This is a genomic window from Clostridium sp. (assembly GCF_036646415.1).
Taxonomy (GTDB): Bacteria; Bacillota; Clostridia; order Clostridiales; family Clostridiaceae; genus Clostridium_J.
Map to the genome: position 1 here is coordinate 57,672 of NZ_JAVXMF010000008.1, position 57,671 is coordinate 115,342.

Here is a 57,671-nt window from a genome sequence, read left to right on the forward strand (position 1 = left end):
GCAGAAATGACAATACATAAATGGAGCGGAAAGAGATGCTAACTTTATAAATTCTCCTAAATCACTTCTATCAAAGAAAAGTTTTCCTAATAAATCAGGACATACAAAGCATACAAGTACTGTCGATACCCCTAACATAAAACAAATTTTAATAACTTCATTTACTCTAGAATTTATATTAGAAAAATCCTTCTCGCTTAGCTTTCTAGATATATTAGGTATTATTACCGTAGACAAAGATATAACTATTACTAAAGGAAAATAAACTATTGCTAGTGCCATACCATTGAATTTTCCAATTACCTCTAGTGCTCCTATGTAATCAAAGCCAGCTGCAACTAACCTCCTTGGAACTAATAGCGTAGATACACTCTGAAGTGCTGTAGTTAAAAAACCATTTATGGCTAGAGGAACTGCAATTATCAATACATTAAATAATAATTGGACGCTATTTTCAGTGCGTACACTATTTGTATAAGGTATCTTTTTTTTGCTGCGTTTGCAAAATATATATAAGAATACAAAACTTATTATTTCACCAATAGTAAATGCAAAGTAGGTAGCAGCTACTGTGTTTTCTATAGTTTTAAGGGAAAAGTAGTATATAATACCTACTAATAAAATCATTCTAACAGCTTTTTCTAATATATCTATAACTGATGGTGTAATGACCTCAGACACTCCATAAAAATACCCCTTATAGACACAAGAGATAGCTATAAATATTATAGCTGGTGATGCTATCCACAAAGACTGAATTGCTCTAGAATCTTTGATGATATAATTACAAATTAGTGGAGTCGATATGAACATAAAACCTGCTATGAAAATTGACCAAAGTATAATAAAAACTAAGGAAGCAGCAATAGTTTTATGTAAATCCTCATATCGTTTTGTACCTATGCAAGCAGAAGTTTCTTTTGAGATTGACGCGATTATTCCACCACAGACAAGGCAACAAAATAAGTCGTATATTGGCATAATTAAACCATAAAGGCCAACACCTTCTGGACCTAGTTGTCTTGATAGTATAATTGAAAACATAAACCTTAATACACCCATAGCCATATTAGAAAGAGTTAGTACGAATGTATCTCTATAAAAAGTATCTTTATCCATCTTTATATACCTCCAATTAATATAATAATACTTATGAAGGGAATTTATGGATTATTCTATTGGTATTTATTTTTATCAATTATTTAACTTAATGTCAACTTAATGTAATTTAATAAAAGCAAATTAAATATATATAAGTGTAAAGTAATAATTATGTGGGGGAATTATGAAAAAAATAATAGGATGGATTTTGATAATAGTAATATCTATAGGTTCTGTACTAATAGTCAAAGAAAAAAGCGATATATATGATATAGGAGTTAATGATACACAAATAGAAATGAAAATAAGGTGTAAGGGCCTAAAGGATTCCGTTGACTTTACAATGAATGAAAAAAGCATATTTTTAGCATTTTCTAACAGAATACTATGTATTCCTAAGGAGGGTGAGCCATATAATCTTATTGAAGATGATAAGCTTGATATTAGGTGTCTTGAAATTAACGGTGATAAACTATACTTTTTAACAAAAAATGAAATAATGAGTGTTGATATTACCAATAGGAGTGTAGAAGAATGTTTAGGTAGTATACCTAATAATGGAGATTACAAAGATGTTATGATTAAATCATATAAGGAATATTTATTTATATCAATTAGTTCAGCTACTAACTCAGGAGTAGTAGGTAGTGATAATCAATGGTTGAATGATAATAAAAATATACATGACATATCTCCAAAAGATATTATATTAAATAAAAACAAAAATGGAGCATTTGTTTCAGTGGGAACTTCAAATACAGAAAATGAAGTAATTAAGGGAGAAGCTATAGGTAATTCTTCTATTATAATTTTTAATACAAATACAAAAAAAATAGAGACATTTGCTTGGGGTATAAGGAATGTTAAAGGTATGGATATTGCTACGGATGGAAGGGTGTTTACGGTAGTTGGTGGTATGGAGAATAGAGGCATAAGGGCAGTTGAAAATGATAGTGATTATATTTATGAAATAAAGAAAGATTATTGGTATGGATTTCCTGATTTCTCAGGAGGTGATCCATTAAATTCACCTAAATTTCAAAGTAAATCTTTAACTGTAAATACTCCTTTAATGGCAAAATATCCGATGATACCACCGGCACCAATATATGAACATAGTGATTTAAATACTCTAAAGTGGATAGTGATAGATGATGACGGTGCTATAGATGAAAATAAGATATTATGCTTATATTTTTATGATATTAAAGATAATAGCATACTATATAGTAATATTCAGGGTACTCCACAAAAATTAATTGCTTTAAAAGAAAATTGCGTAGTATCAAATATGAAAATAATTAATGATGAATTTTATATTTTAGACAATAAACATGGATTTCTGTTTACAATATCTAAAAAAAGTAAATCTAATTAAAATGATTAATATTTTATAAATTTATATCCAACAACAATATAATATGATAATGTTATTAAATAATAATATGTAATTAGAGTATAATATTATTTAATAACATTATTTTTAGTGTCGTAAGAAAATTGTAGGTGAGTTAAATGAAGAAGATGGAAAGAACATATAATAAAACTATGAAAGCCATAATAAGAGTTGCTAATCCTATTAAGAAAAGAATAAAAAGAACTGATTGTATAGTCCACAAATTTATAAATAAGGAAGCTCTTAAACTATTGAAATCAGATGGGTATATTGAAGAATATAATTTCTTTGTGAAATATATTTCAGATTTAAATAAAGGAGTAAAATGGGCGGATGCAGATTTAAAAAGCACTAATCACTTCTATCATTATGAAAAAGGAATAGGCCTTTATGGATTTTCAAATGCTAAAGAAGAATGCATTAAATATTATAAAGCTTCAATTTTTTATGGCATAAATTTAGAAACTAATAAGGCTATGTTCTTATTAGGTGCTGCATGTCATTTAGTGCAAGATTCTACTGTACCGGCACATGCAATGAAAAATTTAAAAAGGCATAAGCCATTAGAAAGCTTTATAATTGATAAAGTTTTGAGTGGATACTATATTGAGATGGATGAACATGTCATAAGATACGATAATACTGAACAATATATTATCGAAAACACTAAATTTGCAGTTAAAACTGAACGAATCTTTGAAAATATAAAAGTTAAACAAGAAAGATTTAATGAAGTGTCTGAAGTTATACTACTTCAGGCTTGTAAAACAACAGCTGGTTTAATGATTGATTTTTATAAAATAGTAAAACAAATAGAACTGGAAGAAGATAATTTATAAGTATAATAAAGAACTACTATATTTAAAATAGTAGCTCTTTTATTATGTATAAATAATAAAAAATAAAGGGATTTGTAAATATTTAAAGAATATTAAAACTATAATTGAATAGGAGGTGTATTATGGAAAGTTTATTTGTAAGTTTGGAAAAAGAGGTCTTTAGAGGAAATGTTTTAGATATTACTTATGAAAATGAGGGCATAATATATAACACAAATAAATATTATGATAATTTTATTGATGTAGATTATCTTGAAAGTGCATTAGCTAAAGAAGGTCAACTAGAAGAGCATTATGATAGCTGTATATTATTTTTTTCTTTAAATAAAGTTAAATCTAATAAGGAAAGGGAACATCTTTTTAATAAAATTTATAAGTCAATGAGAAAAAATGGATATATATATATATGGGATATAGAAAAAAGACCATTGCAAGTTTCTAATATAAATATAAGAGTTTCATTACCAGATAAAACACTAAGAAATTTAAAGGTGAATTTATATAATGTACTTAGTGATAATACACCAGAAAAAATTATAAATAATTTAAAGGATGATTTTGACATTGTAGAAATAATTACATCAAATGGTATCTTTAAAATTGTTGGTAGAAAGAAAGGATGTTAAAAAAATAATGAAAGTAGTTTTAGTCGCAGTAAATTCAAAGTATATCCACAGTAATCTAGCAGTTAGGTATTTGAAAGCATATACAAAGGATATGAAGTATCAATGTAATACCATGGAATTTTCAATTAACGATAGGGAAGAGCGTGTAGTAGAGGATATACTTCAAGAAAAACCTGATATTATAGGTTTTTCTTGTTATATATGGAATATAGAGTTTATAAAAAAGGTAGCAACACTTATAAAGCTTGTAGACAGCAAAATAGAAATTATATACGGTGGTCCAGAAACTTCATTTAGCCCAATTGAGTTTCTTGAAAATAATATTGGAGAGTATCTTATTGAAGGTGAAGGTGAAGAAACCTATAGAGAGTTAATCGATTTTAAAATAAATAATAAGATTAATGGAAATTATATTAATTGTAAGAACATAAAAGGATTATATTCAAAAGACGAAGGTCGTGTTTACTATGGTGGTAAAAGACCATTAATGAATATGAATAATATAGTTTTCCCTTATGGTATAGACGATGATTTAAAAAATAAAATAGTATACTATGAAGGTTCAAGGGGATGTCCATTTAACTGCAAATACTGTTTATCATCTACTACTCATGGAGTAAGGTTCTTGGAATTGGAGAGAGTTTTAAATGAATTACAATTTTTTATAGATAAAAAGGTTAAATTGGTAAAATTTGTAGATAGGACTTTTAACTGCAATAAAGTTTTTGCTAATGCAATATGGAATTACTTAATTGAAAATGGTGGAGAAACATGTTTTCATTTTGAAGTATCGGCTGACCTATTTAGCAATGAGTCGGTAGATATATTACGTGAAGCGCCTAACGGAATGTTTCAGTTTGAAGTAGGGGTACAAACTACAAACAATGAAATACTAAATAACATAAATAGAAGTATTAAATTTTCAACAATAAAGGAAAAGGTATTAGAGTTAAATAAACTAAATAATATAAAACAACATTTAGATCTTATAGCTGGATTACCTGGAGAAGATTTTAATTCATTTAGGAGGTCATTTAATGAAGTTTATGAAATAAGTCCAAAGGAGCTTCAATTAGGTTTTTTAAAGCTTTTAAAAGGTTCTCAGATGAGAGAAGAAAGCGAAGCATGGGGAATGATATATTCACCATATCCACCATATGAAATATTAAAAACTAAAGATATAAGTTACGATGAATTAATTATTTTAAAGAAAATTGAACATATGGTAGATAAATATCTCAATAGTGGTAAATTTTACAATATACTCAAATTTTTTTCAAGTAGTAAAAAATTTGAAGATATATTTGAGTTTTATTATGAACTATCAAAATTCTTTGATAGAAAAGGGTACTTTAAACGAAACATAGCTGCTGTTGATTATTACTATTTCTTTGTTGAATTTAATAAATTTATTAAAGCAGGAAATGAAGAATTGCTATTGGACATCATTAGATATGAATATTTTTCACATAATAATACAAAATGGGTACCTGATTTCTTGAAAATGGATGTTATAAAGAGTGAGGAAAGGCGAATAAAACAAATTGTTATTGATAATAATTGTATAGAAAACATAAATAAAATAAGTGTATTTATGTTTAACTATAATATTAAAAAATTCATTAATGATGCATTAATAGAGAAATCACCCAATTATATAGCCTTTATTGGAAATCATTCCAAAGATAAAATATTTATTCCAAATAATGAACTTACTATGCGTTAATAAGTCAAGTTAAATATTTGTTATTTTAAAAAGTACAATATATTAAATTTTTATTTTTGCTAATATAATATTGAACAAATTATTTAATTTGTTATAATATATTTTAATATATTATTTAAAATGTTCTTTAATTCCATATTATAAGTTATTAAATACCGCTTACGAAGATGCTATATAATTTAAGTATATGTGTTTATTTATATAGCATTTACATAAGTGATACTTATAAAATTAATTTAATCTTTAAAGGTGGTGATATTTTGGCACTAGAAGCAATTAATAAAATACAAGAAGCAGAAACTAATGCAAATACTATAATTGAGAAAGCAGTAGAAGTGAGCAAAGAAATTATTAATACTGCACTAATTGAAGGAGATAAAGAGTATAACACTATCATTGAAGACGCCATGTTAAAAGCAAAGCAAATGAAAGAAAATGCTCTTATTCAAGGAAAAGAAGACTCACAGCCATTTATAATTCATGGTGAAAAAGAGGTTGATAAAGTATTAAATACACCTCAATCAAAAATCGATTTAGCTGTTAGTTTAGTAATTGAGAGGATAGTGAAGTTCAATGGCAATAGTTAAAATGAATAAATTTATGCTCTTAGCCTTTGAAAACAAAAAAAAATCTTTACTTGAAAAACTACAATCTTTTGAAAATGTTCAATTTATAGATTTAAATAATCAAGATATTAATGAATTGAATCAATTAAAAAAAGATAATTCAAGTATTGAAATTTCGGAAGTAGAAGGTGAATTATCAAAAGTAAAATTTATTATTGAACTCTTAAGTAGCTTTAGTGAGAAAAGTAATGCATTAAAAAGTTTAAAGGAAGGCAAAAGAATTTATACTTATGATGTATTGGAACAGATCACAAGCACATCTAAATGGAAGGATGTGTATAAGGAATTAAAGCAAAAGAATGATAAGATAAATAAGAATACAAATCATATAACTAAGTTAAAAGGTGATATATTAGAATTAGACCCTTGGATAAACTTAGATGTAGCTTTAAAGGACGTAAGAGATTTAAAGTCTACGGAAGTAATATTAGGTGAGGTTACTAAGGTGAACGTTGATAAACTTCAACTAAATCTTGAAGAAACCATTGAAAATTGTTATTTCGAAAATATAAGTAGTAATGGTAAAAATAGCTACATAATGGTAATAGTTCAAAAAAATGATGTCATAAGTGTAGAACAGCTATTGAAGATTTATAACTTTGCTAAAGTTGATATTCATTGCGAAGGAATACCTAAAGATATTATAAAAGAATATGGGCAGATAATAGATTTGATAAAAAATGAAAATGAATCTATTATAGAGAGTATTAAAACTTATACAATGCAATTAGAAGAATTTAAAGCAATTTATGAATTCTATAATTGTTTGCTTTCAAGATTAGAATCTACGGAGAATTTTCTGAGAAGTAAAAATATTATTGCAATAGAAGGGTATTATCCAACAGTATTACATGAAGAGTTAGAAGATATGCTTAAAAATACGGTAGGTGATAATTACTACCTTGAGTCAAAATCTGCCGATGGTGATGATGTTCCAGTAAAACTTGAAAATAATACAGTATTTGAACCCTTTGAAGCGATTACATCTATGTACAGTGTACCTAAATATAAAGAAATAGATCCAACACCACTGTTTGCACCATTTTATATTTTCTTCTTTGGAATGATGCTATCAGATGCAGGTTATGGATTTGTAATGTTTGTAGGTACATTGATAGCTCTTACTAGATTTAACCTAGATGATGATATGCGAAAGTCAGTGAAAATGTTCTTTTTACTTAGTATATCAACTATATTCTGGGGAATAATGTATGGAAGTTACTTTGGTGATTTCTTAGGTATAAAACCACTCTGGATGAATCCAGCAGATGATGTTAGTTTACTTATGATTGTATCTGTTGTTATGGGACTAATTCAAATATATGTAGGTCTTGGAATAAAGGCTTATATGCAAATAAGAGATAAAGATGTCATAGGAGCTATTTTAGATGTAGGATTATGGTATTTAACTCTTACAGGAGCTATTATATGGGCTTTAGGTGGCTTTGGGTATGCTGAGACTCTAGGAATTGCAACTATTGGAGTTAATGTAGCAAAGTATGCAACTATTGTTGGAATGATAGGAATTGTTCTTACACATGGTCGTAAGGAAGAATCAGTTGGTGGAAAGCTAGGTCAAGGTTTATATTCTTTATATGGTATTACATCTTACGTAGGTGACTTAGTATCCTATACAAGACTTGCAGCATTAGGACTTGCAACTGGATTTATAGCCTATGCCTTTAATATTATGGTAGATATGGTTTCTACATCATGGGCAACTGTAATATTTGGAGTAATAATTTTTGTTTTTGGACACGTATTTAACTTATTTATTAATGCGCTTGGTTCATATGTTCATACAAGCAGATTACAATACCTTGAATACTTCGGAAAGTTTTATGAGGGCGGAGGTAATGCCTTCCAACCTTTGAAATATAATTCTAAGTACTTTAAAATATTAAAAGAGAAAAATTAGGAGGAATATTATTATGATGGAATTTTTAGAACTATACGGTGGAATAGTTATTGGAACAATGGGTGTTGCCCTTGCAGCAGCTTTACCAGGAATAGGATCAGCAAAGGGTGTTGGTATAGTTGGTGAAGCAGCTACAGGACTTTTAGCAGAAGAACCAGATAAGTTTGGTAAAGCCTTAATTCTTCAATTACTTCCAGGTACACAAGGGTTATACGGATTTGTTATAGCACTTTTAGTATCACTTCAATTAACACCAGATATGTCTTTAGCATCTGGATTCTACTTATTTGCAGCATGCCTTCCAATAGCATTTGCAGGATGGAAATCAGCAATATCACAAGCTAAAACAGCGGCAGCCGCAGTACAAATACTTGCTAAGAGACCAGAACACAATACAAAAGGTATAATCTTAACTGTTATGGTTGAAACCTATGCATTATTAGGATTCGTAATGTCTTTATTACTAGTAATGAGTGGTAACTTTTAATTAAGGAAGTGAAAAATATGTCTAATTTAGATAATCTTACTTCTAAAATTATAGGGGATGCGGAAGTAAAGAAAACAGAGATTTTAAATGAAGCTAAAGTGAAGGCTGATATATTAATAAAAAACAAAATAGAAGAAGCAAAGAGAAAAGCTTCTTCTATTTTAGAAAAATCAACCTTGGAAAGCAAGTCTATTAAAGATAGAATTGTTTCAAAAACTGAACTCGAAATAAGAAATAACAAACTACAAGCTAAGCAACTGGTTATTGGTAAAGTATTTGAAGTTGCAAAAGAGAAGCTAAAAGCTATGGGTCCAAAAGAGTTTAGTGAATTTATGAAGAATGCCATTATGACTTTAGATATTGAAGGTGATGAGGAAATAATAATAAGCAACGAAGATAAAGCTAAATTACCAGATGACTTTTTAAAGTTGATAAACAATGGTCTTTTAGATGCTAAAAAATTAGGGGAATTAACCTTCAGTAACAAAAATTATCCTATTAATAGTGGATTCATAATAACGAAGAATGGAATTGAAATTAATAATTCTTTTGATGAATTAGTAGATTCCCTTCGATATGAATTAGAATATGAGGTTGGAAAAATATTGTTTTTAGAAAAGTAAGGAGGTATTTAAATGGACAGAATGGATTTTACCCATGTTGTAGCTCGATTAAGGGTTATTGAAAAAAGACTCCTTGATAAGAATAAAGTTGAAAGATTACTAGATAGTGAAAGTTCAGAAGAGGTTTTGAAGATATTACAAGAAACTACCTATGCAGAATTAATAAATAATCTAGATTCAGTTTACAACTATGAAAAAATCCTTAAGGAAGAACTGGTTAATCTTTATATTAATTTATATAAAATATCTCCGATAAAAGAAGTTATAGATGTAATGAGCTTAAGGTATGATTATCATAATATAAAAGTTTTAATAAAGGCAAAGGCATTGAGAAAAGATCTTTCTAGCATTTTAATTCCCATTGGCACTATACAGTTAGAATCTTTGAAAAGTTGTATATTATCAAGTGAATTAAAACCTTTAGGTAAACATATTGGAGGAATTATTACAAAGGTAGAAGAGGAATTTAATAAGAATGCTGATCCTCAAGTAATAGATACTCTTTTAGATAAATATATGTTTCAAGATATGTTAGAAATAGCTAAGAATATTGAAATTAACTTTATTACAGAGTATGTAACTCAATCTATAGATATAACTAATATAAAAACAATGCTTAGGGTTAAAAAACAAAATAAAGATAGAAGATTTTTAGAAAGTGTACTAATAAGTGGAGGAACTATTAAAGAGGAGTTATTTATAAATGGATTAAATGAATCATTAGAGAACTTTACAAGTAAAATTTCTAGAACACCTTATTTTAAGGTATTACATTCCATTTTAGAAGAATATACATCTACTGGAAATATTTCATCGTTAGATGTACTATATGACAATTATACTATTGAACATGCAAGAGGTGCTAAACGCGTAAACTTTGGACCAGAACCTATTATTGCATATATTATTGCAAAAGAAACTGAAATAAAGATAATTAGAATTATAATGGTAGGTAAGATTAATAAGGTTAATACCGAAGTTATAAGAGAAAGGTTGCGTGAGCTGTATGCATAAAATAGGTGTAGTTGGTGATAAAGATTCTATACTAGCATTTAAAGCCTTAGGTATTGATGTTTATCCAGCCGTAGAAGCAGAAGAAGCTAGAAAAATTATAGATAAAATGGCTTTTGAAAATTATGCTGTAATATTTTTAACTGAGCAATTGGCTCAACACTTAGAAGATACTATTGAGAGGTATAATAAAAAACTTATACCTGCAATTATTTTAATACCTAGCAATCAAGGTACATTAAATATAGGCAAACAGAGAATCAGTGATAATGTAGAAAAGGCTGTAGGGGTAAATATCTTATAGAAAGGTAGGTAAGAAACTTGAAGAATGGTACTATTGTTAAAGTTTCAGGTCCATTAGTAGTTGCTAAGGACATGGATAATGCTAATATATTTGACGTTGTAAAAGTTGGTGTAAAAGGTCTTATTGGTGAAATTATTGAAATGAGGGGAGATAAAGCTTCAATCCAGGTATATGAAGAAACATCTGGTATAGGTCCAGGAGACCCCGTTGTTACAACAGGAGAGCCACTTAGTATTGAACTTGGTCCAGGACTAATTGAATCAATGTTTGATGGAATACAAAGGCCACTTAATGCCATGCAGAAGGCTGCTAATTCACCATTTCTAAAAAAGGGGATTGCAGTTAAATCTCTAGATAGGACAAAGATGTGGGAGTTTAATCCTATAGCCAGTATTGGAGATGATGTAGAGCCGGGGGATATAATAGGTACAGTACAAGAAACAGCTGTAATATTGCATAAAATAATGGTTCCATATGGAGTTAAAGGGAAGATTACAGATATTAAATCAGGTAACTTTACTATTGAAGAGATTATTTGCGAAGTAGAGACGGAGAATGGGATTAAAAGCTTGCCTATGATGCAAAAATGGCCAGCTAGAAAAGGAAGACCTTTTGCAAGTAAGCTGAAACCTATAGAGCCAATGGTAACAGGACAAAGAGTAATTGATACATTTTTTCCAGTAGCAAAAGGTGGAGCTGCAGCAGTACCAGGACCATTTGGAGCTGGAAAAACAGTGGTTCAGCACCAAATAGCTAAATGGGGAGATACAGAAATTGTTGTTTACGTTGGTTGTGGTGAACGTGGTAACGAGATGACAGACGTTTTAAATGAATTCCCAGAATTAAAGGACCCTAAAACTGGCGAGAGTTTAATGAAGAGAACAGTTCTAATAGCAAACACATCCAATATGCCTGTTGCTGCTCGTGAAGCTTGTATCTATACAGGTATAACAATTGCTGAGTACTTTAGAGATATGGGATATTCAGTATCCATTATGGCTGATTCTACATCTAGATGGGCAGAGGCTTTAAGAGAGATGTCAGGTAGACTTGAAGAAATGCCTGGGGATGAAGGATATCCAGCTTACTTAGGATCAAGACTAGCTGATTATTACGAAAGAGCTGGTAAAGTTATATGTCTAGGTAAAGATGGTAGACAAGGAGCCGTTACTGCAATTGGAGCTGTATCACCTCCTGGAGGAGATTTATCTGAGCCAGTTACACAATCTACATTAAGAATAGTTAAGGTGTTTTGGGGACTAGATGCTCAACTTGCATATAAACGTCACTTCCCTTCAATAAACTGGTTAAATTCATATTCTCTATACTTAGATAGCATAGGAGAATGGATGGATGAAGAAGTAGCACCTGATTGGTCTAAGTTAAGAATAGAGGCAATGACTTTATTACAAGAAGAGGCTGGACTTGATGAGATTGTTAGATTGGTTGGTATAGATGCATTATCTGAAAAAGATAGATTAAAGCTTGAAGTAGCTAAATCTGTAAGAGAAGATTATTTACAACAAAATGCTTTCCATGAAGTTGATACATATGCTTCATTAAACAAACAGCATAAAATGTTAAAATTAATTCTTTTATTTAAAAAAGAAGCTGAGCATGCTTTAGATTCAGGTGTATATTTGGATAAAATTTTAGGGTTAAAAGTTAGAGATAAAATTGCTAGAAGTAAATATATAGCAGAAGATAATATGAACGCTATTAGTGAGATCGCTGATGAATTAGGGATAGAAATGAATAAATTAATTAGCGAAGGAGGGGTTCTAAATGCTTAAGGAGTATAGAACAGTTACAGAAGTAGTAGGACCTTTGATGGTTGTTGAAGGCGTTGAAGGCGTAAAATATGATGAGTTAGTTGAAATTGAATTACAGACAGGCGAGAAGAGAAGAGGAAAGGTCTTAGAAGTTAATGGTTCTAAGGCTATGGTTCAACTATTCGAAGGTTCATCTGGAATTAACTTAAAAGGAACTAAAGCTAAATTTCTAGGAAGACCGCTTGAACTCGGTGTATCAGAAGATATGCTAGGTAGAATTTTTGATGGTATGGGAAATCCAAATGATAATGGTCCTAATATAATAGCGGAAAAGCGAGTAGATATAAATGGTGAGCCTATTAATCCAGTATCAAGGGATTATCCATCTGAATTTATTCAAACGGGAATATCAGCAATTGATGGACTAAATACTTTGGTAAGAGGACAAAAATTACCTGTTTTTTCTGGATCAGGACTTCCACATGCACAGTTAGCAGCTCAAATAGCACGTCAATCTCAAGTGTTAAATTCAGATTCAAAGTTTGCCGTTGTGTTTGCTGCAATAGGAATAACTTTTGAGGAGGCACAGTTTTTTGTAGATGAATTTAAAAAGACTGGAGCTATAGATAAATCAGTGTTATTTATGAATTTAGCTTCTGACCCAGCTATAGAGAGAATAGCTACTCCAAGAATGGCACTAACTACTGCAGAATATTTAGCTTATGAAAGAGGTATGCATGTACTTGTTATAATGACTGATATAACAAACTATGCTGAAGCATTAAGAGAAGTGTCTGCCGCAAGAAAAGAAGTACCAGGTAGACGTGGATATCCAGGATATCTTTACACGGACCTTTCAACATTATACGAAAGAGCTGGAAGATTAAAAGGTAGAGAAGGTTCAATTACTCAAATACCTATTCTTACAATGCCAGAAGATGATAAGACACATCCAATTCCTGACCTTACAGGGTATATTACAGAAGGTCAAATAATTCTTTCAAGAGAATTATATCAAAAGGGCATAATGCCTCCTATAGATGTATTACCTTCGCTTTCAAGACTTAAAGATAAAGGTATAGGTAGAGGTAAAACAAGAGAAGATCATGCAGATACTATGAACCAACTATTCTCAGCATATGCACAAGGTAAACAAGCAAAAGAATTATCAGCAATTTTAGGGGAATCTGCACTTTCAGATGCAGATAAAAAATATGCAAAATTTGCTGAAGCTTTTGAAAATCAATATGTTTCTCAAGGATTCAATACAAATAGAAGTATAGAAGAAACTCTATCTCTAGGATGGAAGCTTCTAAAAATACTTCCTACAACTGAACTTAAGAGAATTAGAGATGAATACCTTGAAAAGTATATGCCAAAGGGAGATGAAGAGTAGAACATGGCAAGATTAAATGTCAATCCTACTAGAATGGAGCTATCCAAACTAAAAAAAAGGTTAGCAACAGCAACTAGAGGTCATAAGCTTCTTAAGGATAAGCAAGATGAATTAATGAGAAGGTTTATAGAACTTGTAAAGTATAATAATAAACTACGCTCAGAAGTTGAAGATAAATTACAAGATGCATTTAAAGATTTTCTTATGGCATCAGCAGCAATATCTCCTGAGTTTTTAGAAGAAGCTATTTCCTTTCCTAAGGAAAGCATTTCTTTAGAGTTATCTGAGAAGAATATTATGAGTGTTAATGTTCCAGTTATGAATTTTGTAAGGAAACTTGAAGGAGATTCAGGTAGTATTTATCCTTATGGATTCTATAGCACATCGTCAGAGCTAGATAATTCAATTGAGCAACTTTATTTAATACTACCTAAACTTTTAGAACTTGCTGAAGTTGAAAAGTCTTGTCAACTTATGGCTGATGAAATTGAGAAAACAAGAAGAAGGGTAAATGCTCTAGAATATATGACAATACCACAGCTTCAAGAAACAATTAAGTACATCAAAATGAAGCTAGATGAAAATGAAAGAGGTGCTTTAAGTCGTCTAATGAAAGTTAAAGATATGATGGAAAAAGCACAAGATATGCAAAATGCATAGTAATACATCAACTTACTGATTAAAGGCTGCTGACACTACATAATGTCAGCAGCCTTTTTCTAGTCTAAAAGAGTATTATGAAAGTTGTGAAAAATATTGAAAGATTAAAGAAATTATGGTTTTAATGATTTTATTATAATTATTTATATAAGACTATTTTTTGTTAAGACAATATAAGAATCTAATTAGATTTACCCCTGCAAGACCTACTAAAATATAAATTGATCTAGATAATATGTCTGAGAAACCAAAAACAAAATGAATTAAATCAAAGTTGAATAATCCAAATATTCCCCAGTTAATTGCACCTATAATAACAAGTATAAAAGATATTTTGTCTAGTAGACTAATTTTACACATATAAACTCCCCCTAAATAAGTATATCAATCTAACATAATATTTTCATATAGATTTTATAGTTTATATATATGAAGTTTTTGGTTAAAATAGAACAGTGAAAACTTCTTAATATCAATAGTAACACGAATTTTAAATAGACTTTTAACTATAAAATATGTTATAATTCTGAATGATAATGGATAAAAAAATTTTTTTGTACGGAGGTTATTATGAGAAATACATATAATTCACCACTTAATACGAGATATGCATCAAAAGAGATGAGTTACATCTTTTCAGATGAAATGAAATTTAAAACTTGGAGAAAGCTTTGGGTTGCATTAGCAGAAGGTGAGCAAGAGTTAGGATTAAACATTACAGATGAACAGATAAAACAACTTAGAGATAATATTGATAATATTGACTACGAATTAGCATCATCTAAAGAAAAAGAAGTTAGACATGATGTAATGAGCCACGTTTATACTTATGGTGTTGCTGCACCACTTGCTAAGGGTATAATACACTTAGGAGCTACTAGCTGTTATGTAGGTGATAACACTGACTTAATTACTATGCGAGATGGTCTTATATTAATTAGAAAAAAAATAATAAATGTATTAGAACAACTAAGTAACTTTGCAATGAAGTACAAGGATCTTCCAACTTTAGGATTTACACATCTTCAACCTGCACAGCTTACAACAGTAGGTAAAAGAGCTAGCCTTTGGATGCAAGAGTTATTAATTGATCTTGAAAATTTAGATTTTGTAATAGAAAACATAAAATTCAGGGGTGTTAAGGGAACTACAGGTACTCAAGCAAGCTTTATGGCATTATTTAACAATGATGAAGAAAAGGTTAAGAAGCTTGATAACATAGTATGTGAAAAGATGGACTTTAAAAAATCATATCCTGTAACTGGTCAAACTTACTCAAGAAAGGTAGATTCTATAGTTTTAAACACTTTATCTGAAATAGCACAAAGTGCATATAAGTTTAGTAATGATTTAAGACTTCTTCAAAATATGAAAGAAATGGAAGAACCATTTGAGAAGAATCAAATCGGATCTTCTGCTATGGCATACAAAAGAAACCCAATGAGAAGTGAAAGAATTAGCGCATTGTCAAGATACGTAATCGTTAATTCATTAAATCCAGCTATAACTGCAGGTACTCAATGGTTTGAGAGAACCCTAGATGACTCTGCAAATAAGCGTATATCCGTTGCTGAGGCATTTCTAGCACTTGATGGAGTACTTAATCTATATATTAATATAACCTCTAATATGGTTGTATATGAGAAGGTAATAGCTGCTCACGTAAATAGTGAGTTACCATTCATGGCAACAGAGAATATTATGATGGAAGCTGTTAAACGCGGTGGAGACAGACAAGAACTTCATGAGAGTATAAGAGTACATTCAATAGCTGCAGCTAAACAGGTAAAAGAATTTGGTGAAAAGAATGATTTAATCGAAAGAATATTAAATGATAAATCGTTTGGACTATCAAAAGATGAAATTTTATCAATAATTGATCCAACTAAATTTACTGGAAGATCAAGCAGTCAAGTGGTTGAATTTATAGAAGAATACATTAAGCCAGTTTTAGAATCACATAAGGACGAACTTGGAGAAAAAGTAGAAATAACCGTATAATAAATGAAGCTGAAATATTAGATTATCTTAATATTTCAGCTTCATTTTATAATTTTGATATAAAGTTAGTAAGGTTATTGAACCTTATACAATCCGTTGCTTTCCATATACTTAAATATAGCTTCACCATGTTTTTGCTCTTCTTTTTGTATATGATTTAATACATCACGAACTTGAGTATCTCTAAACTCAAAAATTGTAGTATCGTAAGCTCCTGATACATATTTTTCTGTCATTAATAAATCAGTACACATATCAGTATCCGTTAAATTAACTTCACTTGTTTGGGTATTATTATTATTATTATTATTATTATTTGGGGTTGTAGGTTGATTTCCAGTATTTTGTTGTTGATTCATTTGTGGAATTGTACCATTTAATAATTGATTAATGCTATTAAGGTGAGTTCTTTCTTGTTGACCATTAGTATTGAATACTTGTTTTAATTCAGGGTCTTTAGCTTGATTTGCATAATTCGTATATTTTTCAATACAAATTTGTTCGTGTTTTTTTTGGTCTTCTAATAACATTTTTTCCTTTTGTGATAGTGTTATGTTCATAATAATATACCTCCAATAATATTTTGTTTAATATTTATTTTTATAATAGTACATATCCAATAATATTTTGCGTATAATTAATTATTTTATACGCAAAAGTAATGATTAGTGATTTGTATAAAATAACATCTAAAAATCACTTAAGTTAGAAGAGTTAAATATAAAGGTACTCGTTCTTTATGGGGAAGAGAGTTTTGAAGGTGTTTATGAAACGATAACAAATGTTGCTCAGATTTTAAATGTAAAGGAAACTGGAGATAAAGTTATAGGTGATATGAAGAAAAAGGTTGATTCTGTGACAGCAAAAGTTAAAGATGCAAATAAACCATCAGTTTATTATGTAGTTGGTTATGGCAAAAGTGGAGATTTCACCGCAGGAAAAGGCACTTTTATTGGAAATATGATTGAAATGGCAGGAGGATTAAGTATTACAGCATTATGTGCATTTATAGGAGCAGTAGTAACTGCTGTGACAGTTTATAATATAGCAAGAGTAGGTAGTAAGGTTCCAAGTACCTCATTACTTCTTTCTGGTGTAGCTATCAGTTTTTTATTATCTTCAATGATATCACTTATAATGATCTTTAGAAGAGAACATGTTGAAAGAATAGTGATGTGGACCATGGGAAGCGTATCGACGGCAAGTTGGAATCAAGTTTTAGTGTTGCTTCCTGTTGTTATAGTTTCAACTATAATTCTATATTTTCTAGCAAGAGATCTCAATGTATTTCTTCTTGGTGAAGATAATGCAAAGACAATGGGAATAGAAGTTGGAAAGCTTAAAAAACATATCCTTTTCATATGTACCTTACAGGTAGCTGTTGCAGTTTCTGTAAGAGGTATTATTGGTTTTGTAGGTATTATTGTACCTCATGCTGTGAGAATTATTACTGGCTCTGATAATAGAATTGTAATACCTTTTTCAGCTTTGGGAGGTGCAATATTCCTAGTGATATGTGATACTATAGCAAGGTCTATAGTTCCTCCTGTTGAGATTCCTGTAGGTATAGTAACTTCCATATTTGGAGTCCCATTTTTTATGTATCTTTTATATAAAACAAAGAAGAAGGTGCTCTGATGTTTCAAAACGATTGTGCTGTAAATATAGAAAGCTTAAACTTTGCTTTTGAGCAGGAAGAAATACTAAATAACATAAATTTAAAGATAGAAAAAGGGAAATTTTATTCAATCTTAGGACCTAACGGTTCTGGTAAAACAACTCTAATTAAAAATGTTTGTAAGATATTGAGCTCAAAATACGGAAATATTTATGTAGATAATAAGGGCATAAGACGATTAGGAAGCCGAGAAATGGCAAAAGAAATGGCACTTGTACCTCAAAATACCACGGTAGAATTTGATTTTTCCGTATTGGATATTGTACTTATGGGGAGGACTCCCTATATATCCAGGTTTTCAACGGAAAGTGAAGAAGACTTGAGAATAGTTCAAGCTGCAATGGAAGCGACAAATATTTGGCATCTGAGGCATAAAAGCATAAATTCCTTAAGTGGAGGAGAAAGACAGCGGGTAATCGTTGCTAGAGCTATTACTCAGGAAACAGATATTATACTGCTTGATGAACCTATATCAAGTTTAGATATTTATCACCAAGTGGAGATACTTAATACTATAAAAAAATTGAACTTAAAAAAGAATATTACTATTATAGCAGTACTTCATGATCTTAATCTTGCAGCGGCTTACAGTGACCCAATAATTATGATGCATAAAGGCAGAGTGTACAGTCAGGGCACACCGGAAGAAATTTTAATGTAACTTTGATTGATGGGGCAGAGGTTAAGGTTATAATTAAAGAAGGTGCCAGTTGGAGTGATTTAAGTCACCTTAACTGGCTTTTTTACATTTGTTCAAAACGTGGAGTAATATACGTCAAATATATACACGTATTGGGGTTTTTATGTATAAAAAGAGGCGAAAAAACCTTATTGCAATTAAAGGTAAAAAATAAATTATATATACCTATGATGACTTAGGAAGAATTCTACGCTCCATCAATGGAAATGGCAAGAACATTCATATCATTAGAAAATAAAGGATTTTCACCTCTCTTTGTAGAATATATAACGTCGTGAAATGTAAGTTTCACGACGTTATATCATAAATATTAAAAGGGGGATAATTTATGAATAAAAAATCTAGTTATATGTATGATAAAACACTTCCAGAAATTTTAAAAGAATATTTAAACTACCTATCTTCAGTCAAAGGAATTTCAAATAATACAATTGTAGCTTATTGCTATGATTTAAGTTTATTTTTTAAGTTTCTTAAAGTTTATAATAGAAAAGTAACTCTATCTGAGACATTACTTTTTGAGAATATCCCTATTAATGATATTTGTTCTGACTGCCTAGATGAATTACAGTTAATGGATTTTTATGCCTATCTATCCTTTTTAGAGAATATGAGAGAAAATGGTAGTTACGCAAAAGCAAGGAAAGTTGCATCTTTAAAATCTTTTTTTCATTATTTATACTCTAAATCCAAGGTTATTTCTAAAAATCCTACTTTGGAACTTGAGAGTCCTAAAATTGGAAAGCGCTCCCCTATTTATTTGACGCTAGATGAAAGTAAGGATTTGCTTTCAGCAGCTAACAATAGAGATAAAAACTCACCTAGAGATTTATGTATTATTACCCTATTTTTAAATTGTGGTCTAAGATTATCAGAACTATGTAGCATTGATTTATCTAATGTTAAAGGCGATGTATTAACGGTTGTAGGTAAAGGAAATAAAGAAAGGACAGTTTATCTTAACAAAGCATGCATTAAATCAATTAATAAGTATTTATTTGTAAGAAATGAAATCTGTGATAAAGTTCATTTTGAGGATAAAAATGCTTTATTTATTAGTGGTAAGTACAAAAGGATTAATAAAAGAACTGTGGAAAGAATAATTAAGAAATATGTTTCTGCTGCTGGGCTAGATGCGGATAAATACACTCCACACAAGTTAAGGCACACATCAGCTACCTTATTACATAAGCATGGTGGGGTTGATATTAAAACATTACAAGAGATCTTAGGTCATGAAAATATTAGTACAACACAAATTTATGTGCACGTGGATGATGAAACCTTAAGAAATGCTATAAATATTCATCCTCTTGGAGATGAATAATATAAGTATAAAGTTCAACTAGCATACTAACTTAGTGACTTATTATAATAAACAAATAAATCAATTAGTTGTAGAAATTTCATCAAATGTATAAAAGGTTAATTGTAACAAAACAATTAACCTTTTATACATTTTCAGATTATAATTTAGTACCATACATTAAATTATAATCTGATGAACATGTTTATCTTTTATGAAGTACATATAATCCTGGGAACTGTTCTGATATATCACTGTCTGAATCTAAATCCTCTAATAGCTCTCCCATACCTTCTATATCATCTATATAGTCCCAATTGTCTTCATTATCGAGAGCATCTATGTATGGAGTATTTTCTTCAGTTTTTAAATCTTCATAGAAGTCTTCTGTTGATTCCATGGTATCAAAATCACTAAAGTGTTCTATATCAATTTTTATTTCCGTTTCTTTGTTTTTATCAAATACTTCATCTATCTTTATTGCCTTAACATCATATCCTTCTAGTTCTAAGCACTTACTGCAGTTATCGCAAATCTTATCTTTATTATATTCACATATATTACATTCACCACAATCAGCACATATTTTTTTCATATCAAAAATACATTGTTTCATATTAATCACTACCTTTTTAATTACTTTTTAAGTCATTAGATTATTGTAACAAACCTAAAGAAAAACTTCAATAAAAATCATAAAACACAGTATATTTTATAATTTTTAGGTAGACAATTTTAAAAGTATAAATTATTATATATTTATATGTTTTTTACATAAAGAATATTTTTAGGAGGTTGGAAATATGGCAAATTCGTATTCTTTTGACGTTGTGTCAGAAATTAATATGCAAGAGGTGGATAATGCTATTAATCAGGCAATAAAGGAAATTAAACAACGATATGATTTTAAAGGTACAAAGACAGAGATTACATTGGTAAAAGAAGAAGTTAAAATTGTATCTGATGATGAATTTAAATTAAATGGAGTAATAGATGTTCTTATATCTAAATTAATTAAAAGAGGTATATCTCCAAAAGCGCTTGATGTAGGCAAAATAGATGCTGGGTCTCTTGGTACAGCAAAAGTTACTTGCAAATTAGTAAAAGGTATTGCCATGGATAAGGCTAAGCGTATGGTTGCAGATATTAAATCAAGTAAGCTAAAAGTTCAGGCTCAAATAATGGATAACCAATTAAGAATAACAGGTAAAGATAAAGATGAGCTACAAGAAACAATGCAACTTTTAAAATCTAATGATTATGAAATCGCTATACAATTCACGAATTATAGGTAATTTTGCGGTAATAAGGTAAGAAATATGTTCTTTGTTTATATTTTTTATAAATTAATTAAAATTTTACTATGAATTTATAAAAAAATAAGCTATAATAAATTATACATTAACTATTAATGTATAATTTAATTGTAATTGGATAATTTAATAATGTATACAATTTATAATAGTTAAATATATAAATTATTTTATTACTTAAAAAAATCAATAATAAACATTAGGAGGAAATATCATGAAATCAACAGGTATAGTAAGAAAAGTAGATGAACTAGGGAGAATTGTAATACCAATAGAATTAAGAAGAACGTTAGATATTGAAATAAAGGATGCTTTGGAGATATATGTTGACAGAGATCAAATAATATTAAAAAAATATGAGCCAGCATGTTTATTCTGTGGAAATGCTAGAAATGTTACAAACTACAAGGGTAAAAACATTTGTGAAGAATGCTTAGACACAATAGCTAAAATCAAAGAATAATAAAAGTTAAAAATCTTTTAAGATAAATATAAGATAGTTAAGCACTTTGAATTATTATATGAGAATATTTTAATTCAAAGTGCTTTTTTATACCTAATATATATGCAAATATTGTAATTAATTGACTATATTCAAAAAAAAGCATATAATTATTCGAGAGTCTAATAATAGTTGAGATTCTTATAATTTAATTTAGGAGTGATTTTTTGGAAGCTTATGAAGATTTACAGATAGATCAAATAGAGAAATTGCTAAGAAAAATTTGTTTTTATATAAAGAAAAAAGGAAGAACTATACTTGAAGATTATGACATTACACCAGCTCAATTTGAGGCTTTACAAATAATTATAAATCATAATGAGGTAACGATTAGTGAACTTAGCAACAAATTATATCAAGCACCTAGTACTATTACAGATTTGATTGATAGAATGGAAAGTAAGGAACTGGTTCAAAGAATTAGAGATTGTAAGGATAGAAGAATAGTACGTATAAAGTCTCTAGAAAAAGGTAATCAGATTCTAGAAGCTGTATTAGTTGAAAGATGTAAATTTTTGGATTATGCACTTAAAAATGTATCTGAAGATGATAAAAATAATTTCACACAATATTTAGATATATTACAGAAAGCTTACACTGAAGGTAAATAAGGGATGAAAATAATGTATTTTACAACAATAAACGCTGATAAATTCTAATTCATAGAATTTATCAGCGTTTTTACTATAATGTGATTTATAATTTATCAGTGTTATTGAAGTTGTTAGCAGAAAGTTTTAATAATAAATTCTCTTTATCTGAAATTAAGGTAGCTATTTTATCATCAAACTGAGATTTTAAAATCCATATTTTCTCTCTATACTCCTCCTCCTTTTGTAGTAACTTTTGTTGTTGTAATAGATTTAATTCCTGTTCTATTAAAGAGATTTTTTTATCATGATTAATTTCTTGTTCTCTTAATTTATTTTCGTAGAAAGATTTTGTTTCTGCAAGTTGTCTATCTATTAATATTTTTTCCTCACTCACCCTTTCAATTTGATTTAAATAACCTTCTGTTTTTTTTATTGATAGGGTTAAATCTTCTTTAAGTCCTTGATTTAATAACTCAAGTTTTTCTGAAGCGTTTTTATATTCCGTTAGTTTTGTGTTTTTTTCCTTAAGCATTATATTAAGATCTTTATATTCTCTTAAATTGTCTTTTTCTTTAATTAATAGATTTTTATATTCATTAATTGTTTCTTTGAGATTTTTGTTATCTAAATTTAAAACATGAACCTTTTTTTCTAGATTGATCCCCTCTTCTTCTAATTTGTTACTTTTAATATGTTCATCATCTAAAGTTAATTTGAAATTATTGGTTAACTCTAAGGATTTTATCTTATTTTTTTCAATAATATTAATATAAATATCTAGTACTCTTTTTATAATAATTTGAAGTTCATCCAAATCATTTTTAATGTAATCAACATCACACGAAACTTTATTAACTTCATAAGACTTGATTATTACATCCATGAACTCTTTGTTGTTTACACCATGCTCTTCAGCTAATGTTAAAAATTTTTCTTTTAAATCATCATTAATTCTTACGCTTAAAATTGAATCCATATAAACACTTCCTTAATAAACATTTTTACTATAATATGTAGTATACTACAATTAACACATGTATACAATGGTTTATTCATGTATACATGTGTTTACAATGATGAAATAAACTTAAAACAACTACATTCATTCAATATAACTAACATTATATTGAATGAATGTGAAATACACTTTGTTATTCGAAAATATAGGTTTACATAATATAATTTAGTATTACCGAAAAGAGGTAGCGATATATTAAAATGATAACTGAGGCTATATGGATGAAAATTAAAATGAGTAACTTGAATTAAGTGAAATATAGAATTGTTAACGTTAGTTAAGCTACAATAAGAAAACCAGCTAACAAATTAGCTGGTTTTCTTATTGTATTATTTATTGTATTTTACAGGAGTGTTATAATTAACCCCAAAGGTATCTACTGTAATAGATTTAATTTTAATATCAGCTATAGGTTTATCATTTTTAGTTTCTGAGGATGCAATTTTATCAATTTCATCTATGCCTTCAATAACTTTTCCAAAAGCAGCATACTCCCCATCTAAATGAGGGGAATCTGAATGCATGATAAAGAATTGAGAACCAGCTGAATTTTTATCTTTACCTCTAGCCATAGATATAACCCCTCTTTCATGAAGAATATCATTACTAAAATTATTTTTAGAGAATTCACCATAGATAGAGTAACCACAATCACCGGTACCATTTCCGGTAGGATCACCGCCTTGAATCATAAATCCAGATATTACTCTATGGAATATTAATCCATTGTAAAATTCGTTATTAGCAAGAGTTATAAAGTTTCTTACTGTATTAGGGGCTATTTCCGGATAAAGTTCTACTTTAATAATACCGCCATTCTCCATTTCTATGGTAGCAACAGGATTTTCTTCAGTGGGTTTTTTTTCAGTTTCTTTAGATAAATATATTTTATCATTTACATCTAAATTACTATCAGAACCATTATCTGAAGTTTTTGAAGAATAACTACAGCCAACTAATAGTAGTGAAATCGCAACTGAAACAAGTAAAGTGCAAAGTATTCTTTTTTTCATTTTATAATATCTCCTTTTATGTATTTTACTTTATAAGTGTATCATTATGTTGTAAATAGTTAAATACTTATTTAAGTAACATCTTCTTTATATATGGGTATTCATTATAAAAAAAACATCTAAGCATTTAAAGCTTAGATGTTTTTTTTAGTTAAGTCATTTTGTTCTAGATAATGCTTAAATTTTTCTTTCCAAGATTCATAAAGTTTATTATCAATATTGTATAAATAATAGAAAAACTCTCCTAAACTATCACGTTTGTAAATACCTTTCATCAAATGACGCGGATAAGGCATATATCTATCAAAGTTATCTTTGGGGTCTATAACTTTAATAGAGAAATCATTTTGTACATAAAGATCTTTACATCTTATATCAAGTTTCTTATATTTTAATCTGTCAAAGTCTTTTATTAAATCAACTATGCTTTGCACTAACTTTTGATTTAAAGGATTGTGATTTAAATATTTATCCATTCGTATACCATCAACAAACTCTCTTATAATAAAATAATCTCCGTAATCAAAAACTTGAGGAAAAGAACTGCACTTACTTGAAGCTTTAAGAATCTCATATTCAGTTTTACACACATCTTCATCATTAAATATTTTTATAATTGTGTTTGAATTAATCTGATATACGACTCCGTTATTACCTTTCCCTAAAAACTCTGAAGATTTTATAATAGTTTCTACTTCATCACTTAAGTAAATTCGATTTGTAAAATGTCTAGACATAAACCCTCCTACTATAGAGCTATAATAAATTATATGCTAAATATTAGAGGTATATTAGTTCTAACACTATTTTTTCTTTTTACCTTTATTAGAATTGTGAATATTCTTATTAAGATTGCTACTAACATTTTTCTTAGAAGGGCCACTTACATTTTTAGTAGTTTTAATAACACGACCAACGTCTTCTAACTTTCCATGAGATAATGTTTTTTCACAAAGAATAAAGTTAAATTTACTAGCAAAACTTTTAATTTGTATAATCTCTTCAGGTGTAACTATTGATATTACTACCCCCACTTTATCAGCACGAGCTGTTCTACCACTTCTATGAAGATAAGTGTTCATATCCTCGGGTAAGTCTACATTAAATATATGAGTTATTCCGTCTATATCTAATCCACGAGCTGATAAATCTGAGGAAACAAGAAGATTTATTTTTTCAGTTTTGAAATCATTCATAGCTTTTTGTCTTTCATTTTTTGAAAAACTTCCGTGAATTCCATCTACTTTTAATCCATGATATTGTAATTTAGAAGTAAGCGTTTCAATTTCCTCAGTTTTATTAATAAATGCTATGGCTTTCTTTGGTGTTATACTTGCCATAAGTTTTCTAATAGTTAAAACTTTATCTCTTCTGTCACATACTACATATAAATGAGTAATATTAGGATTTACAGTTGTATCATTATTACACTTTATGATCTCAGGTGATTTCATAATTTCGTTACCTATAGCTATAGTTTCCTCTGTAAGCGTAGCTGAAGTCATTAAAAGTTGTCTATCTCTCATAGTCGTCTTAATAACATCTTTTACCACATTGTAGTTATTCTGATCTAGTAATTTATCACATTCATCTACTACAATAGTTTTTACTGCATGAGCAGATATTTTCTTTAATTTAATAAGTTCAAGAATTCTCCCTGGTGAACCTATTACAAATTGAGGTTTATCTCTTAATTTCTCAACTTGTCTCTTTATATTTACATCTCCCATTATTACTATTGATTTAATATCTAGGTTTGATTTATCAGCTAACTTAGATATTACTTCATTTACTTGAAGTGCAAGTTCATGGGTTGGAACTAATACTATAAATTGATTTTCTCTTTTATCATAATTAATCTTTTCAATTAATGGAAGTAAATAAGCTAAAGTTTTTCCACTTCCTGTTTCACTTTGCATCATTATATCAAGTTTTTCGCTAATTTTTTCTATGGATAATTCTTGTATTTTAGTTGGCTCCGTAATATTTAGTTCTTTTAAGGAATTTATTATGTTGGAATTTATTCCTAATTCTTCGAATTTTTTCATATACTCATCTCCAATTTTATATTATATAAATTAATTAAAAAACAAATTTTATAGTAGAACATAAGTTTGATATTTGATTTTTTATATGGTATAATTATCAAGATTGAGAGGTGTTTTCATGATTGATATTAAGAGTACTAAACAATCTGAAATTTACGAGTTTATAAAAAATCAAGTTAACGCTAAAGGCTATCCACCTTCAGTTAGAGAAATATGTGAGGCTGTAAACCTAAGTTCAACATCTACAGTTCACGGACATCTTACTAGACTTGAAAAAAAAGGACTAATAAGACGTGATCCAACAAAACCAAGAGCTATTGAATTATTACAAGAACCACATATGAGAAAAGAAATGGTTGATATACCGATTATTGGTAAAGTTACAGCTGGAATACCAATTCTGGCAGAAGAAAGTATAGAGGATTATTTAACAATTCCACTTAGCTTTGTGAAAAGTAATAATGAATTATTCATACTTAAGGTACAAGGTGAAAGTATGATAGAAGCTGGTATATTAGATAGAGATCTAGCTATAATAGAAAAAACTTCTGTTGCTGTAAATGGAGACATTATAGTGGCATTGATAGAAAATGAAGCTACTATAAAGAGATTTTTCAAAGAAGATGGATATATTAGATTACAACCTGAAAATTCTACTATGACCCCAATTATTGTAGATGACTGCAAAATACTCGGTAAACTTTCGGGAATCTATAGAAAATATTAAGAAGCTAATTATAGCTTCTTAATTTTTTTATGATAAAATTTTTGAAATTGCAATTAAAACTCCAATTTTCCCATGGTCAAAAGTTAATCCACCTTGTAAATAAGCAATATATGGTTCTCTTATTGGTGCATCAGCAGATAATTCTATAGAAGAACCTTGAATAAATGCACCAGCAGCCATAATTACTTCGTCTTCATACCCAGGCATAGACCATGGTTCACATTCTACAAATGAATCAATTGGGGATCCAGATTGTATACCCTTACAAAATTTAATCAATTTTTCTTTGTCATTAAATTTTATAGCTTGTATAATGTCACTACGTTTAGTATTGTATTTAGGAAGTACCTCAAATCCTAAAAGTTCCATTGTTCTAGAACAGAATATTGCAGTTTTAACAGCCTCTATAGCTACATGAGGAGCTAAAAACAATCCTTGATACAAAGTTCTCATAACTCCAAATGTAGATCCACATTCTCCACCTATTCCAGGTATTGTTAATCTGTATGAAGCTTGCGTTACGAATTGCTCTTTTCCTGCTATGTAACCACCAGTAGGTGCAATTCCTCCACCTATGTTTTTAATAAGCGATCCTGCAATTAAATCAGCTCCTACATCTGTAGGTTCAATAGTGTCTATAAATTCTCCATAACAGTTATCTACAAAACAAATAACTTCATTTCTTATTTTCTTAGCGGCTTTTATTATTAGCCCTATTTCATCTACTAGCAATGAGTTTCTCCACCCATAACCTGTAGATCTTTGTATATGTACCAGCTTTATACTTGAATCCTCATTTAATAACTTTTCCATTTCAGCTATATTTACTTTACCTTCTTTTGTTAACTCCAATTGCTTGTAGTTTACACCACATTCTTTTAATGATCCAATATTTTTGTCTTTTGTTATACCTATAATATTATGTAATGTATCATAGGGAGAACCACAAACCGTAAGCATAGTATCTCCTGGTCTCAAATTACCAAATAGTGAACATCCAATTGCATGGGTTCCATTTACAAAGTGTGGACGAACTAGAGCTGCTTCGGTATTAAATATTCTAGCAAAGACTTTATCTAAAGTATCTCTTCCAATATCACCATAACCATAACCACTTGAATTAGTAAAATGCATATCACTAATTCTTTCTTCCTGAAATGCACTTAAAACTTTAAGTTGATTATATTCACGAATATTATCCATAATACTAAATTGACCTTTAATATCCTCTAACGCTTGTTCTGAAACATTAAAGATATCTTCATTTATCTTAAAGTTATTTATTAAAAACTCTTTAGTTATATCTATCATAAAAAATCGCTCCTTAAACACAAAATATCATAATAATACTATCATAGCTATAGATATTAAGCAAATATAACATAGTATTCTATACTATATTTATATAAAAACTAGTATATGCTAAAGAGAATTTATTTTAGTTGCTTTCTTTTCCTTAAAATCACTAATAATGAAATCAGATACCTCAACATCATCTGAAAAATTATCTTTGTTAACCCAAATAACACGAGGATCTTTTCTAAACCAAGTAAGTTGTCTTTTAGCATAGTTTCTGCTAAATTGTTTTATATTTTCTATAGCCTTATCCTTAGATATATTTCCATGCAAGAATTCAAGTAATTCCTTATAGCCAATTCCCTTCATTGATTGCATATCAATGGTATAACCTTGATTTTCTAAACTAATTATTTCTTCTATCAAACCTTGCTCTATCATTATGTCAACGCGTTTATTAATTCTTTCGTAGAGTTTTTCTCTATCCATATTTAATGCATAATAATAAATATTATAAGGTACATTGTAGATTTTATCGTTTTTAGCAGACTCTGAAATTGGAATACCAGTAACTCTATACACTTCTAATGCTCTTATAACCCTTTTAAGGTCATTTGGATATAGTTTGTTATAACTTATATCATCAACATTTTTAAGCATGTTATGGATATAATCAACGCCATTTTCTAGAGCTAGTTTTTCAAGTTCTTTTCTGTAGTTTTCATTTTTATTAGTTTCTGCAAAACTATAATTACAAATTAATGAATTTATATAAAGACCAGTTCCTCCTACAACCATAGGAAGATTGTTATAGTCGCTTATCTGATTAATTTTTTCTTTTGAAATGCTACTAAATTCTGCAACACTAAAATTTTCACTAGGATCTAAAAAGTCTATTAAATGATGTTTAATAGACATCATATCCTTAGGTTTAATTTTAGCAGAACCAATATCCATTTTTTTATAAATCTGCATTGAGTCAGCGGATATAATTTCGCCACTAAGTTCTTTAGCTATACTTAGTGATATAGCTGTTTTACCTATTCCTGTAGGACCTGCTAGTATAAATAAGTCTTTCATGGTTATAACCCTTTCTTATCTAAGTTAAATTCTTTTAAAAATTTTCTCTATTTCTTTAATCGAATATTTAATTATTGTAGGTCTTCCGTGAGGACATGTAAATGGTTCATCTATATACCTCAACTCTTTTAGTAAAGAGAGAATTTCAATATCTGATAATTTATCATTTGCCTTTACAGCAGCCTTACATGCAAGTGATGCAATTTTATTATACTTTACATCTACAGTTAAACCACTTCCCATAGATCTTATATTATTGATAATCTCATGGAATAAATCATTAATATGAGGGTTGCCTAAGAATAATGGTACTTCTCTTATTAGTACATCATTTTCACCAAAGTCTTCTACTATAAATCCAGTACTTACGAAGATTTTTTCATTATCCTTGTAGATAGCATACTCTTCAAAAGTTAATGGAATAATGGCTGGAATAGCTAGAATTTGGCTTGCAACTGTAAGACTTCCAATGTTTTTTCTATATTTTTCAAATAGAATCTTTTCATGAGCAGCATGTTGATCTATAAGATATAGCTGATCTAAGTACTCACCAATTATATAACTATTAAAACATTGCCCTATGAGTTTTATTTTTGGTAACTGTGGGGAATTTCCATAATCATAACTTAATGATAATGGTTTAATATCCACTTCGTTTTCAAATAAAATATTTTTATCTTCTACTAAGGTGCGACTACCATGATTTAATGGAAATGAAGATATAGACTCCTTAAGATACTCTACAGTGCCTACATTGTTCTTAGATTCATAGCTGTCTATATAACCTAATTGAGCAGGTTGATTATAATTATTATTTGATGAAGCTTCTAGTGTAACTACGTTATTAGTAGTTTCTTCAGTAATACTAAAGCTTTTCTTAAAATTTTCCTTTAAGGCAGTATGAACTCCATCAAATACGGTTTTAAATAGCAATCTTTCCTCTAAAAACTTTATTTCACTTTTTGTAGGATGCACATTAGGATCAATGAATTCTGGAAATATATCAATATAAATAACAAAGAAAGGAAATTTATTTATCGGTATAAAAGATTTAAAAGCATTTTCTACGGCTGCAGTTATCAGAGAGCTTTTAATCAATCTTTTATTAACAAATATACTTTGTCTATTCCTACTTCCTCTAGATATATTCTCTTTACCGATAAACCCATATACGGATAATATATCACTATGATTTTCAATCGGTATAATATTTTCATATACTTCCTTACCATATAATATACGTAATGTCTTATCCAAATCTTCCTCTCCAAATGTTTTGATGCTTTGCTTTCCATCATTAATTAATGTAATAGCAGTCTTATAGCTTCCCAATGCTAATTTTAAAACTAAATCATTTATCATTGATTTTTCACGCTGTGGAGATTTTAAGAACTTCTGCCTTGCAGGGGTGTTAAAAAATAAATCCTGAATTTCAATTTCAGTTCCTAAATTACATCCCATATCCTTTTCATAAATAACTTTACCACCTTCAATGGAGATTTCCTTTCCATATTCAAAGTCATTAACTCTCGATTTAAGATTAACTTTAGATACTGATGCTATACTTGCGAGAGCTTCCCCTCTAAATCCAAAAGATTGTATTCCATATATATCTTCTAACTCAGAAATTTTACTAGTTCCATGTGGCAAAAATGCTTTCGGTACATCTTCAGGATGTATCCCACTACCATTATCAATTATTCTAATTAATTTATTTCCACTCTCTTCAATCTCTATCGTTATATTTTTACTATCTGCATCAAGACTATTTTCAACTAATTCCTTAACTACAGAACTAGCCCTTTCAACAACCTCCCCTGCAGCAATTTTATTGGCAGTGTTTTCAGATAACAAGTTAATTCTTCTCATAACACACCTACTTAACTTCTCTATATTTTTTTCGCTTTAATTATTATTTCATAAAGTTTATTAAATCCGTCCATAGGTGTCAAGTTTAAAACATCTATAGATTTAATTTCATCCATTAAATTTTGTGCCTCTATATCTGCAAAACCTATCTGAGTTAATTCAGGTTTATTTACATACGATGACGTTAATGCAACTTCAGTTATAGGTATTGATGAAAGTTCTTTAGAAACATCTTTATCATTAGGTTTGGAGTTACTAGTCTCTAATGTGCAAAGTATTTCTCTAGCACGAGAAATTACCTCTTGTGGCAATCCTGCTAATTTAGCAACTTCAATTCCATATGATTCATCTGCGCCACCCTTTATAATTTTACGTAAAAAGATAATATTATTGTCAACTTTCTTTGCAGAAATTGAGTAGTTCTTTACTCCAGATATTTCGCCCTCTAGTTTAGTAAGTTCATGGTAATGAGTAGCAAATAAAGTCTTGCATTTTATATTTGAAGTCTTGCATATATACTCAATTACGGACCATGCAATACTAAGTCCATCATATGTACTAGTACCTCTACCTACTTCATCTAAGAGAACTAGGCTTTTATTAGTAGCATTTTTAAGGATGTTTGAAACCTCCCACATTTCTACCATAAAAGTACTCTTACCACCAGCTAAGTCATCAGATGCACCGATACGTGTAAACACCTTATCACAAATAGATATATCTGCACTATTTGCAGGTACAAAGCTACCCATTTGAGCTAATATTGTAATTAAAGCTACCTGTCTCATATAAGTAGATTTACCAGCCATATTGGGTCCTGTAATTAGCATTAATTTGTTATCACTAAGATCTAAGTTAGTGTCATTGGCTATAAAGGTGTTAGCCTTTGTAAGAGTTTCAACTACTGGATGCCTACCATCTACTATATTAATAATACCATTAGAATTTATTAAAGGCTTAGTATAGTTATTTTCTTTCGCAACCATTGATAATGACCATATACAGTCGATTTCAGATATTAATTTAGCAGTTTGCTTCATTCTATTAATATTTTCTTCTAGCTTCATTCTGATTTCTGTAAAGAGTGTATATTCAAGTGCTACTAGCCTCTCTTCTGAACCAAGAATCTTATCTTCCATTTCTTTAAGCTCAGGTGTTATGTACCTCTCGGCATTAGATAATGTCTGTTTTCTAATATACCTTCCCTCAGGAACTGAAGTTATATTAGATTTTGTAACTTCTATAAAATATCCAAAAACCCTATTATATGAAATTTTAAGAGATTTTATACCAGTTGATAGTCTTTCTTCACTTTCTAAATTTGCTATCCATTGCTTACCATTGCTTTTACTTTCTCTTAATTCATCTACTAAACTATTATAACCACTTTTGATTATATTACCTTCTTTTACTGAAATAGAAGGTTCATCCATTATAGCTGTCTCAAGAAATTCGCATATATCTCTTAATTCATCCATGTTACTATATATATCTAGCATAAGAGGACTCTTAAGATTATATATAATGTTTTTTACACTTGGAATTTTCGATAGAGAGTATTTTAAAGCTATAAGTTCTTTTGCATTAATTGCAGTAGAACTTATTTTACCTACAAGCCTTTCAATATCATATATACTTTTTAGAGCATCCTTTAAATCTTCGAGTAAAACTATATCGTTCATAAATTCTTCTACAGCTAGTTGTCTTTTTAATATATCTTTTTCAATAATTAGAGGTTCTTCAAGCCACTTTCTAATACGTCTTCCACCCATTGATGTATTAGTTCTATCTATTACAGACAATAGTGTGCCTCTTTTATTTTTATCACGTAAACTTTCAACTAATTCAAGATTCTTTCTTGAATTGATATCAATAGTCATGTATGTGTATATATTATAGGTTTCTAGAACATTTATATGTGCTAAGGAAACCTTTTGGGTTTCTTTTATATATTTTATTAATCCACTACATACCTTTGAGCTTATATCCATTAATTTTATTGATTTAAAGTTGGTAAACTGTGATTCAAGCACATTATTATCTGCATTGAAATTTTCTTTTTCAAAATGAGATATATATAATGTAACACGTTTATTTATCTCATTTATAATATCATCATTAAAATCATTAGAAATAACAATTTCTCTAGGATTAAACTTGCATAACTCATCTACAATTATGCTTAGATTATAGTCACATTCAGTTGTGTAAAATTCACCTGTAGAGACATCGCAAAATGCTAAAGCAACCTTCGAGTCCTCAATATATAAACTAGCTGTATAGCTATTTTTATTTTCATCTAAATATGATCCTTCAGTATATGTACCAGGGGTATATACTTTAACTACATCTCTTTTTACAATGCCTTTAGCTACAGAAGCTTCTTCTACCTGCTCACATATTGCAACTTTAAATCCTTTTGATATTAATGTACCAATATAATTCTTAGCGGCATGAAATGGAATTCCACACATAGGAGCTCTTTCTTCTAAACCGCAATCTCTTCCAGTTAAAGTTAATTCTAACTCCTTTGATGCAATTTTAGCATCATCAAAGAACATTTCATAAAAATCACCCAATCTAAAAAATAAGATACATTCTTTATACCTATCTTTAACCTCAAAATATTGTTGCATCATTGGAGTTAATGCCATGGTTATATCTCCCCTTTAAGTTAAATTTATCTGATAAAAAAAGCGACATTGTCGCTTTTATACTTCCTCTCCAATTAAAGAGAATGAATTTGCTTTTGTAATTTTAACATTTACTATTTTCCCAATATTATTTTTGTTTCCAGTAAAGTTAACAAGTTTACTAGTTCTAGTTCTTCCTGTTAGTTTAGTATCGTCATTTTTACTTTCACCCTCTACTAGAACCTCTACTATTTGTCCATCATAAAGTTTATTTTTCTTTGCACATATTTCATTTACAGCTTCAACTAATCTATTAAATCTTTCCTTCTTAACCTTCTCATCAACTTGATCAAACATTAAATCCGCTGGAGTTCCATTTCTTTTAGAATATAGAAATGTGAATGCTGAATCGTATTCAACTTCCTTAACTAAACTTAAAGTATCTAGGAAATCTTCTTCAGTCTCTCCAGGAAATCCAATAATTATATCTGTAGTTAACGCTACTCCAGGAATTTTTTTCTTAATTTTCATTATTGATTCCAAATATTGTTCTCTATCATAATGTCTATTCATTTTCTTTAAGATTCTTGAAGAACCTGATTGTACAGGGAGATGGATAGATTCACATAGTTTTTCACCAGATGCGATTACGTCAATTACTTCAACACTTAAGTCTTTAGGGTGTGAAGTCATAAATCTTAGTCTTTCTAGTCCTTCAATTTTATTTATTCTTCTTAAAAGTTCAGCAAAGTTAATGTTCTCTTCTAAACCTTTACCATATGAGTTTACATTTTGACCTAGAAGAGTGATCTCCTTATAACCTTCATTAACCATTACTTCTATTTCTTTAATAATCTCACTAGAATTTCTACTTCTTTCACGTCCTCTTACATGAGGTACAATACAGTAAGTACAGAAGTTATTACATCCATACATTATTGTTACAAATCCTTTTATACTACTAGCCCTATCTACCAAAGCACCTTCAACTATATCTGCTTCTTTGTCCCAAATCTCAATAATTGGTCTTTCGCCACCTAATACTCGTCCAAGATACTCTGTAAACTTGTATGCATTATGAGTCCCAATAATTATATCTATATAAGGGAATTTATTTATTATTTTTTCGGCCATACCTTCTTGTTGCATCATGCATCCAGTAACAGCAATAACCTTATTAGGATTCTCTTTCTTTAGTTTTTTTAAAGCACCAAGATTACCATCAACCTTTTGCTCTGCATTTTCTCTAACACAACATGTGTTAAATATTATTATATCCGCATCTTCTTTTGAGGCTGTTCTAGTATGACCAAGAGGCTTTAGTCCACCTGATAATTTCTCAGAATCCTCCTCATTCATTTGACATCCCCAAGTTTCTATATAATATTTTAAATTTTTATCCATTTTAAAAATCTCCTTTATTAAAAGCTAATTTTTTTATTAATTATCAATATAGTATTATAGCATATTTAGTTACATAAATAAACATTGATATAATACTACATTGATGTAGAAGTTCATGAAGAAAATATATGATATGTTAAAAATTAGAATATCAAATTCAATGGTAATATAAAATGGTATCTAAGTATTACATTTTGCTTTATGGTTTACCTATAAAAACAGGTCAATACCATTTTTATGATATTGACCTGTTTTTTATAGGATATTAATTCAAATTTATACTACCAATTACCATCGTAATTGATGGGTTTAGACTTTTTATCGGATGTTTTTGCTTTACCTTGAAGTTCGGGTACTGGGTGAAGATTATTTTTAGAAAAGTGATTATGCTTATTACTTTCTGTTCCATGAGATTCACTTGGATCCGGTCTTCTCATTCCTGCTTTTGCCATTATATTACCTCCTAGTTATTTGTCATATTTAGTTTAAGCAATATATAATGTTTTATGCATTGAGAGATCCTGTATATTTAGAAAAAATTCTTTTGAAAAGCTAACTATATTTTATATAGCCACAACAATTTTAACAAATGAATTTTAGTAAATATTTTTTAGTATATTACTACTATTACTTCTTAAGTAAAAAAATACAATGTAACGGTTAATTTAATAACCATTACATTGTATTTTAAATTATATTATCTTATATATTAGCCGCAACTACTACAACTTGAACATCCGCCACCATCAGGCTTAGTTTCTGGCTCTATTGAAAAACCACCTCTACCATTTTCTTCTCCACAAAGAATTGTAAGAGTTCCAAATTGTTCTGTAACTGATTTATCTACTAAGAAAGTAAGATTTTCTATAACTTCTGTATTATCAGTATCTTTTTTGTCATCTAAAACTAGATTAAATGTTGGGCCGCCTCATCCCATACCTGCAAAATGTATTCTTACTTTATCAGCTGTAACTTCATTATCCTTTAAAAATTGTAAGAATTCAACAGTAGCTTTATCACTTATCTTAACTATTGACATATAATTTACCTCGTTTCTTATTATATTTTATTGTCTACATTTATATTATGTGAAAGTAATCAGATATTTATCACATCATTATATATCCATAGTACAATATATTTATATAATATCATAGCAATTAATAGTGTCAATATATGATTTCTATATTATTTGTAATAATTTATAGATTTCTAAAAAATCAAATCTATTTTTACACTTTTGTATATATCTAAAGTAACATTGAATTAAGCAAGATTGCTATTTATTTTAAAGTTTTCAATTGGAATAATCTCATTTCCAAACATTCGATAATCATGATAGTCATAAGATGACTTCATAATATTTTCATTTATAGTTTTACCTCTATTTATATAATCTAAAAAATCGTAGCAGGCTAGTATATTTAATTGATTTTTTTCACATATAATAGATAACTCTTTGATAAAATCCATAAATGTACTTTCACAAGTGGTATTTAGCAGTTTAGAACTATCAATAATAAAGTTAACTCCCCAAAAGCCCTTGCTTATAACCTTTGACTTTAAATTATTAAGATAGATAGATGTTGATGAAAATCCTGTACTTATTGTTCTTGAATTCAAAATAGATTTCTCTACATCTATTAATTCAACCATATTTTTCTCATTTTCATCCAAATTATTTAAAAGTAGTTTATGGATATCATCACCTACGTATAGGTAAACATAATTATTGTTTTCAATTTGTTGTTTGATGTATTTATATAAATTCATCACTAGATGATCTTCCCCATAATAATAAAAACATATATTTTTACCAAAAAAATTATTCATAAAATTTCTCTCCTTAATTTAGATAAGTATTTGATTCTTAAATAATATTATTCGTTAAATGTAAAAATTTACCTTTAAATTTTTACATTTAGTTTATATGACTTTCATACATTATATTACAAATAAATTTGTGTATTTCATTTATTTCAAAACTTATCCAAGTTATATAACTTTTAATGTAGAAATGTGCTATACTATGTGATATAAATAAAAAGATAAGTATTAAAAAACAGGTAAATACTGATATATTGATACTGTAAAATATGTGGATGTTGACACAAGGAGGATTAACAATGTGCGGATTTGTAACATTTTTTAGTAACTCTACTATATTAGAGGAAAATAAAGAAACTCTTCGTGATATGAGGAGAATTATTAAACATAGAGGTCCAACTCAAGATGGAGAGTACATGGATGATAATGTTTATTTAGGATTTAAAAGATTAAGTATCTTGGACTTAGAAAATGGAATTCAACCATACTCTTTTAAAGATGAACTTGAAATTGTTTTTAATGGTGAGATTTACAATTATATCTACTTACGTAATGAACTTATAAAAGAAGGATATAACTTTTCTACAAACTCAGAAGTTGAAGTTATAGCTACGCTATACAGTAAACTTGGTGATAAGTTTGTAGATAAACTTAGAGGTATGTTTTCTTTTGTAATTTGGGATAGAAAGAAAAATACATTATTAGGAGGAAGAGATCCATTTGGTATAAAACCTTTCTACTATATAGAAAATGAAACTGGACTTTATGTTGGATCAGAACTTAAAAGTTTCCATGCTAATCCTGATAGTGCTTGTACAGAAATAGATAATGAAGCTCTTCATAATTATCTTACATTTCAATTTGTACCTGAACCAAAAACACTTCTTAAGGATGTAAAAGTTCTAAAACCAGGACATATAATAAAGAAGGAGTTAGGAAAGAAACATGAAATTAGTTGCTATTACTCAATAAAGTTTAATCCTACACCTGGATCAAAAGATGAAAAGATGGAAGAAATTCGTAAAGTTATGGAAGATTCTGTAGAACTTCATATGCAATCTGAAGTTCCGGTGGCTTCATTTTTATCAGGTGGAATTGACTCTACTGTTGTAACTGCTTTAGCTAAGAAGCATATGCCAGATTTAAAGACATTTACCATAGGCTTTGATAGAAATGGATATAGTGAAATTGATTTAGCTAGAGAGACTGCTGATAAGTTAGGACTTGAGAATATTAACACTATGATATCTCATGAAGAATTTGCAAATGAACTACCTAAAATAATTTGGCATATGGATGAGCCAGTAGCAGACCCTGCTGCAATTCCTCTTTACTTTATTGCTAAAGAGGCCGCTAAACATGTTACTGTTATACTATCTGGTGAAGGTGCAGATGAGGTATTCGGTGGATATACAATATATCATGAACCGAATTCTTTAAAGATGTTTGATTATGTACCAGGTTTCTTAAAGAAAGCACTAAAATCTGGAGCATCCCATGTTCCACAGGGTACAAGAGGCAAAAGCTTTATTGAAAGAGGCTGTACCCCAATGAGAGAAAGATATGTTGGAAATGCTAAGATCTTCATTGATTGTGAAAAGTCAGGAGTACTTAATAAGTTTGATTCAAAGTATACCATTAAAAATGCTATGAGTGATATTTATGATAACGCTTCTGAGTATGATCCTATTACGCAAATGCAATTTGTGGATTTTAATACATGGCTTACAGGTGACATATTAGTTAAAGCTGATAGAATGACTATGGCTCACTCATTAGAGCTTAGAGTACCATTTCTTGATAAGGAAGTGTTTAGAGTTGCATCTAAACTTACTCCGGATGAAAAAATTAATGGTCATGTTACTAAGTATTTACTAAGAGAAGCATTTAAGTCTGAGTTACCATTCTTAACTGCAATGGATAGAAAGAAGCTTGGGTATCCAGTTCCAATAAGACTTTGGCTTAAAGATGAACTATATAATTGGGCTATGAATATAATAAAAGATAGTAATGCAGATGAATTTATAAATAAACAAGCTGCAATTAAATTAGTTGAGGATCATAGAACAGGTCCATTTGATCTAAGTAGAAAAATTTGGACTATACTTATATTCTTAATATGGTATAAAATATATATAGAGAAAGAAACTTCTTTCTTAACATAAAATAAAAAGAGATAGAATTTCCATAAGGAGTTCTATCTCTTAGCTATGTATAAAGTTATATATACTTAATCTGGTTTGATTCTAGCCAATCGATTAAATGCTTACATAAGAAATTATCTCTAAATGTATAAAAATCATCTAATTTATCATAACTAACTAATGTTTTATTAAATGTTAAAAAGGGGTTTTGCCAATCAACTTCTTCTAATATTTTGAATCTTTTATCTTCACTTAATGTTTCTAAAAATTGTTTCATCGAATCTATAAGAATCTCTTCATTTATAAGAGGAATATACAAGTATTTATCATTATAATTCATAATAATAGACTCTGTTTCTCTTGCAAGTTCCTTTTCCCACCCTTCTAGACTATCAAACATAGATTTATCATTTAGAGCATCAATAATTCCTTGAGGAATATATGCAAACTCACCATCAGTTATGTTTATATAACATTCACCTTCTCCCCTAGTTTCTGTTAAACTAAGTTCTAAGAGCAAATCAAGGTCAACATGTAAGACGTTCATAAATTTATTCACCAACCTTTAAATATTTGTTTTTTAAACTATTATCATAATTAAATCATTTATTGATTTTCATTATAAATGATTCCATTTACATATAAAGTTTCATGGTATAAATATGAGTATATGTCATCTTGAACTATTTTACAATAGATTTTATTGGATGTCTATTTATATGTAATATAATAAATGACCTATTAAGTTTTATATACTTAATAGGTCATTTATTATATTATTTATTCATTTTTAATACATCTGATATTGCTGCTATGCTACCTAAAGAGGATAAACTCTCCACAGGAAGTATTAATTTGTTTGCTGGATTCATTGAAAGCTCTTTTAATGCTTCAACTTGTTTAAGAGCTATAACAGTTGAGTTTGTTCCAGAGTCGATAATTGATTTATTAACTTTTTCTATTGCTAGTGCTTCTGCTGTAGAAATAATATCAATTGCCTTACCCTTACCTTCTGCTTCTAGCAGTTGTGATTCTCTAAGTCCTTCTGCTCTTCTAATATTAGCTTCTTTTTCAGCTTCAGCATGAAGTATTTTAGATTGTTTTTGACCTTCTGCAATAGAGATTGCACTTTGGCGCTCTCCTTCAGCATTAAGTATTGCAGCTCTTTTACTTCTTTCTGCTTTCATTTGCTTTTCCATTGCTTCTTGAATTTCTGTAGGTGGGACTATATTTTTAATTTCTACAGATAATAACTTTATTCCATATGCATCTGTAACATTATCTACTATTTGCAATAGCTTAGAGTTAATCATATCCCTTCCAGCTAAAGCCTCATCTAGAGTCATATCTCCTAAGATATTTCTCATATTTGTTATTGTTGAATACATAATACCCTGAACATAATTTTCTATGTTATAAACAGCATCCTTAGCATTTAAAACTTGATAGAAAATAACATTGTCTACTGAAATATTAACGTTATCCTTTGTTATAACATTTTGTGGTGGAATATCAAGTATTTGTTGTTTTACAGATACTTTCCTTCTAACAAAGTCCACAAAAGGAATTGTTAAGTGCCAACCAGGCTCTAATATCTTATAAAATTGACCGAACCTTTCCAATACATAATTTGAACCAGTATTTACAACTTTAACTGATGAAATTATTATTATTAGAACTACAAGTAATATTACTAAGATACCAATTACTAATTCCATTTACATCTCTCCCCTTTTTATTATTAATTTATTGTTTTCAATATTTAATACTTTAAATGTATCTCCAACATTTATGTTGTCCCCAACATTTTTAGCTGTCCAATATACTTCCTTAACTTTAATTCTACATTCCTTATTACTACTTATAGCAATATCAGATGTAAATTCTCTATTTTCATATGTTCCAACCAGCGGTTTTTCCATTGGCAGATTTACATTAACATACTTTTTAGAAAACTTTAGACCAAATATTATTGCCAAAGTACCAATAACTAAAGCAATCCATATCTGAGTGGTAAAACTTACAAAATACCCAGCTATAAAAGCAGGTACAAACCCTAGCCCTAACCAAGAAAAAGTAAAGCTACTAGTGGTTATGTCGATTACAATTACAAAAATAAGTAATCCGAACCAAATCCAATTCAAATCCATTTAATACCACCTCCCAAAATTTAATTAATTAAATTAAATATATCATATATTAATAATACCACATTATAGTATATTATTATATTTTTTTCTTATAACAGTATACTATAATTTTTAAGTAAATATATACGTATATATAGTAAAGTACATAGATTTTATGTTTTGGAGGTATGAATACGTGAAATATTATGCTCAAAAACTGAATTATATTTTTATAGGAATGTTATTAATAATAATCTCTGGAATAGTTAAAATGCTATAATATTAAAAAATCTATAAATAAAGAAATGTCCATATTAATACTATTAACAAAATTGGACATTTCTTTATTTATTAAGTTATATGGTTCTTGTCTCCTGTTGTAAAAATAATTTTTCAGCTTCATCTAAATATGGTGATAAAAGAGTATATACATATTTATGATATTCATTTAGAAAAGTTCTCTCTTTGGATGATAACATATCAACTATTATACCATCTATATCTATAGGACAGAATGTAGCAACTTCGAACTTCATAAATTGACCACCATACTTCGTAAATTCATCTTTTACAACAAATAACATATTTTCTAGCCGTATACCATGCTTACCTTCTTTGTATATTCCCGGCTCATTTGTTAAATTCATACCTTCTTCTAATCTTACATTTGAAGGAACTTGAGAGAATCCCTGTGGTCCTTCATGAATATTCAAAAAGAAACCAACACCATGTCCAGTTCCACATTTATAATCTATTCCTTCATCCCATAAAGGCATTCTCGCAATTATGTCTAAGTTAGATCCAGTTGCACCATATAGGAACCTGGCCATTGTTAAATCTAAATTTCCCTTTAATACCAAAGTGAAATCTTTTTTCTCTTCATTGGTTAATTGTCCCAGTACTAAAGTTCTGGTTATATCTGTAGTTCCATCATGATATTGCCCACCTGAATCTACAAGAAATAGCCCTTCAGATTTTAAAGTATAGTTACTCGCTGGAGTTGCGCTATAATGCATCATAGCAGCATGCTCTTTGTATCCAGCGATGGTTGTAAAACTAGGCTCAACAAAATAATCTTGTTGTGTTCTAAATTTAGTTAAAGTATCTGAAGCTGAAATTTCAGTTATTTTCTCTGATTTCACATTTTCCTTTATATACTTTATAAATTTAACCATTGCAACGCCATCTCTAATAGCACAGTTTTTAAAGTTAGCTATTTCAACTTTATTTTTTATAGACTTCAACTCAGTAGTTATATTTCTTTTCTCAACCTTAGCTACGGTGTGATCTATAGAATTGAAAATTTTAACATTAGTTTTATTAGGGTCAAATAATATAGAACTATTTTGTATTTCTTTTAGCCTTAAGAAAACTTCATTGTATTTTTTTACTTTTACCAAAGCTTCTTCCAGGGAAGACATAATTTTAGGGGTAATTTTACTATTATCTATGAATAGTTCTGCATCCTCCATACTTATTAGTAAATATGAAATAGTTACAGGATTGTTAGCTACATCATGACCTCTAATATTTAAAGTCCATGCAATATCATCTAAAGAACTCAAAATGTAGTAGCATACTCCTGTTTTTTTCATTTTTTCTCTAATTAAATTTAATTTTTCAGCTGCTGATATACCAGCAAACTTAACATCATGTAGGAAAACTTTAGAGTTAGGCATTGATGGTCTGTTATCCCAAAGATGTAAAATTAAATCCTTATCAGAATTTATTCTAATTTTTTTGTTTTTGAAGGATTCTTGCATTGATTTAAATATGTTTACTGGAATTACAGCTCCATCAAAGCCAACTACATCTCCTTCTTTAAGCTCTGTTCTTAAGAATTCAATATAGGTTGGAACATTTATTTCACCCATTTTATATAATTCAATCCCCGTTCCATCTATTTGTTTCTCAGCTTGGATATAATAACGTCCATCTGCCCACAGTATTGCTCTATTTAGAGTAACAACCACTGTACCTGCAGATCCAGTGAAACCTGAAATCCATGACCGTGCTTTAAAATATTCTGATACGTATTCACTCTGATGCGAATCAAAACTAGGAATAATATAAGCTGATATTCCATTTTCCTCCATAGAACTTCTAAGACTTTCAATTCTTTCTCTAATGTTCATTTTCACTCCCCCTTATTTATAGTAAATTAATATCTAAGTTTATTATACCTACTTATTTTAGGTTGTTCAATTATTAATTTCACAAAAATGAAATTAATAAAAAAATATTCACTTTTTCAAAATAAGAGATTGCAATTTAAGAGAAAAGTTTATTATAAAAAGATAATGCTAACTATAGTTATTCAATTAACAATATAAAAAAGGTCATTCCTGAAATAGTGGAATGACTTTTTTTTATTTAAGTTCTAAATATATAATATATAAACCCTTGAATGAGATTAATTATTCTTTAAGCCATCTGCTCGCTTCTAAAGCATAATAAGTAATTATTATTTTTGCACCAGCTCTTTTTATTGATGTTAACATCTCTAGTGCAGCTCTTTTTTCATCAATAAGTCCATTTTCACCAGCATTTTTAATCATAGCATATTCACCACTTACATTATAAGCTGCAATTGGCATATTAAACGTCATACTAGCTTCTTTAATTATATCTAAATATAGTATTGCGGGCTTAACCATTACAATATCAGCACCCTCTTCAATGTCAGCAGCAATCTCTCTCATAGATTCTTTACCATTTGCCGGGTCCATTTGATAACTACTTCTATCACCAAACTGTGGTGCTGAATTAGCAGCAGCTCTAAATGGACCATACATAGCTGAGCTATATTTAGCACTATAGCTCATAATAGAAATATGTTTATATCCATTTTCATCTAATATATCTCTTATGGCTTTAACTCTTCCATCCATCATATCAGATGGAGCAACCATATCAGCACCTGCAATTGCATGGGATAATGCAATTTTAGCCAAGTATTTTATTGTTTCATCATTATCTACTCTTTGATCTTTAATAATTCCGCAGTGTCCATGGCAAGTATATTGACACATGCATACATCAGTGATAACAAATAAATTCTTTGATATTTCTTTAACTTTTCTTATAGCTTTTTGAACAATTCCATTATCACAAAATGCAGAACTAGCTATTTCATCCTTTTCTTCCGGAAGTCCAAATAGAATAATACCTTTAACCCCTGAACCTTCAACTTCTTTAATAACTTCTGGCAATCTATCTATTGACCAGTGATAGTTTCCTTTAAGCGATGATATTTCTTCCTTTATATTTTCGCCCTCTACTACAAATATAGGATATATAAAATCATTACTATTTAATACTGTTTCACGTACCAAATCTCTTATAGCACTTGTTTCTCTTAATCTTCTATATCTTTTAAACATTATAAACACAAACCTTTCCATAATCAAATTTTCATATCATAAGCTTATTGTATTTTAATTATCCAATAAGACTTTTTATAATTCCAACAACTCCAGGTTTACTACATTCTGTATACTCAAGGCCATGAGTATTAAGTGTTTTTGAAGTAATAGGTCCTATTGATATAATTAATTTCTCCTTGACCTTGTCTATTCCAACTAAAGTTATCATATTTTCAACCGTTGTAGGGCTAGTAAAGATTACAGTATCACAATTATCAAAGGATTTTAAATTTGCATTTTCACCAACTACTGTATCATAAACTGCAACGTCATCTACTTCAGCTCCTATATTTTTAAGCTCATCTACTAAATACTTTCTCCCCTTTTTCGATCTTGGAATTAATATTTTATCTCCATCAGAAATAAGTGGCTGTACAGCTTTAAATAATCCTTCTCCAGTGAATTCATCTGCAGTTAAAAGTGGGATTATACCTTTTTCCTTTAAAGCTTTAGTTGTGGCATCTCCTATAGAGATAAAATCACCCTTTAGCTTTCGTATATCAATTTTATTAGTATATAAAGAGTTAAATAACATATTAACACCATTTATACTTGTTAATAGTATATACTTATACTCCCCTAGCTTATCTTCTACAAATTTTATATTCTCAGGTTCAGCCTTTATATCTATAGAATTTATTTCTGTAACTGATGCCCCGAGGTTTGTTAATTCATTATATATTTCTTTACTTTGAGATTTACTTCTAGTTATACAAATATTTCTCCCAAATAAAGATGTTTTTTCAAACCAATTTAATTTATCATTAAACTGCACAACTTGGCCAACTACAATAATAGCAGGATTTGAAATGTTTTTCTCACTAGCAATAGCTGTTATATTTTTCAGCGTACCAACAGCTTTTCTTTGTTTAGAAGTAGTACCATTCATAACTACAGCAGCAGGAGTAGTCTCATCTAATCCAGCATCAATTAACCCTTTACTTATTGCACCTAATTGTTCATAACTCATCATAAATATAAGAGTTCCCGTTAATTTAGAAATTGTATTAAAATCTAAGCTTAATTTAGCAGCACTTTTTCCTGTGAAGACATGAAAACTTTGAGCTATTTTTCTATGTGTTACTGGAATTCCACCATAGTTTAAAGCAGAAATTGGTGATGTAATACCTGGAACTACCTCAAAATCTATATTCTCATTTATAAGTTCCAGTGCTTCCTCGCCACCACGACCAAATATATATGGATCTCCACCTTTTATTCTACCAACAGTATGACCTTCTTTTGCAAGTTTAACTAAAATCTGATTAATCTCTTCTTGAGTCTTATAATGACACCCTGGCTCTTTCCCACAATAAAAAAGTTTAGCATCCTTGTTTGCATATTTTAATATTTCATCTCCAGATAATCTATCGTATAAAATAGCAGTACAATTTTTTAAAACATTTATTGCTCTTAATGTTATTAGGTCTGGGGCACCTGGACCCCCACCAATTAGATAAACTCTTCCCATATTTTCCTCCTATAAAATATCTATTTATTCAAGATATTTTGTGATAATTTTTTTCCTAAGCTTATATAGTCTTCCTTATTTCCAATTACAGTATCTTTAACTAATACACCATTTACATCATAAATACCAGTTATAGTCATAATATCATTATCAATGGTAGCATAAGCTCCAATTGTAGAATGGCAATCGCCTTTTAATTCAGTCATAAAACTTCTTTCAGCTTCCACACAAATCCTAACTTCAGGATTGTCTAGTGATTTCAACACATCTGCATATTCACAGTCTTTATATATTTCTATGCCTAAAGCCCCCTGTGCAATCGCAGGCACAATTTCATCTGTCTCAAAATAATTAGTTATAAATCCTTCTAGTCCTAGCCTTTTCAGTCCTGCTGCTGCTAATATTATTCCATCAAGATTTTCATTTTCAATCTTTTTAATTCTTGTTTGAACATTTCCTCTTACTGGAATGATATTAATATCAGGTCTTAAAAGTAGTAATTGCTCACTTCTTCTCTTACTACTAGTACCAATTCTTGCTCCCTTAGGCAAATTAGAGAATGAAATTCCATTCATGGATACAAATGCATCACGAACATCTTCTCTTATTGGCATAGCTGCAATGCTAAATCCTTCTGGAAGTTCGTATGGAACATCCTTCATACTATGAACTCCACAATGAGCTTTAGATTCTAGCATAAGCTTCTCTAATTCTTTTATAAATACACCTTTTCCACCAATTTTATCTAAAGTTACATCTAATCTTTGATCACCTAGAGTATCTGTAAGAACCTTTTCACACGTTACATTATGAAGATTCTCTATAAGCTCCATTGTATAATCAGTTTGAACTTGGGCAAGTTTACTCTTTCTTGTAGCTAATTTTAACTTCAAATCTAATCCTCCATTCATACTTATAAATTATTCCAATCACATATTTCATTTAAAATATCAGGGTAAAATAATTCTAAAATTTCTTTGGCTACACCCTGATTAAAGAAAAATAAAAAATCATCTGAATTTATATAATCTAAAATTTCATTTTTCTTATCTATCTTAGTTATATTTAATCTAACCATTGTAGTAAACTCTACATAATCATCAAATTTCTCGTAGTATTTTCTACCTTTATTACATAAAAATACCGAGGACTTGGGATTTTTGCCATTTATCCTTATTCCAAGAGCTATATTTTTAGTTATCCTTGAAGCACAAAGTATTGCTTTTGATACTTCAGGTACAGTTGAATCTATAAAAATTTTCTTCTGATTGTTACAAATAGACCTTACTTTATCATTAAAAACATTATCACTTGTACATATTACAACTAAATGATAATTCGCTAACATATTTTCGGTAAAAATTTCATTTAGTAATAATAAGTTTGAATAATTAAATGATAACTCCTTAAATTTTGTTGTATATTCTTCTGAAAGACAATGTACTATGAATCCACGCTTTAATAATGTTGTAGCTTTTATAAAAGCACCATTACCTCCACCTAATATAAGTACCATAGTATTTTCACCATTTAATGAAATAAAGACTGAATTGTTAAAGTTATCCATAAAATATCCTACCTTACTAATTACTTATTCTTTATTATATCACTCATATCAGACAATGCCTTAATCACAATCTGATTTTTACCTCTATCCTTTATCGCTATCCTTACGAAGCTGTTATTAAGTCCAAGGTAATTATTACAGTTTCGTATCAATATACCCTTTTCCATTAGCAAGTCTGATAACTCGTTACTACTTATTCCATCTAATTTACAAAGAAAATAATTTCCATGACTAAAAAATGTAGTCTGAATAAATTCTATATCTTTAAGTGCAAGATACATAAACTCACGCTCACATTCTAACCATTGTATAGATGTTTGAATAAAATCCCTATCAAACAAAGCATATTTAACTGCAACTTCTGCAAAGCAATTTACAGACCATGGATTCTGATTTTCATCTATAAATCTTAACAAAGAAGAATTTTTAGTTATTGCATAACCAAATCTTACTCCAGCCATTGAAAAAAACTTAGTAATTGCACGAACTATCAACAAACAACTATAAATGTTTATGTAATTTATCATACTCTTACGATTATTAAGCACAAATTCTATAAATGCCTCATCTATAATTACTAATTTATTATTTATCTCACAATAATCTAATATTTTAATGAACTTTTCATAATCTATAATGCATCCATTAGGATTATTAGGATTCGCAAGTATTAATCCACCTGTGCTCTGTACTTTACTATAAATATCATCATAATCATATTCCATAAACTCATTTAAATATGAATAATTAATTTTCAAATTATGTTTTTTACTAAAATCTTCATATTCAACAAAAGACGGAACTACAATTGTAATTGATTCTAATGAGCTTATGGATAGGTCTAATACCTCTGCTGCTCCGTTGCCTACAATAATATTATCCGGTGAAAGATTATTTGTATAGTTGTCATATGATTTTAGTGGCTCCATACAAAAATACTCTTCACTTTTTTGTAGATATTTTAATAAGTTATTTTTTAATGTCCTATATTTTATATCAGGATATAATGGTAGATTTTCTAATGCTTCTGATATATGTAGCTTAAAATCCTTTGATATTGGAGTCGGATTTACATTTGAACTAAAATCCAAAAGTTTTCTTCCAATTAAAGTACCCTTAGTATATATATCTCCTCCATGTTTCAAAATAGCTTTATGCCACCTTTCAATATAATTATAAATAATAGACTTAATAATATTAATAATATTTCACTACTATACATAAGTGTTATAGATTGTTTAATATGTTTTTCTTCTAGTGGAATTATTGCATCTCCTATTGTAGGTTTGCTTACAGTTTCACCAAAGTATGAATTAGTTCCACCTAATTGTATATATAGTGCACCAGCTGTAGCCCCTTCAGGATAAGCACAATTTGGACTTTTATGATTCTTTCTATCTCTAATCATAATTTTAAATGTTTTTATAATATTTCCACCTACTGTCCATGCTGTAATACACATCAGTAACCCCGTTATTCTTGCTGGTATTAAATTAAATATATCATCAATGTTTGCAGGAAAAAATCCTATATTCTTATATTTTTCATTTAAGTATCCTACCATAGAATCCATTGTATTAATACCTTTATACATCATAGCTAAAGGTGCTCCACCAACTATTGCATAAAGTATTGGTGCAATTATTCCATCCGCTGTATTTTCTGCAATTGTTTCTACATCCCCGCGAATAATTTCATCTTTAGTTAGTGAGTTAGTATCCCTTCCTACAATATACGAAAGTTTAATTCTACTATCTATTATGTCATCTTTAACAAGTGAATTATATACTTCTATACCTGCTCCATGTAAACTCTTTGCTGCAAGTGTTGTCCAAATGATTATAGTATTTGCTATTATAAATACTATTTTATTTATAATAGCAAATTTTAATAATATATATGGAATCATGTAGGTGGTTATACATACTGTAAATACCATCAATAATGACGCCCATTTTAGTTTATGGTTATTTTCAAACTTTCTTCGAAGCCATTTATCCATAGTTCTTATAAGTTTTCCTATATATATAATGGGATGTGGTAACCACAGTGGGTCACCCAATATAAAATCTAAGATTACCGCTAAAAATACGCATAATATATTTGCTTTTATATTGAAATTAATCATAATAATATCCCCACTATTTCTTTAATTTCATAATGTCATAAATCTTGTCCATATCAAGAGATGACCTTACTAATTCAGCAAGTTTATCCAATTCTTTATCCCTCATATGCTCATAGGTTTCAGATTGTTTTTCTTTAATGCCCTTAGTTCTTCTCAATTCATTTACAATATGTTGTCTAAACTCAACTCCATCAAATATACCATGAATATAAGTACCCATAACGTTCCCTTTAGCACCTACTACTCCATCTAAATGATAATCTTTCTGATTATTACTATCTGTAATTGTAATAAACTCAGTTCCACTATTTAATAATGAAGTTTTTCCCATGTGAATCTCATAACCATATATATTTAAATCCTTATCGTTACCTATAATATTTTTTCCAATTATACCATTAACTCTAGTTGTAACCTTTTTTTCTTCAAAAACAGTTTTAATTGGTAGTAAATTCAAACCTTCCATAGATCTAAGTGTAGTTTCAACCCCATATGGATCCTCTAAGACGCTACCTAAAATTTGATATCCTCCACATATACCAATTATTTTTCCATTACATTCATATTTTTTAATCATATCAAACAATCCAGATTTTTTTAGATATTCTAAATCACCTAAAGTGTTTTTAGTTCCAGGAATTATTAATAAATCAGGACTTTTAAACTCATTTATATTTTCTACATATCTTACAGAAACATCTGGTTCTATAGCTAATGCATCTAAATCTGTAAAGTTTGATATATGCGGTAGTTTTATAACAGCAACATCTATTTTATCATTTATATTCTTATTTAAATCAACAGCTCCATCTTCATCCTCTAATTCTAATTTAAAATAAGGGACTACACCTAAACATTCCTTATTAGTTAAATCTTCTAAGCTATCAACCCCAGATTTTAGTAAAGAAATATCACCTCTAAACTTGTTTATAATAGTTCCTTTAATTCGTTTCTTTTCATCGTCACTTAGGAGCATTATAGTTCCTAGAATTGAAGCAAAAACTCCACCTTTATCAATATCACCTACAAGTACAACGGGTGCATCTATAAGTTCAGCCATACCCATATTAACAATATCATTTGCTCTTAAATTTATTTCTGCCGGACTACCTGCACCTTCTAATACGATTATATCAAATTGCTTTTCTAGTTTCTCAAAAGAAGCTTTTAATTCATCTTTAAATTTAACCTTTAAATTATGATACTCTTTGGCATTTGAATATCCATATATCTCACCATTAAAGATTATTTGGCAGTTTTTATCTGTAGTTGGTTTTAATAGTATTGGGTTCATAAATACTTCGGGTTCTAAGCCAGCTGCATAAGCTTGTAATACTTGCGCTCTCCCCATTTCTTTTCCATCAAGTGTAATATATGAATTTAAAGACATATTCTGAGATTTATAAGGACATACTGAGTATCCATCCTGTTTAAAAATTCTACAAAGAGCTGTTACTAGTATACTTTTCCCAACTGAGGAAGCTGTACCTTGAACCATAATTTTAGCCATTTAATTATACCTTCTTTCTAAATTTAATAAAATAAAAAGACAAGGGATGTAAAGCCTCCTTGTCTAAATCAATAAAATTCTATTTTAGTAAAACATGATTATAAATTTTAATATATGTATATAACTAATAAAAGTTTAAACCAAACCCCTTTATTTATAAACCATAATATATTAACTTACTCACTAAAATAGCTCATTCCCTCCGAAAGCTTATATTTAGGCAGGTCTCCTGGCTCATGAGTCATTCTACCCTCACCTTCCCCTAAAAAAGAGTGGTCACGAGGTTCGTCATCATTTACAGTAGCGGGGGCTGCTATGGATTTTAACCATATTCCCTTTTCACTTTAAAAAAGCACCTAAAATACTATTTAATTTTCATCCTAATTATAAGAGGTTTAAATAAATAAGTCAACCTAATACTGCAATTCCTTCTTTAGCTAATCCTTCTGCTAAGTCATTAAAAACTTATTGATTCCATTTATACTCTCATCTCTATCATTGTTTCTAGATCCATTAACTAAAACAATAGTAGGAGATTTTTCTTCAGCATTTTTAGTAAGTGGTAGTGTTCCATTAGTTTTATAGTCTTCATTCTCAAATTTTCTTTACTTTTTAGATTCGTTCATAATATACACCAAAAGTTTAAAACTTAAACTATAACAATCTCATTTATTTCTTGCTAACTATCTATTATTTCATTGTATGTTAATATATTATATAATAATAAGTAGAGGTGATATTATGGAATTACATATATTTTTAAAGGGTAAAAAGGACCCTGAAGTTTTCAAAGGGGATAGAATTGATGTATTAGATTTTCAAATGCAGGGTGTTAAATATAAGCAAATTAGATATTTTAGAAATGGATTTAGCAAAAGCCAACTGATAGAATCTAGCATAATCAATAAAATAGTAGAAAAATAGAAAATGTGCGTATTATTTTAATACGCATATTTTTCTATATAAAAAGTAAAATCCATTTTTAATTTAGCTATATATTAAAAATATATAAAAATAATCGTATAATTCATAGGTATTGAATTATCTAATAGTAAACTCCTTAATTACGTTTCCCTCTAGTGTTTTTATAGTAAATAATTCATTTTCTAAAACTCCATAGGTGTGAGGATTACCTTCTTTAGGATAAGAAATAGACCCGGGGTTAATTATGTGAATATTATTATTCGTTTTTTCTGTTATTACATGAGTATGTCCATGTAATAATACATCTCCAGATGACAATTTGGGCATATTACCCTCATTGAATATATGTCCATGGGTTAAAAATAATCGCTTACTCATATACAATATGATAGAATAATCCCCCATACAAGGAAAATCTAACAACATTTGATCTACCTCAGAGTCGCAATTTCCACGAACTGCTATTATTTTTTCACTATATACATTTAATAAATTTGCTACCTCCTGAGGATTATATTCATCTGGAAATGGATTTCTTGGTCCATGATAAAGTATATCTCCTAAAATAATAAGATTTGTACCTTTTTCTTCATTAAAAACTTCAATTGCCTTCTTAGTATATTTTAATGAACCATGAATATCAGAAATAAATATTAATTTCATAAAAACGCTCCTTCATCTTAATTATATATTTAATATTTACCCTACTTCTGTATCATTGTCAAATATACAAATACATTGTTGACTGTATTTTCCTAAAGTTCTATAATTTATATATACATGTTAAGGGGTGATATATTTTGATTATAAAAGTATGTGTCGGTAGTGCTTGCTACGTAAATGGATCACATAATGTAATAAATGAGATAAAACGATTAATAGAAGTAAACGATTTAGTGGCTTTAATTGAATTAAAAGCTGCATTTTGTCTTGGACACTGTACTAATCCAGTATGTGTTATGGTAGATGATGTATTGCATTCAGTCAATGAAGATAACATAAAGGATTTCTTTGAAAAATTTGTACTAAAGAAGGTGAACATATGCAAGTAATGAACTTCTCGTCTGCCAACTGTAAAAATTGTTATAAATGTGTAAGAACTTGTACAGTAAAAGCTATTGAGGTATTAAATGATCAAGCTAAAATTCAGGAAGAAAGATGTATTTCTTGTGGCCACTGCTTAGTAGTCTGTCCTCAAAATGCACGCCACGTACTTTCAGACATAGATGAAGTAAAATTAGCATTAAACCAAAACAAAACAGTAATAGCACAATTGGCACCAGCTTTTAGAGGTGTATTTCAAGATCCTCCAAAACTTATATCTGCATTGAGAAAACTTGGTTTTTCTTATATTGAGGAGGTTTCTGTTGGTGCAGAACTCGTAACCCAAGAGTATGAATCTATAATTAATTCTAGCTCTGAAGGTGAATTTCTTACTAGTTGTTGCCCTTCAGTAGTTATGTTGATAGAAAAGTATTATCCTGAGCTTAATTCTTTAGTATTACCTGTATCTTCCCCAATGGTGGCACATGGAAAGAATATTAGAAGTAGATATGAAGATCCATATATCGTATTTATTGGTCCATGTATATCTAAAAAGGTAGAAGCTTTATCAGAATCTAATGTTGGAGTTGTAGATTCGGTACTTACTTTTGATGAAATCAATGAATTCTTACAAGTAGAAAACATAGATTACACCCTTTTAGAAGATGGTGTAATGGATTTTAGTGGAACAACTAGAGGTGATAGATATCCAGTTGTAGGTGGCATATTAAATGCATTAAGACCTTCACTTGATAAAAAAAATCTTGATTTAATTAGGGTACATGGGCTTGAAAATTGTAAAGTAGTACTAGAACAACTTCAACGTAAAACTCTTAAAAATGTATGTATAGAGTTAAGTGCTTGTAACGAGAGTTGTCTTGGAGGTCCTGGCATAATACAAAAAGACGAATCAGTTTACACGAGACTAAAAAGAATTCAAAGCTATTTGAAAAATGTAAATAAAGAACAATCATTAGTTAATATAGATAACCCTAAACTAGACTTATCTAGAATTTATAGTAATAAGAAAGTATTTATGTCTATACCTAGTGAAAAAGAAATAAAATCTATCCTTATACAAATGGGCAAATACACTAAGGAACAAGAACTTAATTGTGGAGCCTGTGGTTACAACACTTGTGTTGAAAAGTCAATTGCTGTTTATAATGGAATGTCACAAGTAGAAATGTGTGTCCCTTATATGAGGTCCCTAGCAGAAAGTATGAATAGTGAGATATTTAAAAATTCTCCAAATGCAATATTGTTTATTGATCATAATTTATCAATTAAGGATATAAATCCTTCTGGTAGAAAAATGTTTTTAGATGACAATACTAATATAATAGGAATGTCTATAACGGATATAATACCAGATGAGGACTTTCGCAAGGTAGTTAATACTAGAGAGAATATCCTAAGAGAGAAAGTTTTTTATAGCAAATTAAACTTCCATGGATATAAGAGTATAATTCACATTAAAAACCACACTTTTCTTCTTGTAACATTCACAGATATAACTGATGAAGAAAATAGAAAATTAGAACTATCAGAGATTAAGCATAAAGCTATTGATGTTACTCAATCTATAATCAACAAACAGATGATGGTAGCTCAAGAGATTGCTAGTTTGCTAGGTGAAACTACAGCTGAAACCAAGGTTGCTATATTAGGATTAAAAAATGTATTGGAAAAGGAAAATTAATATGAGAAAGTATTACTTAGATATAGCAAATATGAGTATGAACAAATTCGGAGAAGAGCTTTGTGGTGATAATGTAGAAATTGCTAAAATCCAGGATGGTATGATAGTGGTAATGTCTGATGGACTGGGTAGTGGAGTTAAAGCTAATATCCTTGGTACATTAACTTCTAAGATTGCAGTTACAATGCTTAAGGAAGGTGCTAGCATTGATGAAACTATTGATACTATAATAAATACATTACCAGAATGCCACATTAGGAAACTTGCATATTCTACATTCACTATTGTAAAAATAAAAAATGATGGTGAAGTTTATATGGTTGAATATGATAATCCACCTGTGTTCTTTTTTAGAGACAATCGTGGATGTGATATAAAAAGAAATAACCGTATAGTTAACAACAAAACAATTTTTGAAAGTAAATTTTATATGAATGAGGGAGATACTTTAGTTATAATAAGTGACGGTGTTGTACATGCAGGTGTAGGTGGGCTTTTAAACTTAGGTTGGGAATGGCCTCATATTAATAGATATCTTACTAATGTCTTACAACATGAAGTAGTGTCTAAAAATATATGTAGACAGCTATTAGATGCATGTAAGGATTTATATGATAATAAACCTGGGGACGATACTACTGTTGTAACCTTAAAGGTAAGGAAAGAGCAACACATATCTATCTTTACAGGACCTCCAAAGAATAAAACTGATGATATTATTCTTATAGACCTTATTAAGAATGCTAAGGGCAAAAAAATAATATGTGGTGGTACAACAGCTAATATAGTTTCTAATGCATTTAATACACAAATTGAAGTTGATCTTAAAAATTACACATCAGAGGTTCCTCCTATGGGTAAAATGGAAAGAATTGATTTAGTCACAGAAGGAATTTTAACTTTAAATAAGGTAAAAGACATTTTAAAAGTCTATTTAAAATCTTGTGAAGAAAACTCTTCGCTTCCTAGTATAAAAAAAGGATCAGATGGGGCTTCTAAGATTGCAACCATGTTAATTAATGAAGGAACTTCTATAAACATATATGTTGGTCAAGCTATTAATCCAGCCCACCAAAATCCAGCTTTTCCTCAAGAGTTTAATTTGAAAATTAAAATTGTAGAAGAAATACAGAAGCTTCTAGAGAGTATGGGGAAAAAAGTATTAATAACTTATCTTTAAATTTAAAGAGAATATTACACCTTATTTATTTTGGTGCAATATCCTCTTTTCTAATATTTTTTACACTTTTTATGACGAATATTTATAAAATAAGCAATATATATAATGACTCCTACTAAAATACATATGGTCAATATAGCAACACCGCAAATAGCGAAAAACTCCTCTGGTAATATGTTTATAATTGGGTCTGTTTTAGGATCAAAAATCCACTTATCATTATTAAAAAACATTTTATGAAACATATGGAAAAAGAAATTAAAATTTATACTTACAATGACAGATAGGATAATTGGTATTGTTATTAACCCAATTCCAATATATTTTCCATATAAAAAATCTCTGTATAACTTACGGTATATTAGTAATAATATTGTTAAAAATACAGATATAATCAATATAGCAATTTTTGCGAGGTTAAATAAGTCTCTCACCTCATTAAAGTGAATAACCCCATCATCTGAAAAAGGCAAAGATGGAAGTTTGAAATTATTTCCATTATTAAGTAAATAATCTACCACATAAGAGTAATTGTCCACCATTTCTTTTCGTGATAAGTCCGTTTTGCTTTCTATGTCAAACGCTATAATACTAAAGTCATATATGGGCTTTAGTTTTGTTACCGTTATTGTAGATATCAATAACACTAATATAATGCCTAAAAATACAATAACAGTAGAAAAAGTCATCTTTTTCATTATATCCCCTCCCTAATACATACATTATCTCAGAAAATACCCATATTTATCAACAAATTTATATTATTGTATTTTTCCATTGTCAAAAAAATTTTCATATAGTATAATTTCTTTGGTACAATATATAATTTATACCTAATAACAACCCACTTTTAGTGGGTTTTAAATTTAACTTAATAAAAGTTTAGTAATTTCATAAATTGGGAGGTAAAAATGATTCACTTAATAGGAGTAAAAAAAGAACTTGATTTGGTCC

The 57,671-nt window shown here is 29.1% G+C and carries 55 protein-coding genes, 1 pseudogene and 1 riboswitch (2 of these 57 cut by a window edge); of the genes and pseudogenes, 28 read left to right on the forward strand and 28 right to left on the reverse strand.

All coding sequences use genetic code 11. The features are described 5' to 3' along the window. Positions 1 to 1,119 carry the 5' portion of a stage V sporulation protein B gene (spoVB, locus tag RSD37_RS07585; RefSeq protein ID WP_346946115.1) on the reverse strand. The gene continues 384 nt to the left of window position 1, outside the view, so the window shows 1,119 of its 1,503 coding nt (coding positions 1–1,119); the start codon lies at positions 1,117 to 1,119; its stop codon lies off the left edge, out of view. Between the two features lie 166 nt (positions 1,120 to 1,285). Between spoVB and RSD37_RS07590 the strand changes: the two genes are divergently transcribed. The 13 genes from RSD37_RS07590 to RSD37_RS07650 all read left to right on the forward strand — a co-directional run bounded on the left by RSD37_RS07590 (position 1,286) and on the right by RSD37_RS07650 (position 14,485). Beyond that, a complete protein-coding gene (locus RSD37_RS07590) occupies positions 1,286 to 2,479 on the forward strand; it encodes a hypothetical protein (protein WP_346946116.1) in 1,194 nt (397 codons plus the stop codon). A gap of 137 nt (positions 2,480 to 2,616) precedes the next feature. Beyond that, positions 2,617 to 3,336 carry a zinc dependent phospholipase C family protein gene (locus RSD37_RS07595; RefSeq protein ID WP_346946117.1) on the forward strand — a complete coding sequence of 240 codons (720 nt, stop codon included), beginning with the start codon at positions 2,617 to 2,619 and terminating at the stop codon, positions 3,334 to 3,336. Positions 3,337 to 3,458: 122 nt separating this feature from the next. Then, on the forward strand, positions 3,459 to 3,962 hold the full coding sequence (locus RSD37_RS07600; RefSeq protein WP_346946118.1) for a hypothetical protein: 504 nt from the start codon (positions 3,459 to 3,461) through the stop codon (positions 3,960 to 3,962). 7 nt (positions 3,963 to 3,969) lie between these two features. Continuing rightward, entirely contained in the window at positions 3,970 to 5,688 is a 1,719-nt protein-coding gene (locus tag RSD37_RS07605; RefSeq protein ID WP_346946119.1) for a radical SAM protein, read from the forward strand. 260 nt (positions 5,689 to 5,948) lie between these two features. Further along, entirely contained in the window at positions 5,949 to 6,275 is a 327-nt protein-coding gene (locus RSD37_RS07610; protein WP_346946120.1) for a V-type ATP synthase subunit H, read from the forward strand. Next, on the forward strand, positions 6,262 to 8,232 hold the full coding sequence (locus tag RSD37_RS07615; RefSeq protein WP_346946121.1) for a V-type ATP synthase subunit I: 1,971 nt from the start codon (positions 6,262 to 6,264) through the stop codon (positions 8,230 to 8,232). Before RSD37_RS07610 ends, RSD37_RS07615 begins: the two co-directional genes overlap by 14 nt. Before the next feature lie 13 nt (positions 8,233 to 8,245). Next, entirely contained in the window at positions 8,246 to 8,719 is a 474-nt protein-coding gene (locus tag RSD37_RS07620; protein ID WP_346946122.1) for a V-type ATP synthase subunit K, read from the forward strand. Positions 8,720 to 8,736: 17 nt separating this feature from the next. Beyond that, positions 8,737 to 9,342, forward strand: a complete 606-nt coding sequence (locus tag RSD37_RS07625) for a V-type ATP synthase subunit E family protein (RefSeq protein ID WP_346946123.1) — start codon at positions 8,737 to 8,739, stop codon at positions 9,340 to 9,342. A 12-nt stretch (positions 9,343 to 9,354) separates the two neighbouring features. Next, positions 9,355 to 10,356: a V-type ATP synthase subunit C gene (locus RSD37_RS07630; RefSeq protein WP_346946124.1), complete on the forward strand. Its 1,002-nt coding sequence runs from the start codon at positions 9,355 to 9,357 to the stop codon at positions 10,354 to 10,356. Continuing rightward, positions 10,349 to 10,657: a V-type ATP synthase subunit F gene (locus RSD37_RS07635; RefSeq protein WP_346946125.1), complete on the forward strand. Its 309-nt coding sequence runs from the start codon at positions 10,349 to 10,351 to the stop codon at positions 10,655 to 10,657. The genes RSD37_RS07630 and RSD37_RS07635 overlap by 8 nt, the downstream gene beginning before the upstream one ends. 17 nt (positions 10,658 to 10,674) lie before the next feature. Then, positions 10,675 to 12,450, forward strand: coding sequence for a V-type ATP synthase subunit A (locus RSD37_RS07640; RefSeq protein ID WP_346946126.1), 1,776 nt, complete (start codon positions 10,675 to 10,677; stop codon positions 12,448 to 12,450). Then, complete coding sequence (locus RSD37_RS07645; RefSeq protein ID WP_346946127.1) at positions 12,443 to 13,825, forward strand: V-type ATP synthase subunit B; 1,383 nt, start codon at positions 12,443 to 12,445, stop codon at positions 13,823 to 13,825. The genes RSD37_RS07640 and RSD37_RS07645 overlap by 8 nt, the downstream gene beginning before the upstream one ends. A gap of 3 nt (positions 13,826 to 13,828) precedes the next feature. Then, positions 13,829 to 14,485: a V-type ATP synthase subunit D gene (locus RSD37_RS07650; RefSeq protein ID WP_346946128.1), complete on the forward strand. Its 657-nt coding sequence runs from the start codon at positions 13,829 to 13,831 to the stop codon at positions 14,483 to 14,485. A 153-nt stretch (positions 14,486 to 14,638) separates the two neighbouring features. Here RSD37_RS07650 and RSD37_RS07655 read toward each other — a convergent pair whose 3' ends face one another. Further along, on the reverse strand, positions 14,639 to 14,845 hold the full coding sequence (locus tag RSD37_RS07655) for a DUF378 domain-containing protein (protein ID WP_346946129.1): 207 nt from the start codon (positions 14,843 to 14,845) through the stop codon (positions 14,639 to 14,641). 210 nt (positions 14,846 to 15,055) lie between these two features. Between RSD37_RS07655 and purB the strand changes: the two genes are divergently transcribed. Beyond that, positions 15,056 to 16,486 carry an adenylosuccinate lyase gene (purB, locus tag RSD37_RS07660; RefSeq protein WP_346946130.1) on the forward strand — a complete coding sequence of 477 codons (1,431 nt, stop codon included), beginning with the start codon at positions 15,056 to 15,058 and terminating at the stop codon, positions 16,484 to 16,486. A 74-nt stretch (positions 16,487 to 16,560) separates the two neighbouring features. On the opposite strand, the gene RSD37_RS07665 is transcribed toward purB, so the two are convergent. Then, positions 16,561 to 17,046: a spore coat protein gene (locus RSD37_RS07665; RefSeq protein ID WP_346946131.1), complete on the reverse strand. Its 486-nt coding sequence runs from the start codon at positions 17,044 to 17,046 to the stop codon at positions 16,561 to 16,563. Positions 17,047 to 17,200: 154 nt separating this feature from the next. On the opposite strand from RSD37_RS07665, the pseudogene RSD37_RS07670 reads away from it, so the two are divergent. The 4 genes and pseudogenes from RSD37_RS07670 to RSD37_RS07685 form a co-directional block, all read left to right on the forward strand. Next, a pseudogene (locus RSD37_RS07670) lies at positions 17,201 to 17,467 on the forward strand (ABC transporter substrate-binding protein); the annotation flags it as partial. Beyond that, positions 17,456 to 18,124, forward strand: coding sequence for an iron ABC transporter permease (locus RSD37_RS07675; protein WP_346946189.1), 669 nt, complete (start codon positions 17,456 to 17,458; stop codon positions 18,122 to 18,124). The pseudogene RSD37_RS07670 and the gene RSD37_RS07675, both read left to right, overlap by 12 nt. Further along, positions 18,124 to 18,825, forward strand: coding sequence for an ABC transporter ATP-binding protein (locus tag RSD37_RS07680; protein WP_346946132.1), 702 nt, complete (start codon positions 18,124 to 18,126; stop codon positions 18,823 to 18,825). Before RSD37_RS07675 ends, RSD37_RS07680 begins: the two co-directional genes overlap by 1 nt. A gap of 367 nt (positions 18,826 to 19,192) precedes the next feature. Beyond that, positions 19,193 to 20,191 carry a tyrosine recombinase XerC gene (locus RSD37_RS07685; protein WP_346946133.1) on the forward strand — a complete coding sequence of 333 codons (999 nt, stop codon included), beginning with the start codon at positions 19,193 to 19,195 and terminating at the stop codon, positions 20,189 to 20,191. A gap of 184 nt (positions 20,192 to 20,375) precedes the next feature. Here the strand turns inward: RSD37_RS07685 and RSD37_RS07690 are convergent, their stop codons facing one another. Continuing rightward, a complete protein-coding gene (locus RSD37_RS07690; protein WP_346946134.1) occupies positions 20,376 to 20,786 on the reverse strand; it encodes a hypothetical protein in 411 nt (136 codons plus the stop codon). Between the two features lie 187 nt (positions 20,787 to 20,973). Between RSD37_RS07690 and RSD37_RS07695 the strand changes: the two genes are divergently transcribed. The 3 genes from RSD37_RS07695 (at position 20,974) to RSD37_RS07705 (ending at position 22,596) form a co-directional block, all read left to right on the forward strand. After that, positions 20,974 to 21,465, forward strand: a complete 492-nt coding sequence (locus tag RSD37_RS07695; RefSeq protein ID WP_346946135.1) for a YajQ family cyclic di-GMP-binding protein — start codon at positions 20,974 to 20,976, stop codon at positions 21,463 to 21,465. Between the two features lie 232 nt (positions 21,466 to 21,697). Continuing rightward, a complete protein-coding gene (locus RSD37_RS07700) occupies positions 21,698 to 21,946 on the forward strand; it encodes an AbrB/MazE/SpoVT family DNA-binding domain-containing protein (protein ID WP_346946136.1) in 249 nt (82 codons plus the stop codon). 206 nt (positions 21,947 to 22,152) lie between these two features. After that, positions 22,153 to 22,596, forward strand: coding sequence for a MarR family transcriptional regulator (locus RSD37_RS07705; RefSeq protein ID WP_346946137.1), 444 nt, complete (start codon positions 22,153 to 22,155; stop codon positions 22,594 to 22,596). An 85-nt stretch (positions 22,597 to 22,681) separates the two neighbouring features. Here the strand turns inward: RSD37_RS07705 and RSD37_RS07710 are convergent, their stop codons facing one another. The 4 genes from RSD37_RS07710 to RSD37_RS07725 all read right to left on the reverse strand — a co-directional run bounded on the left by RSD37_RS07710 (position 22,682) and on the right by RSD37_RS07725 (position 26,657). Further along, on the reverse strand, positions 22,682 to 23,554 hold the full coding sequence (locus RSD37_RS07710; protein WP_346946138.1) for a hypothetical protein: 873 nt from the start codon (positions 23,552 to 23,554) through the stop codon (positions 22,682 to 22,684). A gap of 371 nt (positions 23,555 to 23,925) precedes the next feature. Further along, positions 23,926 to 24,609: a peptidylprolyl isomerase gene (locus RSD37_RS07715; protein ID WP_346946139.1), complete on the reverse strand. Its 684-nt coding sequence runs from the start codon at positions 24,607 to 24,609 to the stop codon at positions 23,926 to 23,928. A gap of 134 nt (positions 24,610 to 24,743) precedes the next feature. Then, positions 24,744 to 25,346, reverse strand: coding sequence for a protein kinase (locus tag RSD37_RS07720; protein WP_346946140.1), 603 nt, complete (start codon positions 25,344 to 25,346; stop codon positions 24,744 to 24,746). A 66-nt stretch (positions 25,347 to 25,412) separates the two neighbouring features. After that, positions 25,413 to 26,657: a DEAD/DEAH box helicase gene (locus RSD37_RS07725; RefSeq protein WP_346946141.1), complete on the reverse strand. Its 1,245-nt coding sequence runs from the start codon at positions 26,655 to 26,657 to the stop codon at positions 25,413 to 25,415. A gap of 118 nt (positions 26,658 to 26,775) precedes the next feature. Between RSD37_RS07725 and lexA the strand changes: the two genes are divergently transcribed. After that, positions 26,776 to 27,384: a transcriptional repressor LexA gene (lexA, locus tag RSD37_RS07730; RefSeq protein ID WP_346946142.1), complete on the forward strand. Its 609-nt coding sequence runs from the start codon at positions 26,776 to 26,778 to the stop codon at positions 27,382 to 27,384. A 27-nt stretch (positions 27,385 to 27,411) separates the two neighbouring features. On the opposite strand, the gene RSD37_RS07735 is transcribed toward lexA, so the two are convergent. The 7 genes from RSD37_RS07735 to RSD37_RS07765 all read right to left on the reverse strand — a co-directional run bounded on the left by RSD37_RS07735 (position 27,412) and on the right by RSD37_RS07765 (position 37,499). Further along, positions 27,412 to 28,695, reverse strand: a complete 1,284-nt coding sequence (locus tag RSD37_RS07735; protein ID WP_346946143.1) for a methionine gamma-lyase family protein — start codon at positions 28,693 to 28,695, stop codon at positions 27,412 to 27,414. Positions 28,696 to 28,806: 111 nt separating this feature from the next. Further along, a complete protein-coding gene (gene miaA / locus RSD37_RS07740; protein WP_346946144.1) occupies positions 28,807 to 29,760 on the reverse strand; it encodes a tRNA (adenosine(37)-N6)-dimethylallyltransferase MiaA in 954 nt (317 codons plus the stop codon). Between the two features lie 24 nt (positions 29,761 to 29,784). Beyond that, on the reverse strand, positions 29,785 to 31,629 hold the full coding sequence (mutL, locus tag RSD37_RS07745) for a DNA mismatch repair endonuclease MutL (protein WP_346946145.1): 1,845 nt from the start codon (positions 31,627 to 31,629) through the stop codon (positions 29,785 to 29,787). A 20-nt stretch (positions 31,630 to 31,649) separates the two neighbouring features. Continuing rightward, a complete protein-coding gene (mutS, locus tag RSD37_RS07750; protein ID WP_346946146.1) occupies positions 31,650 to 34,283 on the reverse strand; it encodes a DNA mismatch repair protein MutS in 2,634 nt (877 codons plus the stop codon). A 57-nt stretch (positions 34,284 to 34,340) separates the two neighbouring features. Further along, positions 34,341 to 35,666: a tRNA (N6-isopentenyl adenosine(37)-C2)-methylthiotransferase MiaB gene (gene miaB / locus RSD37_RS07755; protein ID WP_346946147.1), complete on the reverse strand. Its 1,326-nt coding sequence runs from the start codon at positions 35,664 to 35,666 to the stop codon at positions 34,341 to 34,343. 281 nt (positions 35,667 to 35,947) lie between these two features. Then, positions 35,948 to 36,118 (reverse strand): hypothetical protein, encoded by a 171-nt coding sequence (locus tag RSD37_RS07760; RefSeq protein ID WP_346946148.1) that lies wholly within the window; start codon positions 36,116 to 36,118, stop codon positions 35,948 to 35,950. 814 nt (positions 36,119 to 36,932) lie between these two features. Beyond that, on the reverse strand, positions 36,933 to 37,499 hold the full coding sequence (locus tag RSD37_RS07765; RefSeq protein ID WP_346946149.1) for an MEDS domain-containing protein: 567 nt from the start codon (positions 37,497 to 37,499) through the stop codon (positions 36,933 to 36,935). A 293-nt stretch (positions 37,500 to 37,792) separates the two neighbouring features. On the opposite strand from RSD37_RS07765, the gene asnB reads away from it, so the two are divergent. Continuing rightward, on the forward strand, positions 37,793 to 39,658 hold the full coding sequence (asnB, locus tag RSD37_RS07770; RefSeq protein WP_346946150.1) for an asparagine synthase (glutamine-hydrolyzing): 1,866 nt from the start codon (positions 37,793 to 37,795) through the stop codon (positions 39,656 to 39,658). A 55-nt stretch (positions 39,659 to 39,713) separates the two neighbouring features. Here asnB and RSD37_RS07775 read toward each other — a convergent pair whose 3' ends face one another. From RSD37_RS07775 to RSD37_RS07825, 11 genes are all read right to left on the reverse strand, one after another. Next, a complete protein-coding gene (locus RSD37_RS07775) occupies positions 39,714 to 40,184 on the reverse strand; it encodes a UPF0158 family protein (protein ID WP_346946151.1) in 471 nt (156 codons plus the stop codon). Positions 40,185 to 40,413: 229 nt separating this feature from the next. Next, positions 40,414 to 41,355: an SPFH domain-containing protein gene (locus tag RSD37_RS07780; RefSeq protein ID WP_346946152.1), complete on the reverse strand. Its 942-nt coding sequence runs from the start codon at positions 41,353 to 41,355 to the stop codon at positions 40,414 to 40,416. After that, positions 41,356 to 41,787, reverse strand: a complete 432-nt coding sequence (locus RSD37_RS07785) for an NfeD family protein (RefSeq protein WP_346946153.1) — start codon at positions 41,785 to 41,787, stop codon at positions 41,356 to 41,358. 335 nt (positions 41,788 to 42,122) lie between these two features. Beyond that, a complete protein-coding gene (locus tag RSD37_RS07790) occupies positions 42,123 to 43,901 on the reverse strand; it encodes an aminopeptidase P family protein (protein ID WP_346946154.1) in 1,779 nt (592 codons plus the stop codon). 282 nt (positions 43,902 to 44,183) lie between these two features. After that, a complete protein-coding gene (hemB, locus tag RSD37_RS07795; RefSeq protein WP_346946155.1) occupies positions 44,184 to 45,149 on the reverse strand; it encodes a porphobilinogen synthase in 966 nt (321 codons plus the stop codon). A gap of 58 nt (positions 45,150 to 45,207) precedes the next feature. Then, on the reverse strand, positions 45,208 to 46,662 hold the full coding sequence (gene cobA / locus RSD37_RS07800) for a uroporphyrinogen-III C-methyltransferase (protein WP_346946156.1): 1,455 nt from the start codon (positions 46,660 to 46,662) through the stop codon (positions 45,208 to 45,210). A 20-nt stretch (positions 46,663 to 46,682) separates the two neighbouring features. Continuing rightward, positions 46,683 to 47,555 (reverse strand): hydroxymethylbilane synthase, encoded by an 873-nt coding sequence (gene hemC, locus RSD37_RS07805; RefSeq protein ID WP_346946157.1) that lies wholly within the window; start codon positions 47,553 to 47,555, stop codon positions 46,683 to 46,685. A 20-nt stretch (positions 47,556 to 47,575) separates the two neighbouring features. Beyond that, entirely contained in the window at positions 47,576 to 48,229 is a 654-nt protein-coding gene (locus RSD37_RS07810) for an NAD(P)-dependent oxidoreductase (protein WP_346946158.1), read from the reverse strand. A gap of 20 nt (positions 48,230 to 48,249) precedes the next feature. Continuing rightward, positions 48,250 to 49,374, reverse strand: a complete 1,125-nt coding sequence (locus tag RSD37_RS07815; RefSeq protein WP_346946159.1) for a histidinol-phosphate transaminase — start codon at positions 49,372 to 49,374, stop codon at positions 48,250 to 48,252. Then, positions 49,371 to 50,354 carry an adenosylcobinamide-phosphate synthase CbiB gene (gene cbiB, locus RSD37_RS07820; RefSeq protein ID WP_346946190.1) on the reverse strand — a complete coding sequence of 328 codons (984 nt, stop codon included), beginning with the start codon at positions 50,352 to 50,354 and terminating at the stop codon, positions 49,371 to 49,373. The genes RSD37_RS07815 and cbiB overlap by 4 nt, the downstream gene beginning before the upstream one ends. A gap of 16 nt (positions 50,355 to 50,370) precedes the next feature. Continuing rightward, the gene (locus RSD37_RS07825; RefSeq protein WP_346946160.1) at positions 50,371 to 51,867 is read right to left on the reverse strand and encodes a cobyric acid synthase; all 1,497 of its coding nucleotides are present in this window, start codon (positions 51,865 to 51,867) and stop codon (positions 50,371 to 50,373) included. A 201-nt stretch (positions 51,868 to 52,068) separates the two neighbouring features. Then, positions 52,069 to 52,242, reverse strand: a riboswitch (cobalamin riboswitch). Between the two features lie 366 nt (positions 52,243 to 52,608). Here RSD37_RS07825 and RSD37_RS07830 point away from each other — a divergent pair. After that, a complete protein-coding gene (locus RSD37_RS07830; RefSeq protein ID WP_346946161.1) occupies positions 52,609 to 52,791 on the forward strand; it encodes a hypothetical protein in 183 nt (60 codons plus the stop codon). A gap of 117 nt (positions 52,792 to 52,908) precedes the next feature. Here the strand turns inward: RSD37_RS07830 and yfcE are convergent, their stop codons facing one another. Further along, entirely contained in the window at positions 52,909 to 53,454 is a 546-nt protein-coding gene (yfcE, locus tag RSD37_RS07835; protein WP_346946162.1) for a phosphodiesterase, read from the reverse strand. A gap of 137 nt (positions 53,455 to 53,591) precedes the next feature. On the opposite strand from yfcE, the gene RSD37_RS07840 reads away from it, so the two are divergent. Genes RSD37_RS07840 through RSD37_RS07850 form a run of 3 tightly spaced genes read left to right on the forward strand, consistent with a single transcriptional unit; the run spans position 53,592 to position 56,717 of the window. Next, on the forward strand, positions 53,592 to 53,843 hold the full coding sequence (locus RSD37_RS07840; RefSeq protein ID WP_346946163.1) for an NAD(P)H-dependent oxidoreductase subunit E: 252 nt from the start codon (positions 53,592 to 53,594) through the stop codon (positions 53,841 to 53,843). After that, positions 53,834 to 55,537 (forward strand): [Fe-Fe] hydrogenase large subunit C-terminal domain-containing protein, encoded by a 1,704-nt coding sequence (locus RSD37_RS07845; protein ID WP_346946164.1) that lies wholly within the window; start codon positions 53,834 to 53,836, stop codon positions 55,535 to 55,537. The genes RSD37_RS07840 and RSD37_RS07845 overlap by 10 nt, the downstream gene beginning before the upstream one ends. A gap of 1 nt (position 55,538) precedes the next feature. Next, entirely contained in the window at positions 55,539 to 56,717 is a 1,179-nt protein-coding gene (locus RSD37_RS07850; RefSeq protein WP_346946165.1) for a SpoIIE family protein phosphatase, read from the forward strand. 50 nt (positions 56,718 to 56,767) lie between these two features. Here the strand turns inward: RSD37_RS07850 and RSD37_RS07855 are convergent, their stop codons facing one another. Further along, positions 56,768 to 57,415 carry a TIGR01906 family membrane protein gene (locus RSD37_RS07855; protein WP_346946166.1) on the reverse strand — a complete coding sequence of 216 codons (648 nt, stop codon included), beginning with the start codon at positions 57,413 to 57,415 and terminating at the stop codon, positions 56,768 to 56,770. Between the two features lie 213 nt (positions 57,416 to 57,628). Here RSD37_RS07855 and hemA point away from each other — a divergent pair, with 213 nt between their 5' ends. Further along, positions 57,629 to 57,671 carry the start of a glutamyl-tRNA reductase gene (gene hemA, locus RSD37_RS07860; RefSeq protein ID WP_346946167.1) on the forward strand. It continues 1,199 nt past the right edge of the window, so the window shows 43 of its 1,242 coding nt (coding positions 1–43); the start codon lies at positions 57,629 to 57,631; its stop codon lies off the right edge, out of view.

What these genes read in the sequence shown, in the direction of transcription:
- RSD37_RS07590 (WP_346946116.1), top strand. Translation starts at nt 1,286, where the DNA reads ATGAAAAAAATAATAGGATGGATTTTGATAATAGTAATATCTATAGGT.
- RSD37_RS07595 (WP_346946117.1), top strand. Translation starts at nt 2,617, where the DNA reads ATGAAGAAGATGGAAAGAACATATAATAAAACTATGAAAGCCATAATA.
- RSD37_RS07600 (WP_346946118.1), top strand. Translation starts at nt 3,459, where the DNA reads ATGGAAAGTTTATTTGTAAGTTTGGAAAAAGAGGTCTTTAGAGGAAAT.
- RSD37_RS07605 (WP_346946119.1), top strand. Translation starts at nt 3,970, where the DNA reads ATGAAAGTAGTTTTAGTCGCAGTAAATTCAAAGTATATCCACAGTAAT.
- RSD37_RS07615 (WP_346946121.1), top strand. Translation starts at nt 6,262, where the DNA reads ATGGCAATAGTTAAAATGAATAAATTTATGCTCTTAGCCTTTGAAAAC.
- RSD37_RS07620 (WP_346946122.1), top strand. Translation starts at nt 8,246, where the DNA reads ATGATGGAATTTTTAGAACTATACGGTGGAATAGTTATTGGAACAATG.
- RSD37_RS07625 (WP_346946123.1), top strand. Translation starts at nt 8,737, where the DNA reads ATGTCTAATTTAGATAATCTTACTTCTAAAATTATAGGGGATGCGGAA.
- RSD37_RS07630 (WP_346946124.1), top strand. Translation starts at nt 9,355, where the DNA reads ATGGACAGAATGGATTTTACCCATGTTGTAGCTCGATTAAGGGTTATT.
- RSD37_RS07635 (WP_346946125.1), top strand. Translation starts at nt 10,349, where the DNA reads ATGCATAAAATAGGTGTAGTTGGTGATAAAGATTCTATACTAGCATTT.
- RSD37_RS07645 (WP_346946127.1), top strand. Translation starts at nt 12,443, where the DNA reads ATGCTTAAGGAGTATAGAACAGTTACAGAAGTAGTAGGACCTTTGATG.
- RSD37_RS07650 (WP_346946128.1), top strand. Translation starts at nt 13,829, where the DNA reads ATGGCAAGATTAAATGTCAATCCTACTAGAATGGAGCTATCCAAACTA.
- RSD37_RS07655 (WP_346946129.1), bottom strand. Translation starts at nt 14,845, where the DNA reads ATGTGTAAAATTAGTCTACTAGACAAAATATCTTTTATACTTGTTATT.
- purB (WP_346946130.1), top strand. Translation starts at nt 15,056, where the DNA reads ATGAGAAATACATATAATTCACCACTTAATACGAGATATGCATCAAAA.
- RSD37_RS07665 (WP_346946131.1), bottom strand. Translation starts at nt 17,046, where the DNA reads ATGAACATAACACTATCACAAAAGGAAAAAATGTTATTAGAAGACCAA.
- RSD37_RS07675 (WP_346946189.1), top strand. Translation starts at nt 17,456, where the DNA reads ATGGCAGGAGGATTAAGTATTACAGCATTATGTGCATTTATAGGAGCA.
- RSD37_RS07680 (WP_346946132.1), top strand. Translation starts at nt 18,124, where the DNA reads ATGTTTCAAAACGATTGTGCTGTAAATATAGAAAGCTTAAACTTTGCT.
- RSD37_RS07685 (WP_346946133.1), top strand. Translation starts at nt 19,193, where the DNA reads ATGAATAAAAAATCTAGTTATATGTATGATAAAACACTTCCAGAAATT.
- RSD37_RS07690 (WP_346946134.1), bottom strand. Translation starts at nt 20,786, where the DNA reads ATGAAACAATGTATTTTTGATATGAAAAAAATATGTGCTGATTGTGGT.
- RSD37_RS07695 (WP_346946135.1), top strand. Translation starts at nt 20,974, where the DNA reads ATGGCAAATTCGTATTCTTTTGACGTTGTGTCAGAAATTAATATGCAA.
- RSD37_RS07700 (WP_346946136.1), top strand. Translation starts at nt 21,698, where the DNA reads ATGAAATCAACAGGTATAGTAAGAAAAGTAGATGAACTAGGGAGAATT.
- RSD37_RS07710 (WP_346946138.1), bottom strand. Translation starts at nt 23,554, where the DNA reads ATGGATTCAATTTTAAGCGTAAGAATTAATGATGATTTAAAAGAAAAA.
- RSD37_RS07715 (WP_346946139.1), bottom strand. Translation starts at nt 24,609, where the DNA reads ATGAAAAAAAGAATACTTTGCACTTTACTTGTTTCAGTTGCGATTTCA.
- RSD37_RS07720 (WP_346946140.1), bottom strand. Translation starts at nt 25,346, where the DNA reads ATGTCTAGACATTTTACAAATCGAATTTACTTAAGTGATGAAGTAGAA.
- RSD37_RS07725 (WP_346946141.1), bottom strand. Translation starts at nt 26,657, where the DNA reads ATGAAAAAATTCGAAGAATTAGGAATAAATTCCAACATAATAAATTCC.
- lexA (WP_346946142.1), top strand. Translation starts at nt 26,776, where the DNA reads ATGATTGATATTAAGAGTACTAAACAATCTGAAATTTACGAGTTTATA.
- RSD37_RS07735 (WP_346946143.1), bottom strand. Translation starts at nt 28,695, where the DNA reads ATGATAGATATAACTAAAGAGTTTTTAATAAATAACTTTAAGATAAAT.
- miaA (WP_346946144.1), bottom strand. Translation starts at nt 29,760, where the DNA reads ATGAAAGACTTATTTATACTAGCAGGTCCTACAGGAATAGGTAAAACA.
- mutL (WP_346946145.1), bottom strand. Translation starts at nt 31,629, where the DNA reads ATGAGAAGAATTAACTTGTTATCTGAAAACACTGCCAATAAAATTGCT.
- mutS (WP_346946146.1), bottom strand. Translation starts at nt 34,283, where the DNA reads ATGGCATTAACTCCAATGATGCAACAATATTTTGAGGTTAAAGATAGG.
- miaB (WP_346946147.1), bottom strand. Translation starts at nt 35,666, where the DNA reads ATGGATAAAAATTTAAAATATTATATAGAAACTTGGGGATGTCAAATG.
- RSD37_RS07760 (WP_346946148.1), bottom strand. Translation starts at nt 36,118, where the DNA reads ATGGCAAAAGCAGGAATGAGAAGACCGGATCCAAGTGAATCTCATGGA.
- RSD37_RS07765 (WP_346946149.1), bottom strand. Translation starts at nt 37,499, where the DNA reads ATGAATAATTTTTTTGGTAAAAATATATGTTTTTATTATTATGGGGAA.
- asnB (WP_346946150.1), top strand. Translation starts at nt 37,793, where the DNA reads ATGTGCGGATTTGTAACATTTTTTAGTAACTCTACTATATTAGAGGAA.
- RSD37_RS07775 (WP_346946151.1), bottom strand. Translation starts at nt 40,184, where the DNA reads ATGAACGTCTTACATGTTGACCTTGATTTGCTCTTAGAACTTAGTTTA.
- RSD37_RS07780 (WP_346946152.1), bottom strand. Translation starts at nt 41,355, where the DNA reads ATGGAATTAGTAATTGGTATCTTAGTAATATTACTTGTAGTTCTAATA.
- RSD37_RS07785 (WP_346946153.1), bottom strand. Translation starts at nt 41,787, where the DNA reads ATGGATTTGAATTGGATTTGGTTCGGATTACTTATTTTTGTAATTGTA.
- RSD37_RS07790 (WP_346946154.1), bottom strand. Translation starts at nt 43,901, where the DNA reads ATGAACATTAGAGAAAGAATTGAAAGTCTTAGAAGTTCTATGGAGGAA.
- hemB (WP_346946155.1), bottom strand. Translation starts at nt 45,149, where the DNA reads ATGTTTAAAAGATATAGAAGATTAAGAGAAACAAGTGCTATAAGAGAT.
- cobA (WP_346946156.1), bottom strand. Translation starts at nt 46,662, where the DNA reads ATGGGAAGAGTTTATCTAATTGGTGGGGGTCCAGGTGCCCCAGACCTA.
- RSD37_RS07810 (WP_346946158.1), bottom strand. Translation starts at nt 48,229, where the DNA reads ATGGATAACTTTAACAATTCAGTCTTTATTTCATTAAATGGTGAAAAT.
- RSD37_RS07825 (WP_346946160.1), bottom strand. Translation starts at nt 51,867, where the DNA reads ATGGCTAAAATTATGGTTCAAGGTACAGCTTCCTCAGTTGGGAAAAGT.
- RSD37_RS07830 (WP_346946161.1), top strand. Translation starts at nt 52,609, where the DNA reads ATGGAATTACATATATTTTTAAAGGGTAAAAAGGACCCTGAAGTTTTC.
- yfcE (WP_346946162.1), bottom strand. Translation starts at nt 53,454, where the DNA reads ATGAAATTAATATTTATTTCTGATATTCATGGTTCATTAAAATATACT.
- RSD37_RS07845 (WP_346946164.1), top strand. Translation starts at nt 53,834, where the DNA reads ATGCAAGTAATGAACTTCTCGTCTGCCAACTGTAAAAATTGTTATAAA.
- RSD37_RS07850 (WP_346946165.1), top strand. Translation starts at nt 55,539, where the DNA reads ATGAGAAAGTATTACTTAGATATAGCAAATATGAGTATGAACAAATTC.
- RSD37_RS07855 (WP_346946166.1), bottom strand. Translation starts at nt 57,415, where the DNA reads ATGAAAAAGATGACTTTTTCTACTGTTATTGTATTTTTAGGCATTATA.